Raw genomic sequence first — 56,600 nt, 5'->3', positions numbered from 1 at the left:
CCAATCCGACCTGGTGGCCGCGCTGCACCAGATGGCGCTGTCGGCCGCTTCCCAGACCGCGCCCGACACCGACGACAGCGACCGCCTGGCCGCTTGAAGCGGCGGCGCCCGCCTCCGTAGCCCTACGGATTCCGGGGTGTGCGGCCCGCAGGGCATAATTCCAGCGTGAAGCCCCCCTTGCGCCACCGCGTCCTCCTCTACTGGCTGGTCATGTTCTGCCTCGGCGCCCTCTGGATCGGCCGCCAGCACTACGTCGACCAGTACGACCGTTTTTTCCAGGACACCAGCGTGGCCCAGCGCATGCTGAGCCAGAAGACCGTGCAGCACGAGGCGGTGCTGGCGACGCTGGCCGCGCTGTCGCACCCGCCCGCGCCCGAACGGCTGTTTCCCAGCCTGCGCCCGGCCATGCCGCAACTGCGGGCGCTCGGCTATCTGGCGGACGGCGCCTGGGCCGGCAGCAGCGCCGAGCCGCCCGGCCTGCCCTCCGCCCTCGACCAGGCCCGCGCCCTGGGCCGCCCCGTCACACTGCCGCTGGACGACGCCCGCTATTGGCTGGTGTCGCCCTCCGGCTGGAGCCTGCAGGTGGACGCGCGCGACCTGCTCGCCGCGGCCGATTTTCCCGCCGGCCTATCCAACCTGACGCTTGCCATCGGCCCGCAGCCGCTGGCGCTGCTGCAACGCCAGCCCGAACCGGTTACGCCCGGATGGCCCCTGGCCCTGTCCAAACCGCTGGGCGCGGCCAGCCAGCCTTTCATGCTGCACAGCACGCGCACGCTCACGCCGGCCACCTGGCCCTGGCTGCCCTGGCTGCTGTGGGCCCTGACCAGCGGGCTGCTGGTGGCTGGCGTGGCGGCCACCCGGCGCTCACGCGCCGAGGCCAGGCGCCAGCAGGAACAGGCGCGCCTGGCCGCGATGGCGCGCCTTGGCGCGCTGGGTGAAATGGCGGCCGGCATCGCCCACGAACTGAACCAGCCGCTGACCGCGATCCTGGCGCAGACGCGCGCCGCGCAACGTCTGCTGGACGACGACGAGGAACGCCCCACGGTGCGGCGCGCGTTGCTGGCCAGCGCCGAGCAGGCCAAGCGCGCCGCCGAGATCATCAGCCGCATGCGCGCCCTGGTGCAGCCCAGCGTGCCAGGCCGGCGCGAAGCGCTGGACGCGGATGCGCTGGTGGCCTCGCTGCGCTTCCTGCGCGAACCCGAGCTGGCGCGCCAGGGCATCGAGCTGAGCTGGCGCAACGCCAGCCCGCAGGCCCGGCCGCTGGCCGACCGGGTGGCCCTGGAACAGATCCTGCACAACCTGGTCCAGAACGCCGCCGACGCGCTGGCGGGCGCATCCGGCCCGCGTCAGATCGCGCTCGAAGGCCGCGCCGAGGGCGCCAACTACGTCTTCAGCGTCAGCGACAGCGGCCCCGGCATCGCCGCCGACGCGTTGCCCCGCCTGTTCACGCCGTTCTATACCACCCGCGCCCAGGGCATGGGGCTGGGCCTGGCGCTTTGCGAAACGTTGGCTGGCGCCATGGACGGCCGCCTCGCGGCGCGCAACCTGCAACCCTCGGGCGCCTGCTTCACCCTGATGCTGCCCCTGGCTGGAGGCGCTGCATGAATACGTCCGATCAATCCCCGCTGGTCTACCTGGTCGATGACGACGACGCCGTGCGCGACGCGCTGGCGCTGCTGTTGCGCGCCGTCGGCCTGCGCAGCGAAAGCCACGCCGACCCGCTGCAGTTCCTGGCGCAGTTGAGTCCACAGGCCATCGGCTGCGTGGTGCTGGACATCCGCATGCCCGGCATCAGCGGGCTCGACGTGCTGGCGCGGCTGGCCGATACGGCCGACCTGCCGGTAGTGATGCTGACCGGCCACGCCAACGTCGACCTGTGCCGCCGCGCCTTCAAGGGCGGCGCCATGGAATTCCTGCAAAAGCCGGTGGATGACGACGTGTTCCTGGACGCGGTGCAGGCCGCCGTGCGCGGCCACATCGCCCGCCGCGAGCGGCTGGCCGTGACGCAGGCCGCCGCCGAGCGCCTGGCGCGGCTGTCCACGCGCGAACACGAAGTGCTCGAGCGCATCGTGCAGGGCATGAGCAACAAGGAAATCGCGCGCGAGTTCGACCTGTCGCCCCGCACCGTCGAAACCTATCGCGCCAATGTCTTCGCCAAGCTCGAAGCCGACTCGCTGGCGCAACTGATCCGCCAGTACGCCACGCTGCTGGACTGAAGCCCGCCCCGCCGCCTCCGTAGCGCTACGGAGGCGCGTGGGTAATCGGGCGAATACCGCGCCGCCGGCGTTTTGGCCACACTGACTGCTCCTGATCCCCACTTGAAGAAAGGACGCAGACCATGACCCGTCACCCGCTCGCCGCCCTGGTTGCCACGCTCGCCGTCAGTGGCGCCGCCCACGCCGCCGTGCTCACCGAAAGCAATATCTCCAGCGCCGACGCCCAGAAGCTGGCCGGCGCCACCGTCGCCGCCTGCCAGGCCAAGGGCTACAACGTCAGCGCTTCGGTGGTCGACCGCGCCGGCCTGCTCAAGGCCTTCGCGCGCGCCGACAACGCCGGCCCGCACACCATCGAGGCCAGCCGCGCCAAGGCCTACACCGCGGCCTCCGCCAAGGCGCCGACCCTGGCCATCATGGAGAACGCGCAGAAGAACCCCGGCGCCGCCAACCTGACCGACATCCCCGGCTACCTGCTGCTGGGCGGCGGCGTGCCGATCAAGTCCGGCGACCACGTCATCGGCGCCATCGGCGTGGCTGGCGCGCCCGGCGGCAACCTGGACGCGCAGTGCGCGGACGCGGTGCTGCAAGAGAACGCGGCATTGTTCAAGTAAAGCTGGCGAGCCTGTCCCCGAATGCCGCCGGATTGCCGGCGGCAGCCGGCATCGCGCGCGCATCCGGTGCCCAAGGCCAGCGGCCGGCCGGCGCCAGCGCCCGCCGGCTACTCCGTCGGCGGCGGGAAATTGCGCTTGAGCACCCGCGCCACGTTCGGCTCCTGCGCCGCCTGGCGCGCTACCGATGTCAGCGCCGGGCAATTGGCCTCGAACCAGGCCTGTCCCGGACGCCAGTGCGTCATCACCGCCACGTACAGGTCCAGGGCCGAAAAGCGGCGGCCCAGCATGTGCGGCGCACCGGCCTGGCGTTCCAGTTCGAGCCACAGTTCGGCGCGACGGCCATGCACCCGTTCGCGCAGCAATTCCGCCGGTGCCCCCGCCGTGGTCCACTGCGGCGGATCGTCGCCGTAGGTGAAGGTGGGATAGATAGCCGCCACCAGCCGCAGCAGCAGGTTCAGGAAGCGTGGCCGCTCCGGCCGCGTCGCCGCGGGGGCCAGGCCCGCCTGGGGCGCGACGTCGTGCAGGTGCAGCACCATCGCCGCGCTTTCCGTCATCACTTCGCCATCGGGCGTGATCAGCGTCGGCACCTGGCCCAGCGGGTTCAGGTGCAGCAGCCGGTCGCGTTGCGGGCCCGGCTTGAGATAGGGCACATCGGTCAGCACGTGCGGCACGTCGGCCAGCGCCAGCGCCATTTCGACGACGGCCGAGCCACAGCCGGGCGAGCCGATCAATTCGTAGGTCTTCATGGTGTTCATCCTCCCGATTGCAGCGGCGCCAGCCGCAGCAGTTCGCCTGGCGATGCATCCGTCAGCACGTAGACATGGCCGTCCGGCCCCTGCCGCACGTCGCGGATGCGGGCCTTGCGCTCGCCCAGCAGCCGCTCCTCGGCCACCACCTTGTCGCCATCGAGCGCCAGGCGGATCAGCTCGCGATCGGCCAGCGCGCCGATGAACAGCGACCCGCGCCAGGCCGGGAAGCGGTCGGCGTCGTAGAACGCCATGCCGCTGATGGCCGGCGACCTGGCCCACCAATACAGCGGCGGCGCCATGCCGGGCAGCGTCTCGCCCTTGGCCTCGGGTATCGGTTGGCCGGAATAGTTGATGCCATAGGTCGCCAGCGGCCAGCCGTAGTTCCCGCCGGGCCGCACCAGGTTGATCTCGTCGCCGCCGCGCGGGCCATGCTCGCTTTCCCACAAGGCGCCGGTCCAGGGGTTTAGCGCCATGCCCTGCGGGTTGCGATGCCCGTACGACCAGATCTCGGGGCGCGCGCCGGCCTTGCCGGCGAAGGGATTGTCGGCCGGCACCGAGCCGTCGGCCTTCAGGCGCACCACCTTGCCCTGCAGCTTGTCCAGGTCCTGCGCGGTGGGGCGCTGGTTGTTCTCGCCCAGGGCGATGAACAGGTAGCCCTTACCGTCGAACGCCAGGCGCGAACCGAAGTGCAGCCCCTGCGACAGCTTGGGCGCCTGGCGGAACAGCACCTGGAAATCGTCCAGCGCGCCGGCGTCGGCGGACAAGCGGCCGCGGCCGACCACGGTGCCGCTGCGTGAACCGTCCGATTCGGCATACGACAGATAGACATACCGGTCCTGGGGGAAGCTGGGCGACAGCGCCACATCCAGCAATCCGCCCTGCCCCTGCGCCGCCACCTGGGGCACGCCCGCCAGCGGCGCCGACAAGCCGCCGGGCATGCGCAGCAGGCGCAGCCTGCCGGGCCGCTCGGTGATCAGCACGCCGCCGCCGTCGGGCAGGAAGGCCATCGACCAGGGATGGTCCAGTCCGCCCACCACGGCCGTCACCTGCACGCGCGCGGCGGGTGGCTGGTCGGGACTTTGCTGCGACGAGGCCCAGGCCGGCGCGCACAGCAGCGCGGCGGCGCAGGCGGTCAGGGACGAGGCGCGACGGATCGCGGACGGACGTGAAGGCATCGACATCTCCGGCGGCTGGGAGAGGCGCGACGACGTTCGGCGGCGCCGCGCGGGTGGCGTACCATAGGAACCAGCGACGGGTTGCCTCCCGTCCTTTCCTCTCAGGAGACTCCCTTACATGAAACTGTACTACATGCCCGGCGCGTGCTCGCTCGCTTCCCACATCGTGCTGGAATGGATCGGCAAGCCGTACACGACCCACAAGCTCAGCCGCGACGAACTCAAGGGCGCCGAGTTCCTCAAGGTCAACCCGCTCGGCGCCGTGCCGGCGCTGGACGATGACGGTTTCATCCTGACCCAGAACGTCGCGATTCTCGAATACCTGGCCGAGCAGGCCCCCCAGGCCAAGCTGCTGGGCGACGGCTCGGCCCGCTCGCGCGCCGACGTGCGCCGCTGGCTCGGTTTCATCAATTCCGACATCCACAAGACCTTCTCGATGATCTTTGGCGCCGGCCGCTTCCTCACCGACGAAGCGCCGCAGCAGGAACTGGCCGCCTCCGCGTCCAAGCTGCTGACGCGCCTGTTCGCGCTGCTGGACGCCCAACTGATCGACCAGCCCTACCTGGGCGGCGATGCGCCGTCGATCGCCGACGCCTACCTGTACGTGGTGCTGCGCTGGGCGAACGCCAAGCAGGTCGACCTGTCGGGCCAGGACCATCTGGCCGCGTTCTTCAAGCGCATGCAGGACAACGCCGGGGTCAAGGCCGCGCTCAAGGCCGAAGGCCTGGAGTAACGCGGCCGGGGCCGGATTGACGGGCCGGCCAATCGGATCGCCTCGCCGCCCCGCGCGCCGGGGCGATTCCATTTTCAGCCGCAGGCCGGCGTCGGCGCGGCCACCTCCAGGGTCTTCTTGACCGCCGCCAGGAAGCGCCGCGCCAGCAGGGGCGGCGCGCTCAGATTTGAATGGGTGGCCCAGATCTCGACGCTGGCCCCAGGCGCGATCGGCCGCAATACCACGCCTGCCGTCTGTTCCGGCGACACGCACCAGGCATCCACCAGCGCCGGCCCCAGACCTTGCTGCACGAACGAACAGGCGGTCACGGGCGAATGCACTTCCACCGCGGCCGGACAGGCCGGCGCACCGCCGAAAAAAGACTGCAGGGCCTGTCCCAGCGGCGTATCGCGCGGATACCCGATCCAGGCCGCCGAGGCGAAATCCTCCGGATGCACGACCCCGTGCGCGGCCAGGGGATGGTCCCGCGGCAGCAGGCAGACGACCGGCACCGTTGCCAGCCGGACCGAGGTCAGATTGGGATGATCGGGCGGCCGCATCGAGATGCCGATATCGGCCTGGCCCGACAGGAAATACGCCGCCAGCTCATCGAACGTGACGCTGCGGTAATCCACCCGCGCCGCGGCGTTGCGGTCACGAAACCGCCCCAGCGCCATCGGCACCAGCCGCTGGCCATAGCTGGCGCTGGCCACCACCCTGAGCATGCCGGCGCCGGATTGCCCCAGGCTGGCGGCCAGGTCATTGACGCGCTGGATGCCGCCATAGACCTGCTCGACTTCGGCATACAGGCGCCGCGCCTCCGCGGTGGGCGACAGCCGGCTGCGCACGCGCTCGAACAGGCGGTAACCGAGCCGGTCTTCGGTCAGCGCCAGCACCCGGCTCACCGCCGGCTGCGACACGTGCAGCATGCGGCCAGCGCCGCTGATCGAACCGGCCATCATGATGGCGCGAAACACCTCGATCTGGCGCAGGTTCAGCGGCCGGCCGGCGCTCGGCGCCAGTTCGCCGGCATCGTCGTGCGCATCCATTTTTTCCCCTTGATCAATAACGGCGGATTATAGGTTTTCGACATTTTTCGATGACGCGGTGCCGCAAACCCGGTGCTAATCTGCCCGCCTCCACACAACAAAACAAGGGGAATCCAGCATGCAACGCACCTTCCTGCGCCACGTCGCCGCCCTGGCCCTGGCCGCCACCTCGCTGACCAGCGGCGCGCAGGCCGCCGGGACCTATCCCGACAAGCCCATCACCTTCATCGTGCCTTCGGCCGCCGGCGGATCGCCCGACGTGTTGTCGCGCCTGATCACCACGCAACTGGCCAAGGACACCGGCGCCACCCTGGTGGTCGAAAACCGCCCCGGCGCGGCCGGCAACATCGGCATCGCCCTGGTCAAGCGCGCCGCGCCCGACGGCTACACCATCGGCTATGGCAACATCAACACCCTGGCCGTCAACCGCTCGCTGTTCAAGCGTCTGCCCTACGACGTCGACCAGGACCTGACGCCCGTGGCGCACCTGTTCGACCTGTACAACGCCCTGATCGTGCCGGCCGGCTCGCCCATCAAAAGCGTGCAGGACCTGATCGAACGCGCCCGCAAGGAACCTGGCCGCCTGTCCTACGGCGCGTCCGGCGTCGGCACCACCGGCCACATGGGCGGCGAACTGTTCAAGAGCATGGCCAAGGTCGACGTCATGTTCATCCCGTACAACGGCGGCCCCGCCGCCATCCAGGACCTGCTGGGCGGGCGCCTGGACTACCTGTTCGTCAACACCTCCGAGGCCGCCCCGCTGGTCAAGAGCGGCAAGGTGCGCGCCATTGGCGTCAGCAGCCTCAAGCGCCTGGCGCTGATGCCCGACGTGCCGACGCTGGACGAAGCCGGTCTGAAGGGCTACGAAACCGTGGCCTGGGGCGGCGTGGTCGCGCCCAAGGGCACCCCGCCCGAGGTCGTGGCCAAGCTCAACGCCGACATCCAGAAGGCGCTGCAGGCGCCTGCGGTGCGCACCGGCCTGGAAACGCTGGGCGCCGAACCCGCCAGCGGCAATCCCGGCGAATTCAAGCAGTTGATCGATCGAGAAACCGCCAAATGGAAGCGGATCATCGAAACCGCCGGCATCGAGAAACTGGACTGAGCGCAGCCATGACGGACCGCAGCACCCGGCTGGACCCCGCCCCGCGCGCCGACTTCATCGTGGCGGGGGCCACGCTCATCGACGGCAGCGGCGGGCCGTCGCGCCAGGGAGACCTGGCGGTGCGCGCCGGACGCATCGTGGCCCTGGGCGAGTTCGCCCACGCCCCCGGCGTGCCGGTGATCGATGCCCGCGGGCTGGCGCTGGCGCCCGGCTTCATCGACTCGCACACCCACGACGACGGCTACCTGCTGGCGCATCCCGAGATGCTGCCCAAGGTGTCGCAAGGCATCACCACGGTGGTCACTGGCAACTGCGGCATCAGTCTGGCGCCGCTGTCGCGCCAGGAGATTCCGCAACCGCTGGACCTGCTGGGTCCGCCCGATCTGTTCCGCTTCGAGACCTTCCGCGCCTGGCTCCAGGCCCTGTCCGACACGCCGGCCGCGGTCAATGTCATCCCGCTGGTCGGCCACACCACGCTGCGCGTGGCCGTCATGGACGACACCGGCCGCGCCGCCACCGACGCCGAACGGCAGGCCATGCGCGTCCTGCTCGACGAAGCGCTGGCGGCCGGCGCCTTCGGCGTCTCCACCGGCACCTTCTACCCGCCCGCCAGCGCCGCGCCCACCGACGAGATCATCGACGTCTGCCAGCCGCTGCGCGGCCGCGCCGGCGCGATCTACGCCACCCACCTGCGCGACGAGGCCGAACACATCGTGCCGGCCATGGAAGAGGCGCTGCTGATCGGCCGCGAACTGGACTGCCGCGTGGTGTTCTCGCACCACAAGCTGGCCGGCGAACGCAACCACGGCCGCAGCCGCGAGACGCTCGACCTGATCAGCCGCGCCGCCGCCACGCAGCGCGTCTGCCTCGACTGCCATCCGTATCCCGCCACCTCGACCATGCTGCGGCTGGACCGCGCCCGCCTGGCCAGCCGCACCCTGATCACCTGGTCCAAGGGCTATCCCGAGGCCACCGGCCGGGATTTCGCCGAGGTCATGGCCGAACTGGGCCTGGACGACGAAACCGCCGTCGCCCGGCTGGCGCCCGCGGGCGCCATCTACTTCCTGATGGACCCGGCCGACGTCAAGCGCATCTTCAGCTATCCGCTGACCATGGTCGGCTCGGACGGCCTGCCGTTCGACCCGCACCCGCACCCGCGCCAATGGGGCACCTTCACCAACGTGCTGCGCACCATGGTGCGCGAGCAACGGCTGCTGTCGCTGGAAACCGCCATCCACAAGATGACCGGCCTGGCAGCGGCCCAATACGGCCTGACCGAGCGCGGCCTGCTGCGACAGGGGTATCATGCTGACCTGGTGCTGTTCGACCCCGCCAACGTCACAGACACGGCCACTTTTTCAGCTCCCATTCAGGTCAGCCTGGGCATCCACGCCGTGTGGGTCAATGGCCGGCAGGTGTGGGATGGGGAACGGACCGGCGCCGAACGCCCGGGCCAGGTACTGGCACCCGGTGATGCAATACCTTGGAGTCAACAAAGTGAATAGCTATTCCCAGGGCTGTTACCTGGGTGTTTTGGGCGGCATGGGCCCCATGGCCGGCGCCGCTTTCGCGCTCCGCCTGGCGGCGCTCACGCCCGCCGACGCGGACCAGCAGCACATTCCCACCCTGCTTCGCAACGATCCGCGCATCCCCGATCGTTCCAGCGCCTACATGGCCGGCGGCGAGAATCCCCTGCCCTACATGGTCGAAGGCGTGCGCTTCCTGGAACGCGCCGGCGCCCAGCTCATCGCCATCCCTTGCAACACGGCGCACCTCTGGTACGACGACATCGCCGCCGCCACCCGTCTGCCGGTGCTGCACATCATTCAGGCCGTCATCGACGACCTGCGCCGCCTCGGCCTGCAGCAAGGCCGCATCGGCCTGATGGGCACCGCCGCCACGCTCAAGCTCGGCCTCTACCAGCGCCACCTCGAAGCCCAGGGCTACGAATGCGTCGTCCCCGACGATGATGAAGTCGAACGCTACTGCATGGCCTCGATCCGCGCCGTCAAGGGCAACCAGCTCGAAGCCGCCTTCGCCCCCGCCGCCGACGGCATCGCCCGCCTCAAGGCCCGCGGCGCCGACGCCGTCGTCCTGGGCTGCACCGAACTGCCCCTGGCCGTGCCCCACGCCTTGCGCCCCAGCCTCGGCATCACCCTGACCGACTCCATCGACGCCCTGGCCCGCGCCGCCATCGCCCACTACCTGGCCGACCAGCCCGAGCAACGCATCGCCGCGTAGGCAAAGGCCTGCGAATTGCGCAACCGCGCGACAAACGGGAGAATCGATCCGTGGGCCACCCTGTCGGTGGCCCAGGACTACCCAGGAGTGAAGGACGTGCGCAACCCCGTTCTCGCGGCAATGCCGGCCGGCATCAAGACAGGCCGGCGCCGGCAAAGCGCTCAAGGCAGACATGCGATCCTGCATGCGGCAATCTGCGCCGTCCTCGCCAGCGCTCCGTTCCTGCCGTTCAAAGCCGCCCACGCCGCCGGCTTCGACTGCAAGGCCGCGAAATCCCATGTCGAACATCTGATCTGCGCCGACCCATCGCTGTCCAGGCTGGACGATCAGGTGAAGGATCTCTACGACAAGATCCAGTCCGAAACCGCTGGCCGCGACGGTGAAACCGGTGAATGGCGCGATCCCGTGGCAAAAGAACAGACGCAATGGCGCACAAACGTGCGCGACCGCTGCCCCGACGCCACCTGCCTGAAATCCGCCTACGAGGCCCGCATCGCCGCCATGAAAAAGAACTGGGCAGAAGCGCTAGGCCCTGCAGGCAAGTAGTACGCGACGCGCTCCGGGGTGGTCTAGTTTTGCCATTTGAAGGCTCGATGCCCCTGTTCGCAATGCCAGGGATTAGAGGTTTCCAATCTTGCGAAATCGCCACCGCCCGGGTTTCATGCCTGGCGCAGTTCGTTCCCCTCTCTCCCTCTCCAGCGGGTCACCCCCTCCCCCAGCGCACAGCGTCATCCTCCCGACGCAAACCCACCGCGTATGCAAAGATCGGCCGCCCGCGCGGCCGATCTTTGCGGGCCCCGCAAAACCCGCCCCTTACCCCACGCTCCAGCAGCGCGACAAGCCTCGCAATCCGCAGCCCGAGGCGGGTGGTGCCCTGGCGAGGCGCGCCGTCGATGCGCCCGAGGGAATCTGAAGGAGCAGCCGCAGGCTGTGACGAAGATGACGACGGGGCAGTCCGGAGCGAACGCTCCGGACCGCAATCGTTGGCGCGCCTCGCCAGGGCACCACCCGCCTCGGGCGACCTACGAAGACACGCCACTCCCAACGAAAAAAAAGGGCGCCCCTTTCAGCAGCGCCCAAATTTCCCTTCGCGGGGAATAAACCGTAATTCGAATCACCCGCCCAGATACGCCTTCCGCACCTGATCATTGACCAGCAGATTCGCCCCCGTATCCTGGAGCACCACCCGCCCGTTCTCCAGCACATACCCGCGATCCGCCACCTGCAGCGCCTTGTTGGCATTCTGCTCGACCAGGAACACCGTCACGCCCTGCTCGCGGATCTCGCGGATGATGTCGAAGATCTGCGCGATCACCAGCGGCGCCAGGCCCAGCGTCGGCTCATCCAGCAGCAACAGACGCGGCCGCGTCATCAGCGCCCGCCCGATCGCCAGCATCTGCTGCTCGCCGCCCGACATCAAGCCGGCGCGTTGGCTGGCCCGTTCCTTCAGGCGCGGAAACAGGCCATAGACATGCTCGATGCCTTCCTGGATTTCCTCGCGCCTGGAGAAAAAACCGCCCATCTTCAGGTTCTCGGCCACCGTCAGATCCTTGAACACGCGCCGCCCCTCCGGCGAAATGGCGATGCCACTGCGCATGATGTGGTGCGTATCCTTGTGGGTGATGTCCTCGCCCTCGAAGATGATCTTGCCTTCCTTGGCGCGCGGATTGCCGCAGACCGTCATCAGCAGGGTGGTCTTGCCGGCGCCGTTGGCGCCGATCAGGGTCACGATCTCGCCCTGGTTGACGTCCACCGACACGCCGTTCAGCGCCTGGATGGCGCCATAGTAGGTGTGGATGTTTTCCAGCTTCAGCATTTATTCCTCCCCCAGGTACGCCTTGATGACGCGCTCGTCGTTGCGCACCTGCTCGGGGGTGCCGGTAGTGATGGGCTTGCCGTGTTCCATGACCAGGATACGGTCGGAAATGCCCATGATCAGGCTCATGTCGTGCTCGATCAGCAGCACCGCCACGCCGAACTCGCGGCGCAGTTGGTCAATCAGCGATTGCAGATCGCGCTTTTCCTGCGGGTTAAGGCCCGCCGCCGGCTCGTCCAGCATCAGCAGGCGCGGCTTGGTGATCATGCAGCGCGCGATCTCCAGGCGGCGCTGATGGCCATAGGCCAGGTTGCCGGCTTCGCGGTTGGCATACTCGCGCAGGCCCATGAAATCCAGCCATTGCCCTGCGCGCGCCAAGGCATCGGTTTCCGCCTGGCGATAGGCCTTGGTCTTGAGCAGGCCCGGCAACAGGCGCGACTCCACCTGCGTATGCTGCGCCACCAGCAGGTTCTCCAGCACCGTCAGTTGCTTGAACAGCCGCACGTTCTGGAAAGTGCGCACCAGCCCGTGGCGCGCCACCTTGTGGCTGGGCAGGCCGGTGATGGACTTGCCGTCCATCACGATGTCGCCGGCGGTCGGCGAATAGAACCCGCCCACGCAATTGAACACTGTGGTCTTGCCGGCGCCGTTGGGGCCGATGATGGCGAACACCTCGTCGGACTTGACTTCGAAGGCCACGCTGTCGACTGCCAGCAGGCCGCCGAAACGCATGGTCAGCCCGGATACTTTCAGCAATGCCTCGCTCATTTAGCCAGCTCCACGTGGGGACGCTTCATGGGCAACAACCCCTGCGGACGCCACATCATCATCAATACCATCACCAGGCCGAACATCAGCATCCGGTATTCGGCGAACTCGCGCGCCAGCTCGGGCAGCACCGTCAGCAGGATCGCCGCGAGAATCACCCCAACCTGCGAACCCATGCCGCCCAGCACCACGATGGCCAGGATCAGCGCCGATTCGATGAAAGTGAAAGACTCGGGGTTGACCATGCCCTGGCGCGCCGCGAAGAACGCGCCGCCGAAACCGGCGAAGGTCGCGCCCAGCGTGAACGCCGACAGCTTGATGCGGGTCGGGTTCAGGCCCAGCGAACGGCAGGCGATCTCGTCCTCGCGCAAGGCTTCCCAGGCCCGGCCGACCGGCATGCGGATCAGGCGGGTGGACACCAGCAGCGTGATCAGCGCCAGCAGCAGCGCCATCATGTACAGGTAGATCACCATGTGCTGGTTCTGGAACGTCAGGCCGAAGAAGTCGTGGAACGTGGTGCCGCCCTCTTCGCTGGCGCGGCGCGTCATCTCCAGGCCGAACACCGTCGGCTTGGGAATGCCCGAAATGCCGTCCGGACCGCCCGTGAGCGTGTTCAGGTTGATCAGCAGCAGGCGGATCATTTCTCCGAAGCCCAGCGTCACGATGGCCAGATAGTCGCCGCGCAGCCGCAGCACCGGAAAGCCGAGCACGAAGCCGAACAGCGCCGCCATCGCGCCCGAGAACGGCAGCGCTTCCCAGAAGCTCCAGCCGCCCCAGTGGTACAGCAAGGCATAGGTGTAGGCGCCCACGGCATAAAAGCCGACGAATCCCAGGTCCAGCAAGCCGGCGAAACCGACCACGATGTTCAGGCCCAGGCCCAGCATCACGTAGATCAGCACCAGCGTGGCGATGTCGACGGAGCTGCGGCCGGCAAAGAACGGCCAGGTCACGGCCACCGCCAGCAACAGCACCATCAGCAGCTTGTGGTTCTTGGCCGGCGCCGACGGCAGCGTCGGCAGGCTGGCCTTGAACTGGCGCAGCGGCCGCGTCAGCCACGGCCGCAAAAGCTGGAACACGAACACGACCGCGGCGGCAATGGCCACCAGCGACCAATGCGGTTCCATCGACGTGCGGGCCCCCTGGCGAACCAGTTCCAGACCGAAGACAGGGGTGACGATGACGGCGGTCAGCACCGCCGCCATGGTGGCGTTTTTGAGATTGTTGTTCGACATCAGACTTTTTCCACCTCAGGTTTGCCCAACAGCCCGGTGGGACGGAACAGCAGGATCAGGACCAGCAGCGAGAACGCCACGATGTCCTTGTACTGCGACGAGATATAGGCTGCCGCGAACGTTTCGGCCAGGCCCAGCAGCACGCCGCCCAGCATGGCGCCGGGGATGCTGCCGATGCCGCCCAGCACCGCCGCCGTGAAGGCCTTGATGCCGGCCAGGAAGCCGATGAAGGGATTGAGCTTGCCGATGGTGATGGCGATCAGCACCCCGCCCACCGCCGCCAGGATCGCGCCCATCACGAACGTGAACGAGATCACGCGATTGGTATCGATGCCCAGCAGGTTGGCCATGTGCATGTCCTGCGAGCAGGCGCGCGAGGCGCGGCCCATGCGGGAATACTTGATGAACAGCGTCAGCGCCACCATCAGCACCACCGTCACCACGATGATCATGATGCGCGAGTATGGCACCGTCACGTCGAAATCGGACCCCATCTGGAACTGCACCGCGCCCGATATCAGCGACGGCACCGCCATGTCGCGCGCGCCCTGGCCCAGCGCCACCCAGTTCTGCAGGAAGATCGACATGCCGATGGCCGAGATCAGCGCCACCAGGCGGGGGCTGCCGCGCACCGGCCGATACGCCACCCGCTCGACGCTGAAGCCATAGACGCCGGTGACGACGATGGCCACCAGGAGCATGGCGGCGATGATGAACGGTACCGGTAGGCCGCTGTTGGTGCCGATGGCCGTGAGAGTGACCAGGCCGACATAGGCGCCGATCATATAGATTTCGCCGTGGGCGAAGTTGATCATACCGATGATGCCGTAGACCATTGTGTAGCCAATGGCGATCAACGCGTAGATCGCGCCCAGAGACAATCCGTTGAAGAATTGCTGGGTAAGTTGGGGTATGAGGTCGGACATTATTTCTCTTGCTCCAAATAGTTCCGGCTCCGGTAGAGAGACCCGGAGCCGGAAACCTGGGCGTATTTTAAGGGCCTGTCATCATCGCGCGCCGGCCGCACAGCGCTTTTGGCGCATCGCTACGCGGATTACGGCACAACGACGAAGACAGGCCCTCGCGCCGGCACCACGCCGGCGGAATCGCGGGAGTTTACAGCTGGGTCTTCTTGCCGTTCTTGTCCCATTTGTAGACGGCGAACTCGAAGTTCTTCAAGTCACCCTTGGCGTCGTACTCGACCTTGCCGATGCCGGTGTTGAAGGTGGTCTTGTGCATGTAGTCGGCGACCTTGGCGGGGTCTTCGCCCACCGCGTTGATGCTGTCGGCCAGGATCTGCACCGCGGCGTAGGCCGGCATCTGGAAGGCGCCATCCGGATCGCGCTTGGCGTCCTTGAAGGCCTTGACGATGCTTTCGTTGCCCGGCAGCTTGGTGAAGTCGGCGGGCAGCGTGACCAGCAGGCCGTCGATGGCCGGGCCGGCGATCGCCACCAGATCCTGGTTGGCGGTGCCTTCCGGTCCCATGAACTGGACATTCAAGCCCTGTTCGCGCGACTGGCGCAGCAGCAGGCCCAGCTCGGGGTGATAGCCGCCGAAGTAGACCAAGTCGACGCCGGCCGACTTGAGCTTGGTGATGATGGCCGAGTAATCGCTGTCGCCGACATTGATGCCTTCGAACATCGCCACGTTCACGCCTTCCTTGGCCAGGGTGTCCTTGACCTGGGTGGCCACGCCCGAACCGTAGGTCTGCTTGTCGTGCAGCACGGCGACCTTCTTGGGCTTGAGGGTGTTGGCGATGTAGCGCGCGGCGTACGGACCCTGCTGGTCGTCGCGGCCGATGGTGCGGAAGAAGAAATGCGGCTTGATGGTGTCGGTGACCAGCGGCGAGGTGGCGCCCGGGGTGATGCCGACGATGCCTTCCTGTTCGTAGACATTGACGGCGGCCACGGTCACGCCCGAGCACGCATGGGCCACGGCGAACTTGGCGCCCGAATTGACCACGCGGTTGGCGGCCGGCACGGCCTGCTTCGGCTCGCAGCCGTCGTCGATGAGGATCGGTTCGAGCTTCTTGCCCTTGACGCCGCCCTTGGCGTTGATGGTCTCGATGGCAGTCAGCGCGCCAGCCTGGATCTGGTCGCCGTACTGGGTGTTGGGGCCCGTCATGGGCTGCGGGATGCCGATCTTGATGGTATCGGCGGCGTGCACGGAACCTGCCAGGGCGAGCGCCCCGAATGCCATAGCTACCGGGGTAAGGCGATGCAGAAACTTCATGCGGAGTTCTCCAGCGAGGTTTTGAGCGGCTCTGTTCGATCCGGAGTATCGGGTGGATTCCCCTAAACCCGCATCGCCCGTCGCCGGCTTCTTGGGCGAAAACACTTTGTGGCCGGTATTCTGGAAGCAAGCCGACATACTGTCACTGCGTGTAATCCCCAATATTTGGAGAGTAACCTTTAATCGTGACGGATTGGCAGGACAAGTCTGTGAAAACGCAGGAAAAATCCGCATGGCGCCTGCGATTGCCGCTGGCGCCGGGGGCCGATAGATGGCAGGTGATTTATATGAATAATCATTAATACATTGTTCGACTTCGCATTTTCATACAGTACTTACGCGAGTCTTACGGATAATGATTGTCCAGTTAATAATAAATAGCGCGATTTCACGCGCAATCAGGCATTGGCCGGCCGGGCCAGATTCCACATCAGCGCCCGGAACGGCGCCAGCATGCTGATATTGACCGCCAGCTTGATCGCCAGGTCGCCCAGCATCCAGCTCAGCCAGGGCGCGCCGGTGGCGACGAAGGCCACGCTGAAGAACACCGCGGTATCGAGCACCGCGCCCAGCGTCCCGGACGCCAGCGGCGCGCGCCACCAGCGCTGGTCGCGCAGGCGGTCGAACACCTGGATGTCGACCAGTTGCGCGCAGATATAGGCCAGGCCCGACGCCAGCGCGATGCGCGGCGAGGCCACCCAGACCGATACCACCAGGGCCGCGGCGAAGCCAAACCAGGCCACGCGGCGCGCCGCCGCCGGACCGAAGCGGCGGTTGAGCACGTCGGTGACCAGGAATGCCACCGGATAGGACAGGCCACCCCAGGTCAGCCAGTCGTTCAGCGGTACCTGTACCAGGATGTTCGAGCCCACCACCACCAGCACCATGCACAGCACCGCGATGCCGAACTGGGTCCGGCTCATGGGCGCGAAGCGCGTGGCGGGCTGGCTCACTTGCCGAACTCCTCGGCCAGCTCGCGCGAACGGCGCGCCGCGGCCGCCATGGCGTCCTCGACGATGGCGCCGAAGCCGGCGGCATTGAACGCCGCCAGCGCCGCCGCCGTGGTGCCGCCTTTGGACGTGACGCGCTCGCGCAGCACCGAGGGCGGGTCGGACGATTCGGCCGCCAGCCGGGTGGCGCCGGCGAGCGTGCCCAGCGCCAACTGGCGCGCCTGCTCGGCGGTCAGGCCGACTTTCTGGCCGCCAGCGATCAGGGCCTCGAGAAACAGGAACACATAGGCCGGGCCGCTGCCGGACAGCGCCGTCACGGCGTCCAGGGCGGCGTCGTCGGCCACCCAGACCACCTCGCCGACGCTGGCCAGCATGCTGGCGGCCAACTCGCGGTCGGCCTGCCCCACGCCATCGAGCGCGGCCAGGCCGGTGATGCCGGCGCCGACCAGCGCCGGCGTGTTGGGCATGCAGCGCACCAGGCGGCGCCAGGGGGCCTCGGGCGTACCCAGCCAACCGGCCAGCGTGTCGGCACGGATGCCCGCGGCGACGCTTACCACCAAAGTGTCGTCGCGCAGCCACTGACGCGTGGAAGCCACAACGTCTTTCATGTTCTGTGGCTTGACCGCGAACACCCAAACGCGGCAGCGCGCCAGGGCCTCGTCCGGGGCGGTCGCGGTGGTCATGCCGCGGGCCTGCCAGGCGGCGTGCGAATCCTGGTTAATGTCAATGACATGAATGCTTCCGGCGGGGCATACTTTGCCCGCCAGGCCGGAAGCCAGCGCGGCGGCCATATTGCCGCCACCAATGAACGCAATCGAAAGTTCGTTTTTCATGGGATGCGATTGTAAACCGGCCGGCCCCTGCGGGAAAAAAAGAAGAATGTTCGTTCGCGCCTGAAACGCGCAATTTGACAGGCGTTTTAAGTGATGTGAAAGTCACGGTTTTGTCACAAACAATTCATAAGGTGACGTGTTTTCCGCGCCCGGACACCCCCCTGGCGCGACACGACCAACTGGAGGAAACCTCTCATGCGATCCCACCGAATTGCCCTTACCTTCGCCGCCGTCATGGCGGCCTTCGCCGGCGCTTCCGCGCAGGCAGCCACCGAAATCACGTTCTGGCACTCAATGGAAGGCGCGCTGGGCGACCGCGTCAACGGCCTGGTCGACGAGTTCAACAAGAAGAACCCCGACTACCAGGTCAAGGCCGTCTACAAGGGCAACTACGGTGAATCGATGAACGCCGGCATCGCCGCGTTCCGCGCCGGCAACGCCCCGGACATCCTCCAGGTGTTCGAAGTCGGCACCGCCACCATGATGTACGCCAAGGGCGCCATCAAGCCGGTGCAACAGATGTCGGAAGAAGTCGGCAACCCGATCGATCCGAAGCAGTTCATCGGCGCCGTGGCCGGCTACTACTCGTCGGCCGACGGCAAGCTGGTGTCGATGCCCTTCAACAGCTCGACCGTGGTGTTCTACTACAACAAGGACGCCTTCAAGAAGGCCGGCCTGGATGCCGACAATCCGCCCAAGACCTGGGAAGAACTGGCCGCCGCCGGCCAGAAGCTCAAGGCCGCCGGCCAGGAATGCGGCTACACCACCTCGTGGCCGTCGTGGGTCCAGCTGGAAACGTTCTCGGCCTGGCACAACGTGCCCTACGCCACCAAGGACAATGGTTTCGGCGGCCTGGACGCCCGCATCGCCATCAACACCCCGCTGCACGTGCGCCACCTGGAAAACCTGGCCAAGCTGGGCAAGGAAGGCATCTTCATGTACGGCGGCCGCGGCGACGAGCCGAACTCGCTGTTCATCAGCGGCAAGTGCGCCATGATCACCGGCTCGTCGGGCCTGCGCGCCAACATCGCCAAAAACGCCAAGTTCGAATTCGGCACCTCGACCCTGCCCTACTACGCCGACGTCAAGGGCGCGCCGCAGAACACCATCATCGGTGGCGCCTCGCTGTGGGTCTTCGCCAACAAGAAGCCGGAAACCTACAAGGGCGTGACCGCGTTCTTCAAGTTCCTGGCCAGCCCCGAAATCGCCGCCCGCTGGCACCAGCAGACCGGTTACGTGCCGGTCACCAAGGCCGCCTACGAGCTGACCAAGAAGGAAGGCTTCTACGACAAGAACCCGGGCACCGAAGTCGGCGTCAAGCAGTTGAACGTCGAAACCACCGCGCAATCGCGCGGCCTGCGCCTGGGCTTCCTGCCGCAGATCCGTGAAATCGAGGACGCCGAAATCGAGCGTATCGTGGCGGGCAAGGTCTCGGCCAAGGATGGCGCCGAGAACATCGTCAAGCGTGGCAACGAGCTGCTGGAAAAGTTCGAGAAGAGTGTAAAGTAACGCCCATTCCGACACTTGCCTGCCGGTCCCGCGGCGCACAATTTCCGTTGTGCGCCAGGGACTTGCAAATATGGCTTAAAGCCCTGGTCATTTAAGGGCTTTAAGCCTATCGTGTTTTTATGAGTACCGGCGCATCCCCGCGCCGCAAGCGGCCGGCCCACCCCGGCGGCGGTTTCACCAGGCGGCGGTTAATCCAACCGCCGCTTTTCGTACCTTGGGCATCCCCTATGGAAAAACGTGTAGTCTTCGGGCATAAGACCCTGCCCTATCTGCTGCTTCTGCCGCAGATCGCCATTACCTTGGTCTTCTTCTTCCTTCCCGCCGGCCAGGCCATGTGGCAGTCGATGCGGCTGGAAGATGCATTCGGATTGTCGTCCGAGTTCGTCGGCTTCGACAATTTCATGGAACTGTTCTCGCAACAGGCCTACCTGGATTCCTTCCGCGTCACGGCGGTGTTCTCGATCCTGGTCGCGGTGGTCGGCCTGGGCGTGTCGCTGCTGCTGGCCGTCATGGCCGACCGCGTGATCCGCGGCGCCGGCCTCTACAAGACCCTGCTGATCTGGCCGTATGCCGTCGCGCCCGCCGTGGTCGGCGTGCTTTGGCTGTTCCTGTTCTCGCCCTCGGTCGGCATCCTGGCGGTCGCGCTGCGCCAGGCCGGCGTCGACTGGAACCCGCGCCTGGACGGCAACCAGGCCATGATCCTGGTGCTGATCGCCGCGGTCTGGAAGCAGATTTCGTACAACTTCCTGTTTTTCCTGGCCGGCCTGCAATCGATTCCGCGCTCGCTCATCGAAGCCGCCGCGATCGACGGCGCCAGCCCGTCGCGCCGCTTCTGGAGCATCGTGTTTCCGCTGCTCTCGCCCACCACTTTCTTCCTGCTGGTGGTCAACATCATCTACGCCTTCTTCGACACCTTCGCGGTGGTGGACACCACCACGCAGGGCGGCCCGGGCACGTCGACCTCGATCCTGGTCTACAAGGTGTACAGCGACGGCTTCCGCGGCCTGGACCTCGGCTCGTCCGCGGCCCAGTCGGTGGTGCTGATGTTCATTGTGATTGCCTTGACGGTCGTGCAGTTCCGCTACGTCGACCGCAAAGTGCAGTATTGATTTTCGAGGCAGATAACAATGGTTGAACGCCGTCCCTGGCTGGATATTCTGGCCCACGTCATCCTGCTGTGCGGGGTGGCCATGGTGGCCTTTCCGCTCTACGTCACTTTCGTCGCGTCGACCCAGACCGCGCAGGAAGTGGCCTCCGCGCCGATGTCGCTGATCCCCGGTCCGCACTTCGTCGACAACTACATGCAGGCGCTGTTTGGCGGCTCTTCCGGCGGCTCGTCCGGCGCCCCGGTGGGCCGCATGATGTACGTCAGCCTGATCATGGCGCTGGCGATTTCCATCGGCAAGATCGCGATCTCGCTGCTGTCGGCCTTCGCGGTGGTGTATTTCCGCTTCCCCGGCCGCATGTTCTTTTTCTGGATGATCTTCGTCACGCTGATGTTGCCGGTCGAAGTGCGCATCGCGCCCACCTACAAAGTGGTGGCCGACCTCGGCCTGCTCAACAGCTACGCCGGCCTGACGTTGCCGCTGATCGCCTCGGCCACCGCCACGTTCCTGTTCCGCCAGTTCTTCCTGACGGTGCCGGACGAGCTGATCGAGGCCGCCCGCATCGATGGCGCCGGCCCCATCCGCTTCTTCCGCGACGTGCTGCTGCCGCTGTCCAAGACCAGCATCGCCGCGCTGTTCGTGATCCAGTTCATCTATGGCTGGAACCAATACCTGTGGCCGCTGCTGGTGACCACGCAGGAAGACATGTACCCCGTCGTCATCGGCATCAAGCGGATGATCAGCGGCGGCGACAGCGTGACCGAATGGAACATCACCATGGCCACCGCCATGCTGGCGATGATCCCGCCGGCGCTGGTCGTCATCCTGATGCAGAAATGGTTCGTCAAGGGTCTGGTCGACACTGAAAAGTGAGACCCCCACGCCGCGCCTTCGGCTTGCTGCCCTCACGACAACGACTCCGATACGAATAACTCATGGCTACTCTCAGCTTTCGCAACGTAAAGAAAACCTACGCCGGCAACGTGCCGGTCATCCATGGCATCGACATGGATGTGAAGGACGGTGAATTCATCGTCATCGTCGGCCCCTCGGGCTGCGGCAAGTCCACGCTGATGCGCATGGTCGCCGGGCTGGAAACCGTGACCAGCGGCGAGATCGTGATCGACGACAAGGTCGTCAACAATCTCGAGCCGGCCGAGCGCGACATCGCCATGGTGTTCCAGAACTACGCGCTCTACCCGCACATGACCGTGTTCGAGAACATGGCGTACGGCCTGAAGATCCGCAAGTTCTCCAAGGACGAAATCAAGAAGCGCGTCGACGTCGCCGCGCAGATCCTGGAACTGAGCCACCTGCTGGACCGCCGCCCGCGCGCCCTGTCCGGCGGCCAGCGCCAGCGCGTGGCCATGGGCCGCGCCATCGTGCGCGAGCCCAAGGTGTTCCTGTTCGACGAACCGCTGTCGAACCTGGACGCCAAGCTGCGCGTGGCGATGCGCCTGGAAATCATGAAGCTGCACCGCCGCCTGGGCACCACCAGCCTGTACGTGACGCACGACCAGGTCGAAGCCATGACGCTGGCGCACCGCATGATCGTCATGTACCAGGGCGTGCCCGAGCAGATCGGCACGCCGATGGAAGTGTTCGAGAAACCCGCTTCGACCTTCGTGGCCGGCTTCATCGGTTCGCCGCCGATGAACCTGATGGAAGTCAACGTGGCCGGCGACGGCACGGTGCAGACCGCCGACGGCCTGGCGCTGGATATCTCGCCGCTGCAGGTGCCGTCGCCGGTGCGCGGCCGCAAGGTCATCATGGGGATGCGCCCCGAGCACATGCTGCTGAACACGCAAGGCGTGCCGGCCGAAGTCGAAATGGTCGAAACGCTTGGGTCCGAGCAACTGGTCCACTGCCGCTGCGGCAAGTCGACCCTGGTGGTTCGCTGCACGACGCGCCAGTTGTCCGAGGCCTCCGCCAAGGTGGGCGACCGTGTCAACGTCGGCCCCGACGGCCGCCATCCGCTGCACTGGTTCGAGGCCGACACCGGCCGCCGCGTGCAGGGCCTGTAAGGCGGCGCGCGGCCCCGCCGCGCCGCCTGGCGCCCGCCCCATGCCGGGGCGGGCCGGCCTGCCCCCGCTTCTCCTTAGTACGTATACGTGATCATGGTGCCGATCGAGTACTGGTTGCGGTCCTTCACGATCGGGCTGTCGGCCGCGTCGCCGTAAAGGCGCCGCGCCTCGGCCGCCACCGACCATGACCACTCCTTGCTCAGCGGCAATGCCCAGGTCGCGGCCAGGCTGACGCTTTCCAGGCCGCCCTTGGGCCGGTAGCGGCGATAGCCCGAGCGCAACGACTGGCGTTCGCTGACGCCGTACCAGGTGCGCATGTAGTTGCCGTCGCCGAAATTGCCGCTCAGCGCCAGCGATAGCGCGCCCGCCGGACCTTCGTAGACCGTGGCGCCGGCGCCCAGATTGAACAGCGTGTAGGCGCTGCCCAGGTCGCGGTCATCGCCCTTCTTGAATGCGTGCACCAGCGTCGCCGATAGCGTCACCGGACCGAGCTGGGTCTCGGCGTCCATGCCGACCTGTGCGCGGCTCCTGATGTCGCCCATGCCGCGCAACTTGTTCGAGCCCTCGGAGCCCTTCTTGTGGTCCTTGCGCGAAGCGCTGGGGCCGACATAGAAACGGAAGGTGCTGCCCCGGGCCTCGGTTTCCCAGCCCAGGCCGTGCGCCGTATCCAGGAAAAAGCCGCCCGGGCTGCGGATACCCAATCCGAAGATGGGCAGCGCGGCGCTTTCGTCGCTGCCGCTGTAGCGCGGCGCGTAGCCCACGCCGAGCGTGCCGTAGAACTTCCACTCATCGGCGGGCTTGGGCGTGCCGGTCGACACTTCGATGCCACGCGAGCTGGCGCCGCGCGAACCGTAGACCGAAGTATCGGCCACCTGCAGGCCATCCGCCGCGAAAGACAGCGCCGGCAGGCACGCCAGCAGCCAGGCCGCGCCGGCACGGCGCGACAACGGGTAAAGGGAGGAATATCGCTGCATGAGTGCTTCCGGGAAACGAGGTTGGAGGAAAACGGCGACGCGCCGCGCGCGGCACTACTGTTGCGGGACGCCCTTGGCCCGGCGCATCAGGTCCATCGCCAGGCTGGAGACCGAGGCCACCAGCGGCTCGGCGTTGTCGGCATTGCTCATGACCAGCACCGCCAGCTTCTCGCGCGGCGCCAGCAGCCAGCGCGCGCGAAACGCCTCGGTGGCGCCACGGTGTTCACGCAAGGACATGGCGGCGATGCCGTCCTCATCGCACGGCGCCGCCAGCCAGGACAGCGCCAGGCGGCATTCCAGGCCGATGCCGTGGGCCACCGTTTCCAGATCGAGCAAGGCGCGCGCGGACTCGTCGTTGAGGATGCGGCGCCCGCGATACAGGCCGCCGCCGAACAACATGCTGGAAAACCGGGCCATCTCGGCCGAGCTGGCCCACAGGCCCTCGGCTGCATCATTGGTCTGCGGATGCTCGAGCCACGGCGCGCCACGGCGATAGCCGGCCGCGCGCAAGGCGCGCGCCTCGGCGCCGGCCGCAGCCAGTCGGAAGCCGGCGCGCGGGATATTCAGCGGTTGCAGCAGCGCGCGCCGCAGGTAGGACTCGAACGGTTCGTCGGCCGCGTACGCCACCATTTCGCCCAGCAGCGCATAGCCCATGTCTGCGCGGGCCTGGCCCATGGTGTCTTCGAACGTGTCCGGATGCAGCGCCAACAGCCGGCGGGCGGTGAAGGGATCGGCGCCCAGCCAGTGCAGGGCGTCGCGGCGAGGCTCGATCCGCCCTGGCGGCAGCGCATCCGCCGCGGGCTGGTCGAGCGACAGGCGGCCCTCGTCGGCGGCGCGCAGCACGCCGGCGGCGGTCACGATCTTGGAAATCGCGCCGAGGCGATACAGCGTATCGCCGCTGGCGCGGCGATGGCGCGCCGAATCGGCATAGCCGAAGCCGCCGCTCCAGACCGTGCGCTGGTCGTCCACGATGGCGATCGACAGGCCCGGCACCCGCTGCGCCTTCAGGTCGTGGGCGATGCGCTGCGTCAGGTAGGCGACCACCGCCGGATAGTCCCCCTGGGCGATGGCGGGCGGCGCGGCCGGGGCCACGCCCTGGCAACCGCAGGCGGCGATCAGGAGCATGGCGGCGGCCAGGCGGGTGAGCGACAACATGACGGGAGCGGCGGCCTCTTTTAAGAACTGCCGTCATGCTAGTCAGCGCGAGCGCGCCGATCTTTCCCGCTTTGTATCGAGTTTGTGAAAAACCAGCGGGCAGATTGTGAAGTTTGTTAAAGGCGTGGCGGATGACGGAGCCGGGGCTGCTCGGACCACGCGCGGCCCCCTTCAAGCCGGCGCGCAGCGCCCTTCAGGCGGCCCGCCAACTGACGATGAAGCGGGCTCCGCCGAGCGGGCTGTCGGCGGCCTCGGCGGTGCCGCCGTGCCAGCGCGCCACGCGGCTGACGATGGCCAGCCCCAACCCGGTGCCGCCGGTGCCGCGATCGCGGCTTTCGTCCAGGCGGATGAACGGCTCGAAAATGCGTTCGCGGTCGGCCACCGGAATGCCGGGACCATCGTCATCGACCATCAGCACGTATTCGCGCGGCGCGGGCGAAATCAGGCTGACCTGCACCTGGCGGCTGGCGTAGCGGATGGCGTTCTGCAGCAGATTCAGCAGGGCCCGCGTCATGTAGCGCTGGTGCAGGTGCACTTCGCGCACCTGGCACAAGGCCACTTCGCAGCGCACGCCCGACTGCCCGGCCTGGAAGCCGGCGTGCTGCATCACCCCGTCGAGCCAGCCGCGCGCATCCTGCGCCCGCAACGCAACGCCGTCGTCCTTGTGTTCCAGGCGCGCATACATCAGCAATTCCGAAGCCATGCTGTCGAGCTCTGCGACGTCGCTTTTCATGTCTTCGATCAGGCGCTTGCGCTCGGCCGGCGCCTCGGCGCGCTCGATCATGTCCAGCTCGAATGACAGGCGCGCGATGGGGGTGCGCAGCTCGTGCGACACCGCGTTGGTCAGCTCGCGCTGGTTGCCGATCAGCGCGCCGATGCGCTCGGACATCTGGTTGAAGGTGTCGCCCAGATTGCCGATGCTGGAATGGCGCGACAGCCGCGCGCGGGCCCGCAGATCGCCCTGCCCCATGCGCAGCGCCGCGGTCTTCAAGGCTTCCAGGTCGCGCCAGATCGGCAACGCCCACACCAGCATGAAGGCGCACAGCAGCAGCCCCAGGGCCGAATAGACCGCCGCCACCACCCAGGGGCCGAACGAGGGCTCGGGCGGCAGCTTGACTTCCAGCCACTGGTCGCCGGGGCCGGGGATGGCGGCCACGAAGGTCTGCATCTTGTCGCGGATGAAGAAGTCGCCGCTGGCGGCGATGCGGCGCTCCTTGTCGCTGGCGTTGTAGTCCGACGCATTGACGACGCGCAGGCCCAGGCCGTAGTACGGCGCCAGTTGCTGCTCGATGTGGGCGGCGCGGCCGCCAGGTTCGACCTGGGACAGCTCCCGCACCAGGCTGTGGATCTGCCCGCGCACCGAATCGCGGGTATAGGCGTCACTGACCGGCTCGAACAGGTAGTTGGCGGAGCGGTCCACGACTTCGTTGGAAATCACGAACCCCACCGCCAGCACTACGAAGAGCCGCAGGACGAATTTAATCATCACTGCCCTCGTGCGCCTTGGGCGAGAACAGATAGCCCTTGCCCCACACGGTCTTGATGCGCGCCGGATCGCGCGGGTCGTCGTCCAGCTTGCGGCGCAGCTTGCTGACGCAGACATCGACGCTGCGATCGAGACCGTTGAACTCGATGCCGCGCACGGCGTTGAGCAGGTCGTCGCGGGTCAGCACCTGGCCGGCCTGGCTGGCCAGCGCCCATAGCATCTCGAACTCCATCGTGGTCAGGTCGACCTCGGCGCCCGCATGCACCACGGCGCGCGTGCGCCGGTCGATGACCAGCGGGCCGAATTCCAGGCGCTCCGGCGGTTCCTCGAGCTGGCTGTGGCGGCGCAGCAGCGCACGGATGCGCGCCAGCAGCACGCGGGGTTCCACCGGCTTGATCACATAGTCGTCCGCGCCTGACTCCAGGCCCAGGATCTGGTCCAGGTCGTCCTCGCGGGCGGTCAGCATCAGGATCGGCGCCGACGAAAAGGCGCGCAGGTCGCGGCAGACCTGCAGGCCGTCGCGCCCGGGCAGCATCAGGTCGAGGATGGTGATGGCCGGGTCGTGGCGGCGGAACGCCTCCACCGCATGGTCGCCGCGATAGGCCTGGGCGACCTGGAACCCGTGTTGCTCCAGAAACTGCGCGATCAGGCGCGACAGTTTCGGATCGTCTTCGACAAGCAAGGCCTTGGTCATGGAATGTCCGGACAGGAAAAGAGAGTTCGATTTGGCCGCATTCTACGCAAAACGGCGCAAGCGGCGTTCGACCGGGGGGCCGGCGGATAGGTTCCCGGCTGGCGCCGCCCACGGAAAAGCCGGGCGGGAAGACGCTGCTTCCGGCCCGGCCGAGGGGGTCTGGCGCGCTGCGCGCGCCCGGGACGGCCAGGCCGCCCGGGACGCGCCAAGGTCCTTACTTGTAGACGGACTTGGAGCCGTCCTTGTGCCACACGAACACGTCGAACTGGAAGTTCGTCAGGTCGCCCTGCTTGTTCCAGGCCACCTTGCCAATGGGGGTGTCGAACGTGTTGGCGTGCAGGTACTTGGCGACCTTGGTCGGGTCTTCGCTGCCGGCGCCCTTGATGCCATCGGCAATGACCTGGGTGGCGGTGTAGGCCGTCATCTGGAACGCGCCGCTGGCATTGCGCTTCTTGGCGGCGAAGGCCTTGACGATGTCGGCGTTGGCGGCGTTCTGGGTGAAGTCGGCCGGCAGGGTCAGCAGCATGCCTTCGACGGCATCGCCGGCGATGGCGTTGATGTCCGGGTTGCCGGTGCCTTCAGGCCCCATCCACTTGGCCTTCACGCCTTGTTCGGCGGCCTGGCGCAGCAGCAGGCCCATTTCGGGGTGGTAGCCGCCGTAGTAGACGAAGTCCACGCCCTGGCTCTTGAGCTTGGTGATGACGGCCGAGTAGTCGCTGTCGCCGGCGTTGATGCCTTCGAAGATCGCGACGGGCACGCCACCCTTTTCGAGGTCGTTCTTGACCGCCGTGGCGATGCCCTGGCCGTACGACTGCTTGTCGTGCAGCACGGCGACCTTCTTGGGCTTGATCTTGTCCAGGATGAACTTGGCGGCGGCCGGGCCCTGCTGGTCGTCGCGGCCGATGGTGCGGAAGATGAACTCGTAGTTCTTGCCGTCGGTCAGGGCCGGCGACGTGGCCGAAGGCGTGACCATGACCACGCCTTCGTTGTTGTAGATGTCGGCGGCGGCGATGGTGGCGCCCGAGCACACGTGGCCCACGACGAAACCGATCTTGCTGTTGACCACGCGGTTGGCGGCAACCGGGCCCTGCTTGGGTTCGCAGCCATCGTCGATGACAACGGTTTCGAGCTTCTTGCCGTTGACGCCGCCAGCGGCGTTGATGCGTTCCACCGCGGTGTCGACGCCTTCACGCACCATGTCGCCGTACTGGGTGACGGCGCCGGTGGTGGGGCCCACCACGCCGATCTTGATGGTCTGCGCCTGCGCGCCGGCGCCGAACGCCAACCCCGCAGCGACGCCCAGGGCCGCGATGACCGGGGTCAGACGAAATGCTTGCTTCATGGGTGCACTCCTTTAATGGCTTGTAATCGTTGGTTTATGAACCGGGCGGACAGCCGGAAATGTCATGGTCACGCCCCGTTACGTTGCATTAGCAGGGCAAGCATACACTGAAAAATAGCGGCTTTTGCAGGGGTTCCGGCGCGATTGCGGCGCGGCCGAGGATATTGCGGCGCCGCATCGCGGGGCCCTCGGCCTTATATACGCAACCGTATATGCAAAAGCGCATTTATTCGTTTGCGTTACTAAGGCTGCGCGGCATCATGGCCGCCATGAGACTCCAACCGATCATCGTCCCCGGATGGAAAGACTCCGGACCCGACCACTGGCAATCGCGCTGGAGCGCCCTGCTGCCGCACGCGGTGCGGCTGCGGCAGCGCGATTGGGAGCAGCCGGTCTGCGCCGAATGGGTGGCCACCCTTGCCGCGCAGGTCGACCATGCGCGAAGCCCGGTGCTGCTGGTGGCCCACAGCCTGGGCTGCCTGATCAGCGTGGCGCTGCCGGTGCCGCTGCGCGCCAAGGTGGCCGGCACGCTACTGGTGGCGCCGGCCGACGTCGAAAGGCCCGACGCGCCCGACTGCCTGCGCGGGTTCGCGCCCGTGCCGCGCCACTCGCTGCCCTTCCAGAGCGTGGTGGTGGCCAGTGATAACGACCCCTATTGCCGGCTGGAGCGCGCGCGCGCCTTCGCCGAAAGCTGGGGCAGCCGCTTCGCGGTGATCCCCGGCGCCGGCCATCTCAACGCCGACAGCGGGCTGGAGGACTGGCCGCAAGGACTCAAGCTGTTCGGCGCGCTGCGCCGGCGCGCCTCTTGGCGGGTCTCGCCGCCGCCCGAACGCATCGCGCCGATTCCCGAGCGGCCGCTGTCACACCAGGGCTGACATCCCTCTCCCGTTCCCCGCGCGGCGCTACCCCGGGCAGCCGGCGCCTACCCGCGTCGCCGGCAGCGGCGTCTCGCCGCTGGTGTTCCCCGCGTGCCTGCGGATCCGGTCCGCCAGTTCGGCCGAAGGCTTCTCATAGCCATAGCAATACGGCGGCGTCGGCGCGGCCTCCGGGCGGTAGTCCTGCAGCACGGGCTTCGCGTCTCCCAGGTAGACATTGTCCTTCAGGCGCAGGAACGCCTTGAAGTCCCGCGTATAACCGTGCACCGCCTTCAGATCCTGGTAGGCGCCCTTGTCCGAGGCGCCGTTGTCCAGCGCGCTGCGCTTGGCGGCCGTGGGGATATAGCGGCAGTAGTTGACCTTCACGCCTTCCACCGTCGGGAAGAACGCCGGCTCCACGCACTGGCGCTTGGCATCATTGTTGAAGATGTTGCCCTCGACCAGCGCCTTGGCCTCCAGGCTGAAACTCATGCCGTAGAAGTCCCAGTTCTCCAGCAGGTTGTTGAACAGGTGAAAGGTGCCGAACTGGCCCCGCGGATTGCGCTGCACGGTGTTGAAGAAATAATTGTGGTGCAGCGTCACCCGCGCGATGGAATCACGTTCGTAGTTCGCGAACAGGTTCTTCGAGGTGATGTTGTTGAGCAGCATGACCTTGTTGGAATTGTGGAACTTCGTCCACGAGATCGTCACGTCGGTGGAGCCGTTCTTGACGTTGAGCAACCGGTCGGACATGCGCGACAGGTCCATGTGGTCGACCCAGACGTCGCGGCTGTTGTTGGCGATGTTCACGGCCTGCGTCAACCGGTTCAGGCGGCCGTCGATGGTCAGGTGCGTGAGGATGACATTCCTGCTGCCATACACGCCCAGCCCGTCGTCGATCAGGGCCACGTGCTTGCCGCGGCCGTCAATCGTCGTGTTCGACGGCACGCGCAGCTGCGAGTCCAGCACGATCGTCATGTCCGAGGCGAAGCGGATCCAGGTCGGTCCCTTCTTGGCTTGCGCCAGCGCGGCGCGCAGTGTGCCGGGCCCGGAATCCTGGTCGGAGGTCACCTCGATGAAGCGGCCGCCCAGGCCGCCCGTGGCCTGGGCGCCATAGCCTTCGCGCTGCTGCAGCAGTTCGGAAACGAAGGGGCAGCGTTCGTCCGGACTGGCGCAGGACTCACTGGCGGTGGCCGCGCCGCCATACAGCATGGCCGCCACGAGCAAGCCCGCCGCGGGCAGCCAGGCAAGCGCGCCCAGCCGGCCGCGCCCGCGCCGCGGCGCCCTGCCCGCCGCGCCTTCCGTTGCATTCATTCCTGCTTTCATGCCCATTCACTCCCTACCGCTGCGCGGACCGATCCGCGGACTGCACATGGCGCCAGATGCCGCCGCTCAGGCGCAGGTTCTCCGGCGGACCGGCCACGTGCGCCCGCAGGTGCTTGAAATACGCTTCCTGCCAACGCCGCGCATACGCGTCGGCGTCCTCCCCGGGTTCGACCGCGGGCAGCATCTCCAGCGTGTAGGCGACGCGGCCGTCTTCCCAGCGCGGCGTGTAGAACACCGAGGGCACGCCCTGGCGATGCGCCAGGTGCGCCGCGAAGCTGGAATAGGTCACGGACTGCCCTTCGAAATCCACGCGCGGCGCGGCCGGATTGGCGGCGCCGTCCACGGCCAGGCACAGCACGTTGCCCGACGCCAGCGCGCGCATGCAGGCCTTGGCGACCTGCGCCTCGGTCTGGTCGGCGGTGGAGATCAGGGCGGCGGCATAGCTGCTCTGGGCAATGCTGGGCGCGGTCGCCAGCCAGCGCGACGGAATGCCCAGCAATTCCAGCGCCATGAGGCCGGCATACATGGGCCCCACGTGCGCCGTGGCGACCACCACGCCCCGGCCGGCCGCCAGCAGCGGCGCGAAGAAACGCTCGCCGGTGTCCAGCTCGCCCAGCATCTGCATGGCTTCCTCGACACTGTCCTCGCGGCATTCGAGCCAGTCGAACAGCAGGTGATCGACCAGATGCCCCCAGCGCGCGCGCCGCTCCCATTGCTTGCGGTCGGCCGTGGCGTCGCCGCGCAGCGACCAGGCCCAGTCCAGGCGCGCCTGCGGGATCGGCGCGCTGTCCAGCTTCTGCTCCAGCTGCTCCAGGGCTTGCTGGAACGTCGCCGGCAGCGCCTGGCCGCGCTGCGCGACGTAGCGTTCGAACAGGGCCTCGGCTTCCTGCTTGCGGCCCGCCTGCGACAGCGCGCCGATGGCCGCGCGCTGCCAGAGCCGCTTGTCGGGCGATTTCTCGACCAGCCGCATCAATTGGTCGGCGGCCTCCCCGTACCGCAGCGTGTAGCGCAGCGCGCGCGCATACAAGGCGCGGGTCTGCTCCAGTTCCGGGGCCAGTTCCACGGCCTGCCGCAACGGCGCCTCGGCCTCCTTGTAGCGGCCGGCGCGCAGCAGCGTTTCGCCATGCAGGGTCAACAGCCGCACGTCGGCGGGCGCCGCTTTCAGGCCGGCCTCGAAATGCGCCAGGGCATGCTGCTTGCGGTCGTCCTCGGTGGCGCGGCGCAGGTGCGCCAACCCCAGCGAAGCGCGCAGCGCCGGCGCATCATGTCCCGCGTCCAGGGCCGCGTTGCCCAGCAGGATCGCCGCCTCGACCCGGTCGTCGTCGAGCAGCGCGCGCACGGCCACTGTCGCCACGCGCGCGTTCGGCAGGCCTGCCCCGTCCAGGGCCAAGGCAACGCCGGCCGCCTCGGCGGCGTCGCCATTGCGTGAATAAGCCAGCATCCACCAGTGCGCTTCGCCGGGATCGACGAGCGACACGGCGGCGGTCTCGCGCGCGACGGCGGCGGCCTCGGCGATGCGTCCGGCCTGCACGCGCAGTTGTATCCGCGCGGCCTGCAGCGCCGCGGAATCCGGCGCGATGGCGGCGGCCGCATCCGCCTGGGCGATGGCCCGGTCCCACTGCTCGGTGCGGCCCAGCAGGCTGGCAAGCAGGCGGCGGTCGTCGGTGCGCGCCGGGTAGGCCGCCACCAGGCACTCCAGCGCGGCAATCGCCGGCTCCAGCCGCCCCACCCGCACGAATGGCGATACCAGCAAGCGGCGCGCATCGCGCCAGCCCTCCTCCACCCGCGCCAGCGCCGGCCCCAACTCGGCCATCGCCTCCGACGGCTCATCGGCCTCCAGGATCCGCTTGATGACCCCGCGCAGGCGGCTGGTGGCATCGCTCGCGGCGGCGGTGGCGCTCCGCGTCGCCGCCGCGGCGGCGCCGGGGCGTTCTATCGTCGTATCAACCATGGCGCAATCCTCGCAACAAAGCCATCGCCGCGCGCAGCACGAACATGAGCACGAAGCCCAGCGCCAGCGCCTGCAGCAGCAACACCCCTGTGCGCGGGCTGCTGGGCCGGTCCGTGGAGACCGGCTGGGCGATGATGGACAGATAGCGTTGCAGGCGCAGGGCGTCCGTCACGGCCTGCTGGTATGACTGCTGCGCCAGCGTCAGATTCGAATCCGCGAAGGCCTGGGTATTGCGCAGCGCTTCGTACGACTTCAGTTGCTTCGCTTCGGTGTTGCCTTCCCCGCTCAGCCGCTGGCGGACGTTGGCCAGCCGCTTCTTCAGGGCGGCAACCTGCATTTCGGCGGGCTTGAGCATGAAGTGATCCTTGTTGCCGATGGCGCGGATCTTGTCCAGGTTGATCTGCGCGCTGCTCAGCTCCGCTTCGAGCTGGCTGGACAGGTTCAGCAGCATGGCCACCGTCGCCGTCGGGTCGATATTGCCGTGCGCGGTGCGCCATGCCGTCAGGGCTTCGCGGGCGGCAAGGGCCTTCTGTTCGGCCTGCCTGACCGATTCCTCGCTGACCCTCAGCTTGTCCGCCACGCCTTTCTCGTTCATGGAGCTGACGAAGTTCTCCGCCAGGCCGATCAGGGCCTTGGACAGCGTCTCGGCGTCTTCGGGCGAATACGCCCGCACGCGCAGCACGTCGATCTGCTCCAGGGCATTGAAGGAAACCTGGACCGAAGCCCGGTAGGCGCGATAGAGATCGTCTTCGCTCGAGTCCTCGGACAGATGGTTGGCCGGGTCCATGCCCGGGTTCCGCAGGTACTGGCGCAGGCCGACCTGCTTGTCCAGTTGCCGCATGCTGTCGCGCGACTTGAGAAAATCGCTGACGGCCCAGCCGTCGACGAAGCCGCCGAGCATGCCGCCAGAATTGCCCGTGGTGAGCAGGCTGGCCGCCATGGCGCCGCCGCCCTGCTGGCCCGACCCCGACTGCACGAAAAAACGCGATTCCGCCTCGTAGCGCGGCGTGGCGATGCAAAGCACATACACCAGGGCCACGGCCACCGGCGCGACGACGATGAGCACGTTGATCCAGCGGTGGCGGCGGCGCTCGCGCAACGCGGATTGCCGTTCGCGGCGCCGGCGCTCGATCTCGGAGCCGCCCTCAGAAGCCGAGTTGGCCGTCGTCGAAGCCGCCGAAGACATCGTCGCCTGTTCCGGACTCGCTTCTTGAGCGCCGCGGGGGGAACTTGCGGATGCACTGGTCGAGGTCGTCTTCGATGCGGAGTGCGCTGCGTTCATAAATCAGGCCCTTCAGGCAATAGTCCGCCAATTGATTCTGGCGGTAACTGGAAAGAATGAGCGTCCTGCCGACCAGCCGTTCTTCGAACAGCGCCAGCCAGAGACGGGTGAAACGGCAGGGTTCGAAGGGGATGGCCCCTTCGATCACGTAGACATCGAACGCCGGCGCCAGGGCCAGCGCGAACGAAAACTCCTGCCGCGCATACAGCGGCCAATGCTCCATCGGCCGGCTCAGGATCCTGGGGTCAGTGACCAGGTCCGCCACCAGTTCATAGGTGGCGTCGGCGTCCAGTTCGTACATCTGGCTCACCAGCTCGATCATGCTCAGGCCGCTGGCCTTGCCGCGGATGAAGCCCTGTCGGCCGATCGCCCAGGATACGTTGCCCTCGTGCTGCACGAACCCCTGGCGCGGCGGGCGCAGGCCGCACAGCAGGTCGATGATCTGGCGATGCAGCTCCGGCGCGGGCGAGAGCAAGGCATAGCGCCCGACGGGAATGTCGAGGTTGGCCTGGGCCAGCAACGCCTGCCGGCTGCCGAAGGCCTGGGGATTGTCCGTCACGCCATTGAGATGGATCATTGCCATTCCTCACATCGGCTGGATATTGGGACGGGCCAGCCGCTCGGCCGCCAGGGCCAGCACCATCAGGAACACCAGGCTGGTCAGGAAATAGCCCAGGCTCGCGTCCTGCGACGTGTAGGCGTCGAAGTAGGCCGAGCGCAGCAACTGCATGCCATGCGCGAATGGCAGCCACAGCATCCAGGGCCGCAAATGCTCCGGCAACTGTTCCGAGACGAAGAAGACGCCCGAGAATATCTGCAGGAAGCGCTCGATCACCGGCGCCAGCCGCAGAAAGAAGTGCCAGAAGGTCGCGATCGCGCCGAACAGCAGGCCCATCGCGGCGGCGCAGCACGCCATCAACACCACGAACAGCATGAAGCCCGGCCAGCTCCTGGGCAACGTGATCAGGTCCAGCGCGTGGCCGGCGGTGATCAGGACCACGAACACCACCAGGTACACCGACACATACAGCAGCGCCTGCACCAGCGCGCACATCAACGGCGACACGCCCTGGAAGTTCAGCAGGCCGCGGGCCGACACATAGGCCGTGCTGCTGCGGAAGATGATCTGCCGGAACATGATCCAGGTGGTCGCTCCCAACAGCGAGAACGTCTGCACATCCATGCCCAGGATGTAGTGCGTGCCCATCAGGATGTACAGCGACGAAATCAGCGTCAGCAGCACCACCGGCCCGACCAGCGCCCACAGCAGCGCCACCCGGCTCTCGCCATGCATCACATGGAGCTGATACACGAACAGGGCCAGCAGCGTGCGACCGCCAGGCCAGCCGCGGCCGGCGATGCGGGGACGATGCCCGGCATGCAGTCCGCGCACGCGGTCCCGCAGAATCGCCAGGTCGCCGGCCTCGCCCGCGGGCAGCTCCATTTCCAGCGCGATATCGTTGCGCGAGGCGTGGCGTCGCGCATCGCGCGCCTCGTCCTGCCTGCGCCGCTGCTCGCGCCGCGCCTGGGCCTCGGCCAGGCGCCGGTCTTCCGCCACCAACCGGGCAGGCATGTAGCCGGGCGCGAAAACCTCGACGCCCGCTCGGATGTCCTGCTCCAGCAGCCGCACGATGATGCGCAGCCGCCGCCGCGAAAAGTCCGCCAGCGTCTCGTCGACCCGGGCACGCGCGATCTCCGCGTCCAGCTCGGCCTGCACCGCCTCGTAGACCGCCCGCCGGGCGGCCACGGAATCATGCGGTTCGCCCTGCAGCCGCGCCAGCAGCGGCTTGAACAGGACGGCCGGCTCTGCCTTGGCCTCGAACAACGCGGCAGGGTCCAGGCGCCAGGCATCGACCCCCGCTCCCACCGCGTAGCTGCTGTCTTTTTTCCGCGCCCGCCAACCCTTGATCCGATCCTCGTTGCTCATCGACACACTACTGGCTGACGCCGGAGGAACCGCCGGAATCGGAATCGATGGCGCGCGTGGCGCTGAAGCCTGCGCTCATGGTCACACGGAAGGCGGACAGCACCTTCTGCACCTGGGTGAACGGCGCGTCCGAGATGTAGATCGCCTGGCCCTCGTGCACGCTGAACTCGCGCGCCAGCGCTACTTGCTCCGGGCGTGTCAGGTCGAACTGGTACACCACGGGCAGCAGGTCCGGCTTGCCCTCCACACCGGCCTGCGCGGGCGTGAACAGGAACACCGAGCGCGGGTCCGCCGTCTTGTCATCCAGGCCCTTGGCGTCGGCCAGCGCGTCCAGCACGCTGTAGTTGCGCTTGCTGATTGCCACCCGGCCCTGGGTGCCTGCCGCGCCCAGCACCGTCAGGAATTCGCGCGATTCGTAGGCGGTGATGACATCGCCGGACCGCAGCAGCACGTCGTTGTTCTGGTTGCGGTAGATGTCCGACAGACGCACCGAGGCCACCTGGTTGTCGCGCCGCAGGCTGATCACGAGCTGCTCGGGATTGGTCTGTACCGGCGCCGCCTGCGCCAGCGCGCTGCTGAGCCGCTGCGAGGTCTGGGTGATGGGATACATGCCCGGTTTGGTCAGATTGCCCTGCACCGTCACCATCTGCCCGCGCGCATCGGCCACGCGCGTCACGCTGACGTCGGCGCCCACCACCAGCCGGCTCAAGCGCGCCATGATGGCGTCATGCAACTGCGACAGCGTCATGCCGCCGGCCTGGAACTTGCCGAGGATGGGAAAAGCCACATTGCCGTTGCGATCCAGTTGCTGGTTGCCCAGGTCGCTCACGCCGGAAGGATCGGTCGCGAACACGCCCAGCCCGCCTCGCTCCCAGACCTTCACGTTGACACCGTCGCCCGGGACCAGGCTGTCGAAGCCGGCCTGGGTCAGGTCGCGGTAGCGCACGGGAAAATCGGCGACCTCGGGCACCCGGCTCGCGCGCGCAAGCTCGCGCGAGGCCGGCATCACGATCACGTCCTTGTCGTCGTGGGCCCCAGTCATTTCACTCAGCATGGGGCCGGAGCGCGGCAACTGGCAGCCACTGAGCATGAGCACGGTAATCAGCAGCAGGGCCGGCGCCGCAAGACGGCGCGGGCCCGCGGCCGGGACATTCATTTGCATAACTTCCTTTATCTTCAGGACCGGTTGGGGACCGGCGAATGCTCAGGCCTGCATCAGGCGCATCGGCGGCAGCTCCATGCTTTCGTCGTTCTCCGACTGGGGCATGAGCGGCATGCACAGGCTCAGGAACTTGGCCAGCATGGCGTCCAGCGAAAACAGGGTTTGCGCCCGCTGGCGGCTCTGCGCCCTCAGGCTCGCGTCGGCGCGCACCCGGTCCACGATAGAAACCACTTTGTCGCAGGCCTCGTGCAGGTCCGGATGCTCGACATCGCCCAGCAGGTGGCCCGTATGGTCTTCCTCGAAGCACTCGCCCGCCCCGCCGGCCGGGGTCGACACGACGGGCACGCCCAGCAACTGGGCCTCGATCAGCACGTTGGGCAAGCCCTCGTAGCGCGACAGCAGGACCTTGGCGTCCATCCGCGAATACCAGTAGCCCACGTGGTTCGACAAGCCGACCAGCAGCAGCCGGTCCATCACCTGCAGTTCTTCCGCCAGCGCCACGATGTTCTCGTGCAGCCGGCCGTCGCCGACGATGACAAAGCGAGCCCGCGGACGCTGCTTCAGGTAAAGCGCCGCCAGCTTGATCCACAGTTGCGGCCGCTTGTCCGGTTCCAGGCGGAACACGCCGCCGATGGTTTCCGTGGCGTCGGCCGTGCCCTCCTCGAAGGCGCGCCACTTTTCCTGGTCCGCCTCGGCGGCGTCGGTGGTCAGGTCCGGCACGCCGTTGTACAGCACGTGGAAGCGCACGATGGGAATGCCGAGCCACTCCGCATAGGCCTCGGCGGCCTTGCGGCTGTTGCTGACGAAATGCACGCCCGGCACCTGGGCCAGGGCCTGGTACAGCTCGGGATACTCTTCGCGGAAGCGATCCTTGCGGATGTTCGGCGGCAAGCCGCGGAACACCAGATGGATAGTCGGCGCGCCGGCCAGCAGCGCCGCCAGGGCGCCGAACAGGCAGGTGCCGTCCTGCCACAGGCTCACCACGTCGAAGGTGCTGGCGCGCAGCACGGGCGCCAGGCGCGTCACGCCATAGTGCACCGGCGGCGGCAACTGCTCCAGCAGCCGGCTCAGGCTGCCGTCCGGCACGGATTGGTGGGCCACCGAAATCGCGGGCAGCTTGTTGATCTCCGTGACGGGAATCCGCGCCTTGACCAGCACCGACAGGAAGAAGTCCAGGCCCTGCTTCTTGGTGGAACCGGCCGGCTCGGTGTGCTGCTTGACCAGCACTTCGACTTTCTCCGGCTTCAGCGGCGCATCGGCCACCCGCGCCTCGGGCTTGTCCGCCATGCGGGCCAGCTCTCCGGCCAGGCGCGTCAACTGGCGCTCGGCCCCGCCGGGCCCCAGGCTGCCCGTCACCAGCGCGACCGACACCGGCTTCTCGGGAGAATATTCCGGGATCTTTCGGTGGCGAAAATGCAGGATGGCGTGCTTCATCGACACGATCCTGATGTCTTTGCCCGCCAGCGCGCTCTCAGGCTCCAGGCGCTGGTAAAAGGCGTAGTCGCTGGCCAGGCCGTTGGCCAGCTCCGCCGCCTTGCTGCCCGGGGCCAGGTGCTTGGCCACGGGCGCGATCACGTCGAACGCGTCCGCCAACAGGCCGCGCTTGCGCAGGCGCTTGGCGAACTCCACGCGGATGTTGCGGTCCGTATGCTGCAGGATCAGCCGGCGGAACAGCTCGTCCGACTGCTCATACGCGCGGATGTCGCTGAGCAACTTGGCGCGGGCGAACAGCCGGGTGGGGTTGTCCGTGGATTCGGGCAGATGCCGCTCGACCAGGGCAAGCGCTTCCTCGACGTGGCGCTCCTTGACCAGGCGCGTTGCGCGATAACGCACGATTTCCAGGTCATCGGGGCATTCGCGCAACAGCGTGGCCCACTGTTCGGACATTCCTTCGTTCAGGCCCGCCGCCTCCTTCAGCCGCAGTAGCAGGAAGCGCACCTTGGAATCGGCCATGTGGCCGCGCGCCAGCGCCTGCGCGTCGGCCAGATTCGCTTGCGCCACCTGGACCCGCCCCGAGGCCGCCACGATTTCCTCAAGCCGCGCCTGGACCGCCTGCAGGTCCGGCGACGCGGCGCTCTTGCGTTCGGTAATCAGGGGCGGGTTCATGCGGCCTTCCTGCGGTTGGCCTTGTCGATCCACACCTGGCAGCGCTCGATGTAGTGGTCGTACTGGGCCGGATTATCGGAACGCTCCCGCAGCGCGCGCCAGTAAGGCAGGGCCTGTTCGAAACGATGCAGGCGCATGGCGCCGACCGCGGCCAGGCGCAGGCCGATGGGATCGTCGGGCACCAGTTGCAGGATTCGCTCGCCCAGCGCCAGGCGCTCGGTGGTGCTGGACGAATCCAGCGCGCGCGCCTCCGCGTACATCACGGCCAGGATGCGGCGCTTCTCGTGATCGACCTCCGGCATCCCCGGCCACGACTGCGCGACACGCTCCAGCAGGTTCCAGGCCGCCTTGGGATCGCCGGCGGACAGGATTTCCCGGGCGCCGCGAATGGCGCGCGGCCCGAGTCGCCCGAGCTGGCGCTCGGCCTCGTCCCTGGCGCTCTGGTCCGCCGATGCATGGGCCAGGACCATCTTGTAGGCGTCGATGGCCTCGCCGAACCAGCCGCCGTTGAACGCCACCCGCGCGAAATGCAATTGCGTGCTGAACGGCGCGGATTCGTTTGCGGCGGCCTGCTCCAGATGCCGCATGGCGGTCTGCTTGTCGCCCAGCGCATCGGCCGCGCGTCCCCGCATGGCATGCAGCTCGGGGAACTCAACCTGCGTATCGAGCGCGATGTCGGTCAGGTCGATCACTTCCTTGTGGTTGCCCGCCACCAGCGCGGCCCGCACGCCCAGGCGCATGGCGCGCTCAAAGGCGCGCTGCGCGCGCACGCCGGCCAGGGCATCGGGATTGAGCAGGCGGTGCGCGCAGATGCGCTCGGCGGCATCGCGCAGGCGGCCTTCCTCCAGCGCCTGCCCGCCCTCCTCGGCCCAGGCCGCGGACTGCGTGCGCAGCCAGTCGCAAATGTCTTCCTGCTCGCTGTCGGCCAGCTTGCAGGACACGGCCAGCGCGGCCGCGGCCATGATGCAGCCGCGCCAGGTCGCTTCCTTGACCAGCTCCAGCGCCTCGAAGTCCTTGAGCGCCGGCGATTCGGCGGCCAGCGCGCGCAGACCCGCGCGGTCTCCCGCGATCAGCCGGTCGCGCCACAGCATCGCGAAGCTGCGGCCATGCGACGGAATCGCCGCGCGCACTTCATGCACCCAGCGCAAGACGGCGTCCATGTCGCTGCCCGCCTGCAGCAGCGACAGCACGGTGTCGGCCGCCTCGGTGGCGGTCGCGTCCTGCGGCGAGGAAATACGGAATAGCTGCTTCCAGTTGCCCAGCGCCTCGTCCACGAACCCCAGGTGGCCGGCGGAAATAGCCGCGATGCGCACGATTTCCGGCGTTTCGATCTCGTCGCCCAGCAGGCCGGCGGCCAGCGAGTGCGCGACTTCGTGGCGGCCCAACTTGAAATGGTTGCGCATCAGGATCTGCTCGGCCTTGCTGCCGGTGGCCAGCGCGCCGTCCGCGCCATCCAGCAGCGCCAGCGAACCTTCGTAGTCGCCCAGTTCCTCCTGGATGCGGGCGAACAGCAGCGTGTGGTCCGGCAGGCCCGGATGGCGGCGCAGCACGTCGCGCAGGCGGCGCGAGGCCTCGCGCAGTTCGCCCGCGTCCCAGAGCTTCTCGATGCGTTCGGCGCTTTCCTCGGCGCCCAGCTTGGGCACGGCCGCCTGCGGCGTGGAGGCGCTCATGCGCGGACGCACGAAGGTCTTGAACCATTCGGTGTACAGGCGCTCGGCGAACAGCGGGGTGTAGTGCGTCAGGTCCAGCCCGCCGTCTTCCAACGCGTCGGCCTGGCCAATCTTGTTCATCAGCGGCGTCGGGTCGTAGCAAGGCACGCCGATCTGCTGCGCGCTGGCGGTCACGGTGGCGATCAGTTGCGCCCGTTGCTCGATCGGCACGTTGTCGGGCGTCATGGCGTTCACATGCGTAACGAATACCACCTTGTCGCGGCCCAACAGGTCGACCAGCGCCTGCATCTGCTGCGCGATCTCGTCGTCCGTCTGTTCGCGCTTGACGATGCGCGCGAGCAGGTCGCGGTTGTCCGCCGACAGGCCCTTGAAGACAGCGTCCTGGTCCAGCCAGGCGCGGCGCTCGGCCAGCCGCTCGTCGCTGGCCTGCGACCAGAACGTGCGGGTGCGCGCACGGTCGGCGAAGAATTCGCTGAAGTAGCGCACCAGGTAGTTGGACTGGATGGGATAGCCGTCAACGGTCAGCAGCTTGCGCGACGACAGCTCGACCATGTACAGGTCGGCCGGCTTGTGCGCGCCGCGCCGGGCCTGCTCGCCGTTGGACGGACGGAAGATCACGCGCTGCACGTCGGCGGGAATCTCGGCCTGGCCGAACATGAAGCGGGCCTGCTGCAGCGCCTCGGCGCTGGTGTGCACGAAGCCGTAATTGCGGCCGAGCTGCTGCTTGATCGGGTAGCGTCCCACGGCATCGCGCAGCGGTGTGTGGATGCGGCAGGTGCCAATCGGGGCGATGGTAAAGGCAGTCATTCCGGGCCTCTCCTGTGTTGATGGGTTGCGGGCCTGGACTCAGAGCGTCCAGTACAAGAGGTCGGACTGAAGCCGGCGGCTATCGAGCACCGACTTCAGGTCGCACACCATGCCGCCGGCCTTCACCAGCGCCGGCAGGTCTTCCCAGATGGTGTCCATGGTTTGGCGGTGCGGCACCGCCAGGATCAACACGTCCATATCGCGGAACTGGTCGCGGTCCACGAGACTGATGCCGTACTCATGCCGCATCTGCTCGGCGTCGACCATCGGATCGCATGCCACTGGCGTGATGCCGTAGTCGCCAAGGGCGTGATACAGGTCCACCACCTTCGAATTGCGGATGTCAGGCACGTTTTCCTTGAACGTCATGCCCAGGATGCCGACCCGGGTCGAAGCGTTCAGCCGGCCATTGCGGGCCAGGGTCTGCACCACGCGCGCGGCGACGTGGCTGGCCATGCCGTCGTTGATGCGGCGGCCCGACAGGATCACCTCCGGGTGGTAGCCCAGCTCCTGCGCCTTGGACGTCAGGTAGTACGGGTCCACGCCGATGCAATGGCCGCCGACCAGGCCTGGCGTGAACTTGAGGAAGTTCCACTTGGTGCCCGCGGCCGCCAGCACTTCGGCGGTGCGGATGCCGACCAGGTCGCAGATCTTGGACATCTCGTTCATCAGCGCGATGTTGATGTCGCGTTGCGTGTTCTCGAGTACCTTGGCGGCTTCGGCCACCTTGATTGACGAAGCGCGATGCACGCCCGCGTCGATGATCCGCTCGTAGACGCCGGCGATGATCTCCAGCGATGCCGCGTCCTGGCCGGACACGATCTTGACGATCTTCTCCAGCGGATGTTCGCGGTCGCCCGGATTGATCCGTTCGGGGCTGTAGCCGAGCTTGAAGTCGATACCGCAACGCAGGCCCGACGCCTTTTCCAGCTCGGGGCCGCAGATTTCCTCGGTCGCGCCGGGGTGCACCGTGGACTCGAACACCACGATGCAGCCGGGACGCAGCACCGGGCCGATCGAGCGGCAAGCGCGCACCAGCAGGGAAAAATCGGGGTTGTTTTTTTCATCGACGGGCGTCGGCACGGCAACGACGAAGAAGTCGCAACCGGCCAGTTCGCTCACCTGGTCGGTGAACAACATGGGGGACGCCAGCAAAGCATCGCGCTCGATCTCGCCGGTCCAGTCCTCTCCCTCTTTCAGGCTCTTGATTCGCCGTTTGTCCACGTCGAAACCGACGACATCAAAGCGCCTGGAAAATGCCACGGCCACGGGCAGGCCGACATATCCCAGACCGCACACTGCGATTCTGTTTACCACGGGGGACCTCACTGTTTACGTCGTGTCGAGGACAATGGAAACCCGCACCCAGGCACTGGTAATCGATGGGGAATCGAATGGTATTTACCTGCCTGGGCGAAGATGCCTTGTTCAGGATTAATTACAACTCGATACCCTGTTATACGTGTGGGCAGCGAGCCAACGAATCGTAAGCCGGGCCAACAGCAAATTTTTTTCTAAAAGTTTTCATCGCTGTGGAAATAAGTCCGCAAGGTTCGTAATAAACCCGGGGAAATCCCTCAATCAATCGTTCTCCACATACAAATGGAAATAGATGAGATTGTTTGTCTTGTAAGAAAATTTATAAAGAAGTTTTCCTATCTTGGATTAATCAAACCGCAAGAAATAAGCATGCCACGGACCGCTTCTTTAAATTCCCGGGAAAATGTCTTTATTGCAACTTCAAGTCACGGATGGGATTCGGATCAGTGGCAAATATCGTGGTAGGGGTAAATCGGCACAATCCTTTTCTGGCGCCCGGCTCCAACCGCATGCGGGTTCCCGACGCGCGAAAAAAAGCCCCGGAACCGCCAGGGTCCGGGGCCATGCCTCAGGCACGCCGCGTCGGGCGCATCGCCTGTTTACTGCAGCAGGCTGCGCAGCATCCAGGCGTTCTTTTCGTGCACGTCCAGGCGCTGCGTCAGCAGGTCGGCGGTGGGCTGGTCGTTGGCGGCGTCGGCCTTCTCGAAGGCGGCGCGGGCGGTCTTGGCGACCGATTCATTGGCGTTGACCAGCAGGCGCACCATTTCCAATGCTTCCGGCACCGACTCCGGCTCGGCGATGGACGACAGCTTGGCGTACTCGCGGTAGGTGCCCGGCGCATAGTGGCCCAGCGCGCGGATGCGTTCGGCGATGCTGTCCAGCGCGTTCCACGACTCGGTGTACTGGGTCATGAACATCAGGTGCAGGGTGTTGAACATGGGCCCCGTGACGTTCCAGTGGAAGTTGTGCGTCATCAGGTACAAGGTGTACGAGTCGGCCAACAGCTTGGACAATTCACCGGCCACGGCGGCGCGGTCCTTGTCCGAAATGCCGATGTTGATGCGCGGAACGCTGGGGGTCTTCTTGGAGGACTTTGCCATTGCTAGCTCCCTGTGGGGTTGGTAGACAAAACGAGGATAACATCGCGATTGCGACAATCCGGCCCAAAGGCCGGCCGGCGCAAGGCGGCTTGATCGAGCGCAAATGCACTCGCAATTTCAATCCTGCACTGCTGCGGCTTCGTCCGACAGCATCCGCACGCCCGGCAGTTCGCATTCGTAGACGGCCTGGGCCAGCGCCTCGATCGCCGCCAGGCGCGGAAAACTGCGGCGCCATGCCAGCACCACGCGGCGCTCGGGCACGTGGCCTTCGAACGGCAGATAGCGCAGCAGGCTGTTGGACGGCGGCTGCTCCGGCACCGCCGTCACCGGCAGCACCGTCACGCCGATGCCGGCCGCGACCATATGGCGGATCGTTTCCAGCGACGAACCCTCGAAGGTGCGCTGAATGCCGTCGCTCGCGGCCGAGAAGCGCGACAGCTCCGGACACACCTCCAGCACCTGGTCGCGGAAACAGTGGCCGCTGCCCAGCAGCAGCATGGTCTGCTGCTTCAGGTCCTGCGCGTCGATCGATTCGCGCTGCGCCAGCTCGTGGTCTTGCGGCACCGCCACCACGAACGGCTCGTCGTACAGCGGCTGCATCACCAGCCCCGCTTCCGGCAGCGGCAACGCCATGATGGCGCAATCGATCTCGCCCTGGCGCAGCAACTCCACCAGCCGCACGGTGAAGTTCTCCTGCAGCAGCAGCGGCATCTGCGGGGTGCGGCCGATCTGCACCGGCACCAGGCGCGGCAGCAGGTACGGGCCGATGGTGTGGATCACGCCAACCCGCAACGGACCGGCCAGCGGGTCATGCCCCTGGCGCGCGATCTCCTTGATGCTGGCGCTTTCCTCCAGCACCTTCTGGGCCTGGGCGACGATGCGCTGCCCGATGGGCGTCACGCCCACCTCGGCCCCGCCCCGCTCGAACAGCGTCACGCCCAGCTCGTCCTCGAGCTTGCGGATCGCCACCGACAGCGTGGGCTGGCTGACGAAACAGGCCTCGGCCGCCCGGCCGAAATGGCGCTCACGGGCCACGGCCACGATGTATTTGAGTTCGGTCAGAGTCATGGACTGGGCCCCGGGGGTTGGGCGCCGGCCCGATGGGCGGCGCTGGAAAATGAAAAGGTCATCGCAAACCCATCCGTCAGGTGCGCAGGAAGTCTTCCCTGCCCCGCATCCAGCGGGCCAGGTGCGCCTGGACGGCGGCGGGATGTTCGGCGCGCAGCCAGACCGCGGCGTCGCGCGCCTGCTCGGCGATCTCGGCATCGGTTTCCAGGTCGGCAAAGCGCAGCAGCGCCATGCCCGACTGGCGCGTGCCCAGGAATTCACCGGGGCCGCGTTGTTCCAGGTCGCGGCGCGCGATCTCGAAGCCATCGGACGTCTCGAACATGGCGCGCAGGCGCTCGCGCGCCACCTGCGACAGCGGCGTCTGGTAGAGCAGCACGCAGACGGATTCGGCGGTGCCGCGCCCCACCCGGCCGCGCAACTGGTGCAGTTGCGCCAGGCCGAAGCGCTCGGCGTGTTCGATGACCATCAGCGAGGCATTGGGCACGTCCACCCCGACCTCGATCACGGTAGTGGCCACCAGCAGGTCGATCTCGCCCTCGCGGAAGGCCTGCATCACGGCGGCCTTCTCGGCCTGCGGCAGGCGGCCATGCACCAGGCCGATGCGCAGGTCCGGCAGGTCCACCCGCATGCCCTCATAGGTATCGACCGCGGTCTGTAGCTCCAGGGCCTCGCTTTCCTCGACCAGCGGACAGACCCAATAGGCCTGCTGGCCGCCGCGCGCGGCCTGCGCGATGTGGGCGATGACTTCCTCGCGCCGCGCGTCCGACACCAGCTTGGTCAGCACCGGCGTGCGCCCCGGGGGCAGTTCATCGATCACCGACACGTCCAGGTCGGCGAAGAAGGTCATGGCCAGCGTGCGCGGAATCGGCGTGGCGCTCATGTTGAGCTGGTGCGGCACGATGCGGCCGCGCACGGTCTCGCCCTTGCGCGTTAGCGCCAGGCGCTGGCCGACGCCGAAGCGATGCTGCTCGTCGACGATCGACAGCCCCAGGCGATGGAATTCGACGTGGTCCTGGATCAGGGCCTGGGTGCCCACCACCAGTTGCACGCTGCCGTCGGCCGCGGCGGCGGCGGCCTCGCGGCGCGCCTTGGCGGTCAGGCTGCCGCTGAGCCAGGCGACGTTCACGCCCAGCGGCTGCAGCCACGACACCAGCTTGCGGAAATGCTGTTCGGCCAGGATTTCGGTGGGCGCCATCAACGCCACCTGCGCGCCGCCGGCGATGGCCTGGGCCGCGGCGATGGCGGCGACCACGGTCTTGCCGCTGCCGACGTCGCCCTGCAGCAGGCGGTGCATGGGATACGGCCGCGCCAGATCCGCCGAGATTTCGGCCACCACCCGCTGCTGCGCGCCGGTCAGCTTGAACGGCAGCGCCTGGTACAGCCGGTCCACCAGGCCGCCCGGCTCGTCGCGCACCGGCAGCGCCTCGGCTTCCTTGGCGCGGCGTGCGGCGCGCGCCGCGGCCAGCGACAGTTGCTGGGCCAGCAGTTCATCGAACTTGATGCGGCGCCAGGCCGGATGTACCCGGTCCAGCAGCGCTGCTTCCGATTCCCCCTGCGCGGGCGTGTGCAGCGCGCGGATCGCCGGCGCGAATGGAGGCAAGTCGTAACGCGCCAACGCCTGCGGCGGCAAGGTATCGGACAGGTCGGCGCGGTCGAGCGCCTGGGCGATGGCGCGCCGCAGCGTCAACTGCGGCAGGCCCTCGGTGCTGGGATAGACCGGCGTCAGGGCGGTAGGCAGCGGCGCGTCGGCATTGGTCAGGCGCGGATGCACCATCTCGCGCCCGAACAGGCCGCCGCGCACGTCGCCGCGCGCGCGCAGGCGCCTGCCGACCGTGACCTGCTTCTGTTGGCTGGGATAGAAGTTCAGCCAGCGCAGTTGCAGCTCGCCGCTGTCATCGGCCAAGGTGGCGGTGAGCTGGCGGCGTGGCCGGTACAGGACTTCGGACTTGGTGATCTCGCCTTCGACCTGGCCGGCAAAGCCCGGCCGCAACTGGCTGATCGGCATGACGCGGGTTTCGTCCTCGTAGCGCAGCGGCAGGTGCAGCACGAAGTCCTCGGGCAACACCAGGCCCAGGTTACGCAGCTTGCGCTCCGTATCCGTCATGGCTTTGCCGGCGCCTTTGGAATCGGCGCCGGATCGCTTGGTTGCCACAGCCGCGGCCGGCATATGGGATGAAACCCCTGGGAAAAACGCGCGTTGGCGTTACAGGACCAGGATCGCCTCGACCTCGAACTGCGCGCCCTTGGGCAGGCTCGCCACGCCCACGGTCGAACGGGCCGGGAACGGCTGCGGGATCAGCTCGGCCATGATGGCGTTGGCGGCGGTGAACTTGCCCAGGTCGGTCAGGAACAGCGTCAGCTTGACCACGTTATCGAGCGTGCCGCCGGCGGCCTCGACCACTGCCTTCATGTTGGCGAAGGCCTGGCGCACCTGCGCATCGAAATTCTCGGACACAAGGTCACCGGTACCGGGCTCGAGGCCGATCTGGCCTGACAGGTAGACGGTCTTGCCGCCGCTGACGGCAACCGCTTGCGAGTAAGGGCCGACGGCGGCGGGCGCGGCGTCGGTATGGATGATTTGCTTGCTCATGGGCGGAATCCTTCTGATGACGGATAGCTACAACTATCGGATTTTAATCGGCAATAGGGTTTTGCGAAAGGCGGGCCTGGCGGCAGGCGGGTTTGGCGACACGCGCGACGCCAAGGAAACCCTGAACCATCCATGTTACCCACTCTTGGGCGCCGAAAAACAGCGCCTGGGCGGCGCCCGCCCCGGCACGGGTCCTGGTTTGCGTCGAAGCAGGATGCTCCAACCGCTCAGGCCGCGGGCCGCCGCCCGCTGCTGCCCGGCATTGGCGGGGTCCCGCCGATCTCGGCCCGGCTGGCCCACAGCAGGTCATACAGCGCCTGCGCCGCCAGCGGCAGGCTGCGCCCCTGGCGCCACACCAGATACAGCGGCCGCAACAATGCCTTGCCGGCCAACGGCACGATGCGCAGGTCGGGGCCGCCGAAGTGGAACAGCGTCATCGCCGGCACCACCGCCACGCCCAGGCCGGCCCGCACCAGCCCGGTGACGGTGGCCAGGTGTTCGACCTCGAACACCGGCGGCGGCGCGTCCGCGCCGAAGGCCCCGTCCAGGTGCTTGCGCACGCTGCTGTTGCGCGCCAGTTGGATCACCGCGTGCCGTGCCACGTCGCGCAGGCGCACCCGTGCCATCGCCGCCAGCGGATGATCGGCCCGGCACACCAGGAAATAGCGGTCCGCGTGCAGGAATTCGCTGTCCAGGTCGCTCATATCGGGTCGCCGCGAGGCCACCGCGAAATCCACCTGGCCGTCACGCACCATGTCCAGGCAGGGATCGAGCAAGGCATCGCGCAGGTCCACCGCGATGCCGGGATGGGCGGACCGGAAACGCGCCAGCAAAGGCGGCAGCCACCCCGCCGCCAGCGATGGCAGCGCGGCCAGCGCCACCCGCCCCCGGCGGCGGGCGGCATGGTCGCGCAAGTCTTCCATCACCAGATCCATGTCGGCCAGCAGGCGGCGCGCCGAGGCGTCCAGTACGCGTCCCTCCGCGGTCAGTTCCACGTTGCGGGTATTGCGATCGAACAGGCGCAGGCCGGCGCTGTCCTCCAGTTGCCGGATCAATGCGCTGAAGGCCGGCTGCGTCAGGTGGCAGCGCTGGGCGGCGCGGGTGAAGTGCCTCTCGTCGGCCAGGGCCACGAAAGCGCGCAACTGCCGGGCGGATAGATTCATGGTTTTTCTGGATTAATTGATCCGATATTTCTATTTTACGGATGATCGGGCGCTGCCTATAGTGGGCCTCCGGCTTCCCCTGAACGATGGTTATGTCCTCCAGTCCCCTGCTCATCGGCTGCGCTTCCGGCTTTTCCGGCGACCGCAGCGACGGTGCCGCCGCCGTGGTGCGATCGCTGATCGCCCGGGGTGGCGGCACGCTCATCTTCGAAACGCTGGCCGAACGCACCCTGGCGTTGGCGCAACTGGCGCGCAACGCCGATCCGCGCCAGGGCTACGAGCCGCTGCTGGACGAACTGGTGGCGCCGGTGCTGGCCGACTGCCTGCGCCACGGCATCGCCATCGTCAGCAATTTCGGCGCCGCCAATCCGGCGGGCGCGGCGCGCCGCATCGCCGAACTGGCCGCGCAACAGGGCCTGCCGGCGCCGCGCATCGCCGTGATCCATGGCGATGCGCTCGACGCGCCGGCGCAGCGCGAACTGTTGCGCCAGCGCCTGGGCGCAGCGCTCGACGGCGTCGATGTGGTCAGCGCCACCGCCTACCTGGGCGCCGCCGAGATCGCCCAGGCCCTGGCGGCGGGCGCGCAGATTGTCGTGGCCGGCCGCGTGGCCGACCCCTCCCTCACGCTCGGGCCGGCGCTGGCCCATTTCGGCTGGCAACTGGACGATTGGCCGCGCCTGGGCCGCGCCACCATGGCCGGCCACATGCTGGAATGCGGCCTGCAGGTCAGCGGCGGTTATTTCTGCGTGCCCGGGCTGAAGGACGTGCCGGACGTGCACGCCGCCGGCTTCCCCATCGCCGAAATCCAGGCCGACGGCGAATTCGTCATCGGCAAGGCCGCCGACACCGGCGGCATGGTGGATGCCCGCACGGTCAAGGAGCAACTGCTGTACGAGGTCCACGACCCCGCGCGTTACCTGACCCCCGATGTGGTGGCCGACCTGAGCCAGGCGCGGGTCGAGGAACTGGGCCGCGACCGCGTGGCCGTGCGCGGCATCACCGGCCACGCCCGGCCAGCCGAGCTCAAGGTCAACGTCTGCTATCACGGCGGCTGGCTGGCCGAGGCCGAGATCTCCTATGCCGGCGTGCAGGCCGAAGCGCGCGCGCGCCTGGCCGCCGACATCGTCAAGCGGCGGCTGGGCGCCGCGCTGCGCCTGCGCGCCGACTTGATCGGCGCGGTCAGCATTCTCGACAACGACGAAGGCGCCCTGCGCCAGGGCCGCGCCGACGGCCATGCGCGCGACGTGCGCCTGCGCCTGGCCGGCGAGCACGCCGACCGCGCCGTGGCCGAGCGCGTGCTGCGCGAAGTGACCGCGCTCTACACCTGCGGACCGGCCGGCGGCGGCGGCGTCCGCACGGCGCTGCGCCCGCGCCTGAACATGGTGTCCTGCACCATCCCCCGCGATGCCGTGGCCAGCGGCTGGCGCTTCCTGGACGAGATCACAGCATGACCGCCCCATTGACAGCCGTTCCCCTGTACCGCCTTGGCCACAGCCGTTCCGGCGACAAAGGCGACACTTCCAATCTCAGCCTCATCGCCTGGGACCCCGAATGCTACGCGGTGCTGGCGGCGCAGGTAACCGAGGCGCGCGTGGCCGACTGGTTCGCCTACCGCCATCCGGCCCGCGTCACGCGCTACCTCCTGCCCACCCTGCACGCCATGAATTTCGTGCTTGAAGGCGTGCTCGATGGCGGCGTCAATGACGCCCTCAACCTGGACGCCCACGGCAAGAGCCTGTCTTTCCGTCTGCTGGACATGACCGTACCGGTCAGCCCGGCGCTGGCCGCGCGCCTGCCCGACATTGCCTGCGACTACCCGGCCCCGGCCTGACTCCGCTTCCCCCACCACGACAACAACACCCAAACAGGAGACACACCATGCGCTTTACCCTCAAGGGCCGGCTGGCCCTGCTGCTGGCGGCCCTGCCGCTGACGGCCCTGGCCCAGGGCGGCCCGGCCGCCGACTTCCCCAGCAAACCCATCACCTTCATCGTGCCATTCGCCGCCGGCAGCGCCACCGACCAGATCGGCCGCGCCATCGGCCAGGGCGTCACCGAACAGACCGGCCAGGCCGTGGTGATCGAGAACAAACCGGGGGCCAGCGCCATGATCGGCGCCTCGGCCGCCGCCCGCGCGGCGCCGGATGGCTACACCATCCTCATCACCACCAACACCACCCAAGCCGCCAACGAGCATCTGTACAAGACGCTGACCTATCATCCGGTCAAGGACTATGCGCCGATCTCGCTGCTTGGCAAGGGTGGCCAGATCATGGTCGTCAACCCCAGCTCCAGCGCCAAATCGGTGGGCGATTTCCTGGCGCTCGCACGCCAGTCGCCCGGCAAGCTCAGTTTCGGCAGCGGCAGTTCCAGCAGCCGCATCGCCGGCGAACTGCTGCAACAGATGGCCGGCGTGCAACTGCTGCACGTGCCCTACAAGAGCAACCCGCTGGCCGTCACCGACCTGCTCGGCGGCCAGATCGACATGATGATCACCGACACCGCCACCGGCCTGCCCCAGGTCAAGTCCGGCAAGCTGCGGGCGCTGGGCGTGACCGGCAAGGCGCGTTCGCCGCTCGCGCCGGACGTGCCCACCATCGCCGAATCCGGCGTCCCGGGCTACGAGATGGGCTACTGGTTCGCGGCCTATGCGCCGGCCGGCACGCCGCCGCAGGTGGTCAAGCGCCTGAATGAACTGCTGGTCAAGGCCACCCGCAGCGCGCCGGCCAAGCAGTTCTATGGCCAGACCGGCACCGATCCGGCCACTTCCACGCCCGAAGAACTGGCGCAATTCCAGCAAGCCGAATCGAAGAAGTGGGGCGAGATCATCAAGAAGGCCGGCATCCAGCCGGAATGACCTTCCCGGGCAGTGCGCGCCGCTGCGCCTGCCCTGGCGCCTTTAGTGCAAGGCCGGAAGCAAAAAGCCCCGCCGCAGATGCGACAGGGCTTTTTTTTTTGGAGCGGATGAAGCGCGACTTATTTGTCGACGAAGGCGCGCTCGACCACGTAATCGCCCGGCTGGCCCACGCCCGGCGACACCACGAAACCGCGCTTGTCCAGCATGGCGCTGATGTCGGCCAGCATATGCGGGCTGCCGCAGATCATGGCGCGATCAGTTTCCGGGTTGATCTGGGGAATGCCGATGTCTTCGCACAGCTTGCCGCTTTCCATCAGCTCGGTGATACGGCCCTGGTTGCGGAACGGCTCGCGCGTGACGGTCGGGTAATAGACCAGCTTTTCGCGCACCACATCGCCGAAGAACTCGTTGTTCGGCAGTTCGTTCTCGATGAAGTCGGCGTAGGCCAGCTCGCTGACCCAGCGCACGCCGTGCACCAGAATGACCTTGTCGAAGCGTTCGTAGACGTCCGGGTCCTTGATGATGCTCATGAAGGGCGCCAGGCCGGTGCCGGTACCGAACAGGAACAGGTGCTTGCCAGGCTTGAGGTCGTCGACCACCAGCGTACCCACCGGCTTGCGGCTGACCAGGATGGTGTCGCCTTCCTTCAGGTGCTGCAGGCGCGAGGTCAGCGGACCGTTCTGCACCTTGATGCTGAGGAATTCCAGGTTCTCCTCGTAGTTGGCGCTGGCGATGCTGTAGGCGCGCAGCAATGGCTTGCCTTCGACTTCCAGGCCGATCATGACGAAATGGCCGTTGTGGAACCGCAGGGCCGCGTCACGCGTGGTGGTAAAGGAAAACAGGGTGTCGTTCCAGTGGTGCACGCTCAGCACGCGCTCGGTATTGAAAGCAGCCATGTCGTATCTAGTAAGGACGCGTCCGGTATTAGGGTTGTCCCTATTCTACAGGGACTCGATGATAATTGCTCTCATTATTCCGTAATACCTTTATGCCGTATTGATGAGGATCAACGGTCTTAGCTCAAGTCTTACAGTGAGTTGAACATGATAAGACTTCCTGTTATCGTGCCGCTCTGACTTGATAATCATTTTCGTTAGCAGACCGTTTTGAGCCGCCGCGGCGTTCTCGCCGTCGCGTTTCCCTTGCCGGAGTTCCCTTCATGTCCATGCGTCCCCAAATGACCAACCTGCTGCGCGCCCTGGCCCTGGCCGGCGCCGCCGCCTTTGCCGTCCCGGCCCACGCGGCCGGGGAAGTCAGCCTCTACACCACCCGGGAACCCAAGCTGATCCAGCCCCTGCTGGACGCCTTCACCAAGGAAAGCGGCATCAAGGTCAACACCGTGTTCGTCAAGGACGGCCTGCTCGAGCGCGTCAAGGCCGAGGGTGCCAAGTCGCCCGCCGACGTGCTCATGACCGTCGACATCGGCAACCTGCTCGACCTGGTGGACGGCGGCGTGACGCAGTCGATCAAGTCGCCGACGCTGGAATCGGTCATCCCGGCCAACCTGCGCGGCGCCGATGGCAAGTGGTACGCCCTGTCGCTGCGCGACCGCGTGCTGTACGTCGAAAAGGACCTCAAGCTGGAATCCTTCCGCTACGAAGACCTGGCGGACCCGAAATGGAAAGGCAAGGTCTGCATCCGCTCGGGCCAGCATCCCTACAACACCGCCATGGTCGCCTCCATGATCGCCCATGACGGCGCCGAAGCCACCGAAAAATGGCTGCGCGGCGTCAAGGCCAACCTGGCCCGCAAGGCCGCCGGCGGCGACCGCGACGTGGCCCGCGACATCCTGGGCGGCATCTGCGACATCGGCCTGGCCAACGCCTATTACGTCGGCCACATGAAGAACGCCGAACCCGGCACCGACGCCCGCAAGTGGGGCGACGCCATCAAGGTGGTCCGCCCGACCTTCGCCAACGAAAAGAGCGGCGGCACCCACGTCAATGTCAGCGGCGCGGCCGTCGCGGCCTACGCGCCCAACAAGGACAACGCCATCAAGCTGCTGGACTTCCTGGTGTCCGAACCGGCGCAGGCGCTGTACGCGCAGGCCAACTACGAATACCCGGTACGCAAGGGCGTCAAGCTCGACCCGGTCATCGCCAGCTTCGGCGAGCTGAAGGTCGATCCCCTGCCCCTGACCGAGATCGCCAAGTACCGCAAGCAAGCCAGCGAGCTGGTGGACAAGGTCGGTTTCGACAACTAAACGCGGCAAGGCGGCGCCCACGGGCGCCGCCTCGCGGCACTCAGGCCTGCCCTTGCCCGCCCGGAAATCCCCGGAGCGGGCGACGGCAGGCCTTGACGCTACTATAGGCGCCTGCCGCGCGGCGCCTTTCCCGCAGTAACCCTTGTAAGCATGCATACAGATTCCCTGCCCCGGCCGCTGCGTTTGCGCTGGGCTGAACGCGGTTCCGGCTGGCTGGCCGGCGCCGCCCTGATCGGCCTGGCGGTGCTGGCACCGGTATTGACCCTGGTCTGGTGGGCGCTGGGCGGCGACCTGTCGCATTGGCGGCACCTGGCCACCTATGTCCTGCCGCAGGCGCTGGCCAACACAGCGGCGCTGCTGGCCGGCGTCGGCGTCCTGGTGACCTTGCTGGGCACCGGCGCGGCCTGGCTGGTGACGGCGTACGAATTCCCCTCGCGGCGCGCGCTGACCTGGGCCCTGCTGCTGCCGCTGGCGGTGCCCACCTACATCATCGCCTTCGCCTACCTGGACCTGCTGCATCCGATCGGCCCGGTCCAGGGCGCCATCCGCGCGCTGCTGGGCTATGACAGCCCGCGCCAGTTCCGGCTGCCCGACCTGCGCTCGATCTACGGCGCCATCTTCGTGCTGGGCTTCGTGCTGTATCCCTACGTATACCTGAGCACCCGCGTCATGTTCATGACGCAGGCCGCCAGCCTGCTGGAAGCGGCCCGCACGCTGGGCGCCGGCCGCTACGCCGTGTTCTTCCGGGTGGCGCTGCCGCTGGCGCGCCCGGCCATCGTGGTCGGCGTCAGCCTGGCGCTGCTGGAAACCCTGAACGACATCGGCGCCTCGGAATTCCTGGGCGTGCAGACGCTGACCGTGTCGGTCTACACCACCTGGGTCACGCGCTCGGACCTGGCCGGCGCGGCGCAGATCGCGCTGACCATGCTGGCCATTGTCATCGGCCTGATCCTGCTCGAACGCCATGGCCGCAAGCGCCAGCGCTACGCCAACACCCAGCGCATGCGGCCGATGCAGCCGCGCCGCCTGCGCGGCCCGGCCGCGCTGCTGGCGCTGGTGCTGGGCTGGATTCCCGTGCTGGTTGGCTTTGCCGCGCCCGCCCTATACCTTGTGGTCGAAACCTACAAGCGCCTGCACCTGGTGGGCGGGGTTTCCAGCCAATTGCTCAACGGACTCGGCAATACGCTGATCGTGGCCTTCAGCGCCACCGTCGTGACGCTGGTCTGCGGCCTGATCGTGGCGTGGGCCGGCCGCACGCTGCGCGAAAGCGCCGGCTTCAATCCGGGGCGCGCCTGCGCGCGCGTGGCCAGCCTGGGTTATGCCGTGCCCGGCACCGTGCTGGCCATCGGCCTGCTGACGCCATTCGTCTGGATCGACACGGCCGTGGCCACGGTGTTCGGCGGCAATGGCCTGTTCCTGATGGGGTCGATGGCCGCGCTGGTGTGCGCCTATGCCATCCGCTTCCTGGCCATCTCCACCGGCGCGCTGGAAGCCGGGCTGGCGCGCATCCCGCCGTCCCTGGAACAGGCCTCGCGGCTGTTGGGCGAAAGTTCGGCCGGCACGCTGCGCCGCGTTCACCTGCCACTGCTGCGCCCGGCGCTGGCGGCCAGCGCCCTGCTGGTGTTCGTGGACGCCATGAAGGAATTGCCGGCCACGCTGCTGCTGCGGCCCATGAATTTCGATACGCTCGCCACCTGGCTCTATGCCGAGGCGGCACGGGGCACTTACGAAGAAGGCGCCGTCGCCGCGCTGGCCATCGTGCTGGCCGGGCTGCTGCCCGTCATCCTGCTGGCCCGCACCAATCTGAAAATGGGACATTGAACATCGTGCCCGATCTGCTCGAACTCGATCACCTCTCGCTGGCCTACGACACGCCCAAGGGCCTGCGCCCCGTGGTGCAGGACCTGACGCTGGGCCTGCCCGCCGGCCATATCGGCTGCCTGCTGGGCGAATCCGGCTGCGGCAAGACCACGGTGCTGCGCGCCATCGCCGGCTTCGAACCGGTGCGCGCCGGCCGCATCCTGCTCGATGGCACGGTCATTTCCTCGCCCGCCGAACAGGTCGCCCCGGAAAAACGCCGGGTCGGCATGATGTTCCAGGACTACGCGCTGTTTCCGCACCTGTCGGTGGCGCAGAACGTGGCCTTCGGGCTGCGCCGCCTGGATCGCGCCGAACGCGCCCGCCGGGTCGAGGAAATGCTGGCCCTGGTCGGCCTGGCGCATGCCGCCAACAGCTACCCGCACGAGATATCCGGCGGCCAGCAGCAGCGCGTGGCGCTGGCGCGGGCACTGGCGCCCTCGCCCGACCTGCTGCTGCTGGACGAACCGTTTTCCAATCTGGACGTGGACACCCGTGAGCGTCTCGCCTTCGAGGTGCGCGAAATCCTCAAGACCACCGGCCACACCGCCATCCTGGTGACGCACAACCAGGCCGAGGCCTTCGCCATCGCCGACCGCATCGGCGTGATGGCGTCCGGGCGCATCGCGCAATGGGATACCCCCTACAACCTGCACCACCATCCCGCCGACGATTTCGTGCGCGATTTCATTCGGCGCGAAGCGCTGGTCGAACAGCGCGAACAGGTTTTCGCGCGCGGCCGCTGACCCAGGCGCCGCACACTGCCACGCCGACGCGCTGGCCGCGGCAAGCGCCGTCCGTGCGGCGCTGCCGACGCGGGCAACCGGCAGCCGACAGCCGGCCATGCCGCCGCCGGCTGCGGCCGATCAATCCGCCGACAGCTTCACTTTCTGCGACAGCGCCTTGAACGACTCGTGCTGGCTGCGGGTCAGGCGTTCCACCTCGGCTGGCGACGAGCCGTACGGCATGAAGCCGGCCTGCTCCAGCTTGTCCTTGACGTCCGGCATCGCCAGAGCGGCCTGGAACGCTTCGCTCAATGCGCGGGTGATTTCCGGCGGCATTCTGGCCGGGCCATAGACCGCGAACCACGGATCCACCACCGCCTCGCCGTAGCCCAGCTCGGCCAGCGTCGGCACGTCCGGCAAGGCCGGGGCGCGCTTGCTGCCGGTAACCGCCAGGGCGTGTACCTTGCCCGACTTGATGTGCGGCAGCGACGCCGGCAGATTGTCGAACATGACCGGCAGATGTCCGCCCAGCAGGTCGTTGAGGGCCTGCGCGCTGCCCTTGTAGGGAATGTGCTGCATGCCCGCGCCGGTCACCTGCTCGAACATCACGCCGGCCAGGTGCATCGAGGTGCCGGTGCCGGGTGTGCCAAAGGCGGT

General features: G+C 67.3%; 51 protein-coding genes (2 of these 51 cut by a window edge). 20 read left to right on the top strand and 31 right to left on the bottom strand.

What is annotated here, in order from left to right:
- The 4 genes from AC6LKG_RS03985 to AC6LKG_RS03970 form a co-directional block, all read left to right on the top strand.
- A protein-coding gene (locus AC6LKG_RS03985; protein WP_020927788.1) for an HPP family protein crosses the window boundary here: on the top strand, positions 1-97 show its end. The gene continues 1,070 nt to the left of window position 1, outside the view; 97 of the gene's 1,167 nt are visible here — the last part of the coding sequence; the start codon falls outside the window, past its left edge; it ends in the stop codon at positions 95-97.
- A gap of 68 nt (positions 98-165) precedes the next feature.
- Positions 166-1,605 carry a sensor histidine kinase gene (locus AC6LKG_RS03980; protein WP_498162881.1) on the top strand — a complete coding sequence of 480 codons (1,440 nt, stop codon included), beginning with the start codon at positions 166-168 and terminating at the stop codon, positions 1,603-1,605.
- Positions 1,602-2,216, top strand: coding sequence for a response regulator transcription factor (locus tag AC6LKG_RS03975; protein ID WP_498162879.1), 615 nt, complete (start codon positions 1,602-1,604; stop codon positions 2,214-2,216). Before AC6LKG_RS03980 ends, AC6LKG_RS03975 begins: the two co-directional genes overlap by 4 nt.
- Positions 2,217-2,338: 122 nt before the next feature.
- On the top strand, positions 2,339-2,827 hold the full coding sequence (locus tag AC6LKG_RS03970; RefSeq protein WP_498162877.1) for a GlcG/HbpS family heme-binding protein: 489 nt from the start codon (positions 2,339-2,341) through the stop codon (positions 2,825-2,827).
- Positions 2,828-2,934: 107 nt separating this feature from the next.
- On the opposite strand, the gene AC6LKG_RS03965 is transcribed toward AC6LKG_RS03970, so the two are convergent.
- Entirely contained in the window at positions 2,935-3,573 is a 639-nt protein-coding gene (locus AC6LKG_RS03965) for a glutathione S-transferase family protein (RefSeq protein WP_498162875.1), read from the bottom strand.
- A 5-nt stretch (positions 3,574-3,578) separates the two neighbouring features.
- Positions 3,579-4,751, bottom strand: a complete 1,173-nt coding sequence (locus AC6LKG_RS03960) for a PQQ-dependent sugar dehydrogenase (RefSeq protein ID WP_498162874.1) — start codon at positions 4,749-4,751, stop codon at positions 3,579-3,581.
- 118 nt (positions 4,752-4,869) lie between these two features.
- On the opposite strand from AC6LKG_RS03960, the gene AC6LKG_RS03955 reads away from it, so the two are divergent.
- Complete coding sequence (locus tag AC6LKG_RS03955) at positions 4,870-5,484, top strand: glutathione binding-like protein (protein ID WP_498162872.1); 615 nt, start codon at positions 4,870-4,872, stop codon at positions 5,482-5,484.
- A gap of 74 nt (positions 5,485-5,558) precedes the next feature.
- Here the strand turns inward: AC6LKG_RS03955 and AC6LKG_RS03950 are convergent, their stop codons facing one another.
- Positions 5,559-6,512, bottom strand: coding sequence for a LysR family transcriptional regulator (locus tag AC6LKG_RS03950; protein WP_498162870.1), 954 nt, complete (start codon positions 6,510-6,512; stop codon positions 5,559-5,561).
- 118 nt (positions 6,513-6,630) lie between these two features.
- On the opposite strand from AC6LKG_RS03950, the gene AC6LKG_RS03945 reads away from it, so the two are divergent.
- The 4 genes from AC6LKG_RS03945 to AC6LKG_RS03930 all read left to right on the top strand — a co-directional run bounded on the left by AC6LKG_RS03945 (position 6,631) and on the right by AC6LKG_RS03930 (position 10,401).
- Complete coding sequence (locus AC6LKG_RS03945) at positions 6,631-7,614, top strand: Bug family tripartite tricarboxylate transporter substrate binding protein (protein WP_498162869.1); 984 nt, start codon at positions 6,631-6,633, stop codon at positions 7,612-7,614.
- A gap of 8 nt (positions 7,615-7,622) precedes the next feature.
- Positions 7,623-9,119 carry an N-acyl-D-amino-acid deacylase family protein gene (locus AC6LKG_RS03940; RefSeq protein ID WP_498162867.1) on the top strand — a complete coding sequence of 499 codons (1,497 nt, stop codon included), beginning with the start codon at positions 7,623-7,625 and terminating at the stop codon, positions 9,117-9,119.
- On the top strand, positions 9,112-9,855 hold the full coding sequence (gene cuyB, locus AC6LKG_RS03935; RefSeq protein ID WP_498162865.1) for a cysteate racemase: 744 nt from the start codon (positions 9,112-9,114) through the stop codon (positions 9,853-9,855). The genes AC6LKG_RS03940 and cuyB overlap by 8 nt, the downstream gene beginning before the upstream one ends.
- 96 nt (positions 9,856-9,951) lie before the next feature.
- Positions 9,952-10,401 (top strand): lysozyme inhibitor LprI family protein, encoded by a 450-nt coding sequence (locus AC6LKG_RS03930; protein ID WP_498162864.1) that lies wholly within the window; start codon positions 9,952-9,954, stop codon positions 10,399-10,401.
- A 568-nt stretch (positions 10,402-10,969) separates the two neighbouring features.
- Here the strand turns inward: AC6LKG_RS03930 and AC6LKG_RS03925 are convergent.
- The 7 genes from AC6LKG_RS03925 to proC form a co-directional block, all read right to left on the bottom strand.
- A complete protein-coding gene (locus AC6LKG_RS03925; protein ID WP_498162863.1) occupies positions 10,970-11,671 on the bottom strand; it encodes an ABC transporter ATP-binding protein in 702 nt (233 codons plus the stop codon).
- Complete coding sequence (livG, locus tag AC6LKG_RS03920; protein ID WP_498162861.1) at positions 11,672-12,439, bottom strand: high-affinity branched-chain amino acid ABC transporter ATP-binding protein LivG; 768 nt, start codon at positions 12,437-12,439, stop codon at positions 11,672-11,674.
- A complete protein-coding gene (locus tag AC6LKG_RS03915; protein ID WP_498162860.1) occupies positions 12,436-13,671 on the bottom strand; it encodes a high-affinity branched-chain amino acid ABC transporter permease LivM in 1,236 nt (411 codons plus the stop codon). The genes livG and AC6LKG_RS03915 overlap by 4 nt, the downstream gene beginning before the upstream one ends.
- Positions 13,671-14,597, bottom strand: a complete 927-nt coding sequence (livH, locus tag AC6LKG_RS03910; RefSeq protein ID WP_498162859.1) for a high-affinity branched-chain amino acid ABC transporter permease LivH — start codon at positions 14,595-14,597, stop codon at positions 13,671-13,673. Before livH ends, AC6LKG_RS03915 begins: the two co-directional genes overlap by 1 nt.
- A gap of 190 nt (positions 14,598-14,787) precedes the next feature.
- Entirely contained in the window at positions 14,788-15,903 is a 1,116-nt protein-coding gene (locus AC6LKG_RS03905) for a branched-chain amino acid ABC transporter substrate-binding protein (RefSeq protein WP_498162858.1), read from the bottom strand.
- Between the two features lie 398 nt (positions 15,904-16,301).
- On the bottom strand, positions 16,302-16,826 hold the full coding sequence (locus AC6LKG_RS03900; RefSeq protein WP_498162913.1) for a queuosine precursor transporter: 525 nt from the start codon (positions 16,824-16,826) through the stop codon (positions 16,302-16,304).
- Positions 16,827-16,852: 26 nt separating this feature from the next.
- Positions 16,853-17,686, bottom strand: a complete 834-nt coding sequence (proC, locus tag AC6LKG_RS03895) for a pyrroline-5-carboxylate reductase (protein ID WP_498162856.1) — start codon at positions 17,684-17,686, stop codon at positions 16,853-16,855.
- Positions 17,687-17,881: 195 nt separating this feature from the next.
- Here proC and ugpB point away from each other — a divergent pair, with 195 nt between their 5' ends.
- The 4 genes from ugpB to AC6LKG_RS03875 all read left to right on the top strand — a co-directional run bounded on the left by ugpB (position 17,882) and on the right by AC6LKG_RS03875 (position 22,325).
- Entirely contained in the window at positions 17,882-19,195 is a 1,314-nt protein-coding gene (gene ugpB, locus AC6LKG_RS03890) for a sn-glycerol-3-phosphate ABC transporter substrate-binding protein UgpB (RefSeq protein ID WP_498162854.1), read from the top strand.
- 227 nt (positions 19,196-19,422) lie between these two features.
- A complete protein-coding gene (gene ugpA, locus AC6LKG_RS03885) occupies positions 19,423-20,304 on the top strand; it encodes a sn-glycerol-3-phosphate ABC transporter permease UgpA (RefSeq protein ID WP_498162852.1) in 882 nt (293 codons plus the stop codon).
- 18 nt (positions 20,305-20,322) lie between these two features.
- Positions 20,323-21,174: a sn-glycerol-3-phosphate ABC transporter permease UgpE gene (gene ugpE / locus AC6LKG_RS03880; protein WP_498162851.1), complete on the top strand. Its 852-nt coding sequence runs from the start codon at positions 20,323-20,325 to the stop codon at positions 21,172-21,174.
- A 62-nt stretch (positions 21,175-21,236) separates the two neighbouring features.
- The gene (locus AC6LKG_RS03875) at positions 21,237-22,325 is read left to right on the top strand and encodes a sn-glycerol-3-phosphate import ATP-binding protein UgpC (protein WP_498162850.1); all 1,089 of its coding nucleotides are present in this window, start codon (positions 21,237-21,239) and stop codon (positions 22,323-22,325) included.
- 74 nt (positions 22,326-22,399) lie between these two features.
- Here AC6LKG_RS03875 and AC6LKG_RS03870 read toward each other — a convergent pair whose 3' ends face one another.
- From AC6LKG_RS03870 to AC6LKG_RS03850, 5 genes are all read right to left on the bottom strand, one after another.
- Entirely contained in the window at positions 22,400-23,299 is a 900-nt protein-coding gene (locus tag AC6LKG_RS03870) for a MipA/OmpV family protein (RefSeq protein WP_498162849.1), read from the bottom strand.
- Between the two features lie 54 nt (positions 23,300-23,353).
- Positions 23,354-24,454, bottom strand: a complete 1,101-nt coding sequence (locus AC6LKG_RS03865; protein WP_498162848.1) for a serine hydrolase domain-containing protein — start codon at positions 24,452-24,454, stop codon at positions 23,354-23,356.
- A 193-nt stretch (positions 24,455-24,647) separates the two neighbouring features.
- Complete coding sequence (locus tag AC6LKG_RS03860; protein WP_498162846.1) at positions 24,648-25,940, bottom strand: ATP-binding protein; 1,293 nt, start codon at positions 25,938-25,940, stop codon at positions 24,648-24,650.
- Complete coding sequence (locus AC6LKG_RS03855; protein ID WP_498162845.1) at positions 25,933-26,634, bottom strand: response regulator; 702 nt, start codon at positions 26,632-26,634, stop codon at positions 25,933-25,935. The genes AC6LKG_RS03860 and AC6LKG_RS03855 overlap by 8 nt, the downstream gene beginning before the upstream one ends.
- A 214-nt stretch (positions 26,635-26,848) precedes the next feature.
- Entirely contained in the window at positions 26,849-27,976 is a 1,128-nt protein-coding gene (locus tag AC6LKG_RS03850; RefSeq protein ID WP_498162843.1) for a branched-chain amino acid ABC transporter substrate-binding protein, read from the bottom strand.
- Between the two features lie 269 nt (positions 27,977-28,245).
- On the opposite strand from AC6LKG_RS03850, the gene AC6LKG_RS03845 reads away from it, so the two are divergent.
- Positions 28,246-28,851 carry an RBBP9/YdeN family alpha/beta hydrolase gene (locus AC6LKG_RS03845; RefSeq protein WP_498162912.1) on the top strand — a complete coding sequence of 202 codons (606 nt, stop codon included), beginning with the start codon at positions 28,246-28,248 and terminating at the stop codon, positions 28,849-28,851.
- 27 nt (positions 28,852-28,878) lie between these two features.
- On the opposite strand, the gene AC6LKG_RS03840 is transcribed toward AC6LKG_RS03845, so the two are convergent.
- The 14 genes from AC6LKG_RS03840 to AC6LKG_RS03775 form a co-directional block, all read right to left on the bottom strand.
- Entirely contained in the window at positions 28,879-30,042 is a 1,164-nt protein-coding gene (locus tag AC6LKG_RS03840; RefSeq protein ID WP_498162910.1) for a pectate lyase family protein, read from the bottom strand.
- A gap of 127 nt (positions 30,043-30,169) precedes the next feature.
- Positions 30,170-32,107 carry a Vi polysaccharide transport protein VexE gene (locus tag AC6LKG_RS03835; protein WP_498162841.1) on the bottom strand — a complete coding sequence of 646 codons (1,938 nt, stop codon included), beginning with the start codon at positions 32,105-32,107 and terminating at the stop codon, positions 30,170-30,172.
- Positions 32,100-33,131, bottom strand: a complete 1,032-nt coding sequence (locus tag AC6LKG_RS03830) for a KpsE/RkpR family capsule polysaccharide export protein (protein WP_498162909.1) — start codon at positions 33,129-33,131, stop codon at positions 32,100-32,102. The genes AC6LKG_RS03835 and AC6LKG_RS03830 overlap by 8 nt, the downstream gene beginning before the upstream one ends.
- Before the next feature lie 121 nt (positions 33,132-33,252).
- A complete protein-coding gene (locus tag AC6LKG_RS03825; protein ID WP_498162839.1) occupies positions 33,253-33,966 on the bottom strand; it encodes a P-loop NTPase family protein in 714 nt (237 codons plus the stop codon).
- Positions 33,967-33,975: 9 nt separating this feature from the next.
- A complete protein-coding gene (locus AC6LKG_RS03820) occupies positions 33,976-35,316 on the bottom strand; it encodes an ABC transporter permease (RefSeq protein ID WP_498162838.1) in 1,341 nt (446 codons plus the stop codon).
- Positions 35,317-35,323: 7 nt separating this feature from the next.
- Complete coding sequence (locus AC6LKG_RS03815) at positions 35,324-36,478, bottom strand: polysaccharide biosynthesis/export family protein (RefSeq protein WP_498162836.1); 1,155 nt, start codon at positions 36,476-36,478, stop codon at positions 35,324-35,326.
- 42 nt (positions 36,479-36,520) lie between these two features.
- A complete protein-coding gene (locus AC6LKG_RS03810; RefSeq protein WP_498162835.1) occupies positions 36,521-38,584 on the bottom strand; it encodes a glycosyltransferase in 2,064 nt (687 codons plus the stop codon).
- Positions 38,581-41,061, bottom strand: coding sequence for a hypothetical protein (locus AC6LKG_RS03805; protein ID WP_498162834.1), 2,481 nt, complete (start codon positions 41,059-41,061; stop codon positions 38,581-38,583). The genes AC6LKG_RS03810 and AC6LKG_RS03805 overlap by 4 nt, the downstream gene beginning before the upstream one ends.
- A gap of 39 nt (positions 41,062-41,100) precedes the next feature.
- Positions 41,101-42,360 carry a nucleotide sugar dehydrogenase gene (locus tag AC6LKG_RS03800; RefSeq protein ID WP_498162908.1) on the bottom strand — a complete coding sequence of 420 codons (1,260 nt, stop codon included), beginning with the start codon at positions 42,358-42,360 and terminating at the stop codon, positions 41,101-41,103.
- Positions 42,361-42,980: 620 nt separating this feature from the next.
- On the bottom strand, positions 42,981-43,481 hold the full coding sequence (locus AC6LKG_RS03795) for a Dps family protein (RefSeq protein ID WP_006386428.1): 501 nt from the start codon (positions 43,479-43,481) through the stop codon (positions 42,981-42,983).
- Between the two features lie 117 nt (positions 43,482-43,598).
- A complete protein-coding gene (locus tag AC6LKG_RS03790; protein ID WP_006386427.1) occupies positions 43,599-44,549 on the bottom strand; it encodes a LysR substrate-binding domain-containing protein in 951 nt (316 codons plus the stop codon).
- Between the two features lie 76 nt (positions 44,550-44,625).
- Entirely contained in the window at positions 44,626-46,716 is a 2,091-nt protein-coding gene (gene recG / locus AC6LKG_RS03785; RefSeq protein WP_498162833.1) for an ATP-dependent DNA helicase RecG, read from the bottom strand.
- Between the two features lie 36 nt (positions 46,717-46,752).
- On the bottom strand, positions 46,753-47,139 hold the full coding sequence (locus tag AC6LKG_RS03780; RefSeq protein ID WP_498162831.1) for a Rid family detoxifying hydrolase: 387 nt from the start codon (positions 47,137-47,139) through the stop codon (positions 46,753-46,755).
- Positions 47,140-47,366: 227 nt separating this feature from the next.
- Positions 47,367-48,302 carry a LysR family transcriptional regulator gene (locus tag AC6LKG_RS03775; RefSeq protein WP_498162829.1) on the bottom strand — a complete coding sequence of 312 codons (936 nt, stop codon included), beginning with the start codon at positions 48,300-48,302 and terminating at the stop codon, positions 47,367-47,369.
- 92 nt (positions 48,303-48,394) lie between these two features.
- Between AC6LKG_RS03775 and AC6LKG_RS03770 the strand changes: the two genes are divergently transcribed.
- Genes AC6LKG_RS03770 through AC6LKG_RS03760 form a run of 3 tightly spaced genes read left to right on the top strand, consistent with a single transcriptional unit; the run spans position 48,395 to position 51,158 of the window.
- The gene (locus AC6LKG_RS03770) at positions 48,395-49,753 is read left to right on the top strand and encodes an acyclic terpene utilization AtuA family protein (RefSeq protein WP_498162828.1); all 1,359 of its coding nucleotides are present in this window, start codon (positions 48,395-48,397) and stop codon (positions 49,751-49,753) included.
- Positions 49,750-50,133: an AtuA-related protein gene (locus AC6LKG_RS03765; protein WP_498162827.1), complete on the top strand. Its 384-nt coding sequence runs from the start codon at positions 49,750-49,752 to the stop codon at positions 50,131-50,133. The genes AC6LKG_RS03770 and AC6LKG_RS03765 overlap by 4 nt, the downstream gene beginning before the upstream one ends.
- Before the next feature lie 47 nt (positions 50,134-50,180).
- Complete coding sequence (locus AC6LKG_RS03760) at positions 50,181-51,158, top strand: Bug family tripartite tricarboxylate transporter substrate binding protein (RefSeq protein WP_498162825.1); 978 nt, start codon at positions 50,181-50,183, stop codon at positions 51,156-51,158.
- A gap of 119 nt (positions 51,159-51,277) precedes the next feature.
- On the opposite strand, the gene AC6LKG_RS03755 is transcribed toward AC6LKG_RS03760, so the two are convergent.
- Positions 51,278-52,054: a ferredoxin--NADP reductase gene (locus tag AC6LKG_RS03755; RefSeq protein WP_026383518.1), complete on the bottom strand. Its 777-nt coding sequence runs from the start codon at positions 52,052-52,054 to the stop codon at positions 51,278-51,280.
- A gap of 263 nt (positions 52,055-52,317) precedes the next feature.
- Here AC6LKG_RS03755 and AC6LKG_RS03750 point away from each other — a divergent pair, with 263 nt between their 5' ends.
- The 3 genes from AC6LKG_RS03750 (at position 52,318) to AC6LKG_RS03740 (ending at position 55,964) form a co-directional block, all read left to right on the top strand.
- On the top strand, positions 52,318-53,361 hold the full coding sequence (locus tag AC6LKG_RS03750) for a Fe(3+) ABC transporter substrate-binding protein (protein WP_498162823.1): 1,044 nt from the start codon (positions 52,318-52,320) through the stop codon (positions 53,359-53,361).
- A 150-nt stretch (positions 53,362-53,511) separates the two neighbouring features.
- Positions 53,512-55,182: an ABC transporter permease gene (locus AC6LKG_RS03745; RefSeq protein WP_498162822.1), complete on the top strand. Its 1,671-nt coding sequence runs from the start codon at positions 53,512-53,514 to the stop codon at positions 55,180-55,182.
- Between the two features lie 5 nt (positions 55,183-55,187).
- On the top strand, positions 55,188-55,964 hold the full coding sequence (locus AC6LKG_RS03740; protein WP_498162907.1) for an ABC transporter ATP-binding protein: 777 nt from the start codon (positions 55,188-55,190) through the stop codon (positions 55,962-55,964).
- Between the two features lie 120 nt (positions 55,965-56,084).
- Here the strand turns inward: AC6LKG_RS03740 and AC6LKG_RS03735 are convergent, their stop codons facing one another.
- On the bottom strand, positions 56,085-56,600 hold the 3' portion of the coding sequence (locus tag AC6LKG_RS03735; protein ID WP_498162820.1) for a Bug family tripartite tricarboxylate transporter substrate binding protein. 462 nt of this gene lie beyond the right edge of the window; the window shows 516 of its 978 coding nt (coding positions 463-978); the start codon falls outside the window, past its right edge; the stop codon is at positions 56,085-56,087.

It is taken from the genome of Achromobacter sp. 46006 (genome assembly GCF_059761975.1).
This window is presented reverse-complemented; position numbering and strand designations above follow the sequence as displayed.

Excerpts from the sequence above, each read along its gene's own strand:
- AC6LKG_RS03765 (WP_498162827.1), top strand. The coding sequence starts at position 49,750 with ATGACCGCCCCATTGACAGCCGTTCCCCTGTACCGCCTTGGCCACAGC.
- AC6LKG_RS03815 (WP_498162836.1), bottom strand. The coding sequence starts at position 36,478 with ATGCAAATGAATGTCCCGGCCGCGGGCCCGCGCCGTCTTGCGGCGCCG.
- AC6LKG_RS03790 (WP_006386427.1), bottom strand. The coding sequence starts at position 44,549 with ATGACTCTGACCGAACTCAAATACATCGTGGCCGTGGCCCGTGAGCGC.
- AC6LKG_RS03780 (WP_498162831.1), bottom strand. The coding sequence starts at position 47,139 with ATGAGCAAGCAAATCATCCATACCGACGCCGCGCCCGCCGCCGTCGGC.
- AC6LKG_RS03960 (WP_498162874.1), bottom strand. The coding sequence starts at position 4,751 with ATGCCTTCACGTCCGTCCGCGATCCGTCGCGCCTCGTCCCTGACCGCC.
- AC6LKG_RS03965 (WP_498162875.1), bottom strand. The coding sequence starts at position 3,573 with ATGAAGACCTACGAATTGATCGGCTCGCCCGGCTGTGGCTCGGCCGTC.
- recG (WP_498162833.1), bottom strand. The coding sequence starts at position 46,716 with ATGCCGGCCGCGGCTGTGGCAACCAAGCGATCCGGCGCCGATTCCAAA.
- AC6LKG_RS03860 (WP_498162846.1), bottom strand. The coding sequence starts at position 25,940 with ATGATTAAATTCGTCCTGCGGCTCTTCGTAGTGCTGGCGGTGGGGTTC.
- AC6LKG_RS03970 (WP_498162877.1), top strand. The coding sequence starts at position 2,339 with ATGACCCGTCACCCGCTCGCCGCCCTGGTTGCCACGCTCGCCGTCAGT.
- AC6LKG_RS03825 (WP_498162839.1), bottom strand. The coding sequence starts at position 33,966 with ATGATCCATCTCAATGGCGTGACGGACAATCCCCAGGCCTTCGGCAGC.
- AC6LKG_RS03820 (WP_498162838.1), bottom strand. The coding sequence starts at position 35,316 with ATGAGCAACGAGGATCGGATCAAGGGTTGGCGGGCGCGGAAAAAAGAC.
- livG (WP_498162861.1), bottom strand. The coding sequence starts at position 12,439 with ATGAGCGAGGCATTGCTGAAAGTATCCGGGCTGACCATGCGTTTCGGC.
- AC6LKG_RS03745 (WP_498162822.1), top strand. The coding sequence starts at position 53,512 with ATGCATACAGATTCCCTGCCCCGGCCGCTGCGTTTGCGCTGGGCTGAA.
- AC6LKG_RS03905 (WP_498162858.1), bottom strand. The coding sequence starts at position 15,903 with ATGAAGTTTCTGCATCGCCTTACCCCGGTAGCTATGGCATTCGGGGCG.
- AC6LKG_RS03750 (WP_498162823.1), top strand. The coding sequence starts at position 52,318 with ATGTCCATGCGTCCCCAAATGACCAACCTGCTGCGCGCCCTGGCCCTG.
- AC6LKG_RS03755 (WP_026383518.1), bottom strand. The coding sequence starts at position 52,054 with ATGGCTGCTTTCAATACCGAGCGCGTGCTGAGCGTGCACCACTGGAAC.
- AC6LKG_RS03770 (WP_498162828.1), top strand. The coding sequence starts at position 48,395 with ATGTCCTCCAGTCCCCTGCTCATCGGCTGCGCTTCCGGCTTTTCCGGC.
- AC6LKG_RS03940 (WP_498162867.1), top strand. The coding sequence starts at position 7,623 with ATGACGGACCGCAGCACCCGGCTGGACCCCGCCCCGCGCGCCGACTTC.
- AC6LKG_RS03865 (WP_498162848.1), bottom strand. The coding sequence starts at position 24,454 with ATGTTGTCGCTCACCCGCCTGGCCGCCGCCATGCTCCTGATCGCCGCC.
- AC6LKG_RS03810 (WP_498162835.1), bottom strand. The coding sequence starts at position 38,584 with ATGAACCCGCCCCTGATTACCGAACGCAAGAGCGCCGCGTCGCCGGAC.
- AC6LKG_RS03975 (WP_498162879.1), top strand. The coding sequence starts at position 1,602 with ATGAATACGTCCGATCAATCCCCGCTGGTCTACCTGGTCGATGACGAC.
- AC6LKG_RS03900 (WP_498162913.1), bottom strand. The coding sequence starts at position 16,826 with ATGAGCCGGACCCAGTTCGGCATCGCGGTGCTGTGCATGGTGCTGGTG.
- AC6LKG_RS03840 (WP_498162910.1), bottom strand. The coding sequence starts at position 30,042 with ATGCTGTATGGCGGCGCGGCCACCGCCAGTGAGTCCTGCGCCAGTCCG.
- AC6LKG_RS03955 (WP_498162872.1), top strand. The coding sequence starts at position 4,870 with ATGAAACTGTACTACATGCCCGGCGCGTGCTCGCTCGCTTCCCACATC.
- ugpA (WP_498162852.1), top strand. The coding sequence starts at position 19,423 with ATGGAAAAACGTGTAGTCTTCGGGCATAAGACCCTGCCCTATCTGCTG.
- proC (WP_498162856.1), bottom strand. The coding sequence starts at position 17,686 with ATGAAAAACGAACTTTCGATTGCGTTCATTGGTGGCGGCAATATGGCC.
- AC6LKG_RS03795 (WP_006386428.1), bottom strand. The coding sequence starts at position 43,481 with ATGGCAAAGTCCTCCAAGAAGACCCCCAGCGTTCCGCGCATCAACATC.
- AC6LKG_RS03875 (WP_498162850.1), top strand. The coding sequence starts at position 21,237 with ATGGCTACTCTCAGCTTTCGCAACGTAAAGAAAACCTACGCCGGCAAC.
- AC6LKG_RS03850 (WP_498162843.1), bottom strand. The coding sequence starts at position 27,976 with ATGAAGCAAGCATTTCGTCTGACCCCGGTCATCGCGGCCCTGGGCGTC.
- AC6LKG_RS03760 (WP_498162825.1), top strand. The coding sequence starts at position 50,181 with ATGCGCTTTACCCTCAAGGGCCGGCTGGCCCTGCTGCTGGCGGCCCTG.
- ugpB (WP_498162854.1), top strand. The coding sequence starts at position 17,882 with ATGCGATCCCACCGAATTGCCCTTACCTTCGCCGCCGTCATGGCGGCC.
- AC6LKG_RS03855 (WP_498162845.1), bottom strand. The coding sequence starts at position 26,634 with ATGACCAAGGCCTTGCTTGTCGAAGACGATCCGAAACTGTCGCGCCTG.
- AC6LKG_RS03775 (WP_498162829.1), bottom strand. The coding sequence starts at position 48,302 with ATGAATCTATCCGCCCGGCAGTTGCGCGCTTTCGTGGCCCTGGCCGAC.
- AC6LKG_RS03835 (WP_498162841.1), bottom strand. The coding sequence starts at position 32,107 with ATGGTTGATACGACGATAGAACGCCCCGGCGCCGCCGCGGCGGCGACG.
- AC6LKG_RS03950 (WP_498162870.1), bottom strand. The coding sequence starts at position 6,512 with ATGGATGCGCACGACGATGCCGGCGAACTGGCGCCGAGCGCCGGCCGG.
- AC6LKG_RS03915 (WP_498162860.1), bottom strand. The coding sequence starts at position 13,671 with ATGTCGAACAACAATCTCAAAAACGCCACCATGGCGGCGGTGCTGACC.
- AC6LKG_RS03925 (WP_498162863.1), bottom strand. The coding sequence starts at position 11,671 with ATGCTGAAGCTGGAAAACATCCACACCTACTATGGCGCCATCCAGGCG.
- AC6LKG_RS03845 (WP_498162912.1), top strand. The coding sequence starts at position 28,246 with ATGAGACTCCAACCGATCATCGTCCCCGGATGGAAAGACTCCGGACCC.
- AC6LKG_RS03805 (WP_498162834.1), bottom strand. The coding sequence starts at position 41,061 with ATGACTGCCTTTACCATCGCCCCGATTGGCACCTGCCGCATCCACACA.
- ugpE (WP_498162851.1), top strand. The coding sequence starts at position 20,323 with ATGGTTGAACGCCGTCCCTGGCTGGATATTCTGGCCCACGTCATCCTG.
- AC6LKG_RS03870 (WP_498162849.1), bottom strand. The coding sequence starts at position 23,299 with ATGCAGCGATATTCCTCCCTTTACCCGTTGTCGCGCCGTGCCGGCGCG.
- AC6LKG_RS03945 (WP_498162869.1), top strand. The coding sequence starts at position 6,631 with ATGCAACGCACCTTCCTGCGCCACGTCGCCGCCCTGGCCCTGGCCGCC.
- livH (WP_498162859.1), bottom strand. The coding sequence starts at position 14,597 with ATGTCCGACCTCATACCCCAACTTACCCAGCAATTCTTCAACGGATTG.